Genomic DNA, 56,401 nt, shown 5'->3' on the forward strand with positions numbered 1-56,401 from the left:
GGGCTGCAACTGGTGCAGCGGCGGCCGGTGCAGCCGCTTCAGCAGCAGGCGCAGGCGCGGCAGTGGCACCTTCAGCCTCCTCGAGCAGCAGCACGATCGACCCTTCGGCAACCTTGTCGCCGACCTTGATCTTCAATTCCTTGACGACGCCGGCGTGGCTGGACGGGATCTCCATGCTCGCCTTGTCCGATTCGACCGTCACGAGCGACTGGTCGACCTTGATCGTGTCGCCCGGCTTCACCATCAGTTCGATGACTTCGACTTCCTTGAAGTCGCCGATATCCGGGACTTTGACTTCCACAATGCTCATAGTGTTAGCTCCATTATTATTCGTTGGCCTGGGATGGCACACCGCTCCTGCAGGTCCGAGGGCTCCCCGTCAGGGGCACCCTCGGGAGAAAAGGAGCGGCGGCTTCTTCTATCACCAGAGCATTTACACGTGTACCGGATTCGGCTTGTTCGGATCGATGCCGTACTTCTCGATGGCTTGTGCCACGACGCCCATGTCGATCTTGCCTTCGTCAGCCAGTGCGCGCAGGGCCGCAACCGTCACGTAGTAGCGGTTCACCTCGAAGAACTCGCGCAGCTTGGCGCGCGAATCCGAGCGGCCGAAGCCGTCGGTGCCGAGCACTTTATAGGTGCGGTCTTTCGGCATGTAGGCGCGGATCTGCTCGGCGAACATGCGCATGTAGTCGGTGGTGGCGACGATCGGGCCAGTCGACTCCTGCAGCAGCGAGGTGACATATGGCACGCGCTGCTCGGCGGTCGGGTTGACCATGTTCCAGCGGTCGCAATCCTGGCCGTCGCGCGCCAGCAGCGACAGCGACGGTGCCGACCAGATATCGGCGGCCACGCCCCAGTCGTTCTGCAGCAGTTCGGCGGCAAAGATCGATTCGCGCAGGATGGTGCCCGAGCCGATCAGCTGGACGCGATTCTGGGCCTCGCCACCTTGCTGGAACAGGTACATGCCCTTCAGGATGCCCTCTTCCTGGCCCGGCTTCAGGCCCGGCTGCTCGTAGTTCTCGTTCATGATGGTGATGTAGTAGAACACGTCTTCCTGTTCTTGCACCATGCGACGCAGGCCGTCCTGGATGATCACCGCCACCTCGTGGCCGAAGGTCGGGTCGTAGGGCAGGCAGTTCGGGATGGTCGCCGCGATGATGTGGCTGTGGCCATCCTCGTGCTGCAGGCCTTCGCCGTTCAGGGTCGTGCGGCCGGCGGTGCCGCCCATCAGGAAGCCGCGCGCGCGGATGTCGCCCGCCAGCCAGACCAGGTCGCCCACGCGCTGCATCCCGAACATCGAGTAGAAGGTGTAGAACGGGATCATCGTGCGGTTGTTGGTCGAGTACGAGGTCGCCGCGGCGATCCACGAGCTCATGCCGCCCGCTTCGTTGATGCCTTCCTGGAGGATCTGGCCGGCCTTGTCCTCGCGGTAGTACATGACCTGGTCTTTATCGACCGGTTCATACAGCTGGCCCTGCTGGTTGAAGATGCCGATCTGGCGGAACAGGCCTTCCATGCCGAAGGTACGCGATTCGTCGACCAGGATCGGCACGATGCGCTGGCCCAGGCTCTGGTCTTTCAGCAGGCTCGTGATCACGCGCACATAGGCTTGCGTGGTCGAGATTTCGCGGCCAGGCGCGGTCGGCTCGAGCACGGCCTTGAACGATTCGAGCGGCGGCACGACGAGCTGCTCGTCGGCCTTCTCGCGGCGCTGCGGCAGGTAGCCACCCAGGGCCTTGCGGCGCTCGTGCAGGTACTTCATTTCCGGCGAATCGTCGGACGGCTTGAAGAACGGGATCTCGGCCAGCTTGTCGTCCGGGATAGGGATGGCGAAGCGGTCGCGCATTTCGCGGATGGCCTCGTCATCGAGCTTCTTGGTCTGGTGCGCGGTGTTGCGCGCCTCGCCCGACTTGCCCATGCCGAAGCCCTTGACGGTTTTTACCAGCAGGACGGTCGGCGTGCCCTTGTTTTCCTGGGCGTTCTTGAAGGCGGCGTAGATCTTGTGCGGATCGTGGCCGCCGCGGGTCAGGCGCCAGATGTCGTCGTCGGTCATGTTGGCCACCATCTTCAGCAATTCAGGATGCTTGCCGAAGAAGTGCTTGCGCACGTAGGCGCCGTCTTTCGCCTTGTAGTTCTGGTATTCGCCGTCGACGGTTTCCATCATCACGCGCTGCAGGATGCCGTCCTTGTCTTTCGCGAGCAGGGCATCCCAGCCCGGGCCCCAGATGACTTTGACCACGTTCCAGCCGGCGCCGCGGAAGTCCGCTTCCAGTTCCTGGATGATCTTGCCGTTGCCGCGCACCGGACCGTCCAGGCGCTGCAGGTTGCAGTTGACGACCATGACCAGGTTGTCGAGCTGCTCGCGCGCGGCCATGCCGATCGCGCCCATCGATTCCGGCTCGTCCATCTCGCCGTCGCCGCAGAAGACCCAGACCTTGCGGTTGGCCGTGTCGGCGATGCCGCGCGCGTGCAGGTACTTCAGGAAACGCGCCTGGTAAATCGCCATCAGGGGTCCGAGACCCATCGAGACGGTCGGGAACTGCCAGAAGTCCGGCATCAGTTTCGGGTGCGGATACGAGGACAAGCCCTTGCCGTCGACTTCGCGGCGGAAGTTCAGCAGCTGCTCTTCGCTCAAGCGGCCTTCGAGGAAGGCGCGCGCATAGATGCCGGGCGAAGAATGGCCCTGGATGTAGAGCAGGTCGCCGCCGTGGTCTTCGGTCGGGGCGTGCCAGAAGTGGTTGAAGCCGATGCCCAGCATGTTCGCCAGCGAAGCGAAGGACGAGATGTGGCCGCCCAGGTCGCCGTCGGCGCGGTTGGCCTTGACCACCATCGCCATCGCGTTCCAGCGCATCCACGAGCGCAGGCGCTCTTCGTATTCGAGGTTGCCGGGGCAGTGCTCTTCCAGGTGCGCCGGAATGGTGTTGACGTAGGCGGTGTTGCTGGAGAACGGGATATGGGCGCCGCGGCGGCGCGCCAGGTCGACCAGGCGCTCCATCAGGTAGTGGGCGCGATCGGTACCTTCGTTTTCGATAACCGCCTCGAGCGCCTCGAGCCATTCCTTTGTTTCGAGAACGTCCGGGTCATTGGCGGCCTGGGCCGTCAACTGATCGAGTTGAGCTGACATTGATGCGTCTCCTTGGTTGGTGCCCCACCCCGATCCCCAGATCGCCGGCGGCGGATTTGTGATGAAATTCTGAAAATAAGCCATGGGATTCTACCAGTGCCATCTGGCTTTTTCAAATTACGATATATCGTTTCATTATGTGGAATCCAGTAGGATGGAGTCCTGACTCCACGCGGTATGCACCGCTCCAAAATCGCATCGCATGCACCGAATGCGGATGCGGCATACCGCCGGGCTTGCACGCGACGTACCGCGTGGAGTCGGGACTCCACCCTGCAAACCCAACCATCTGTCTATCGTCAAATATGACAACGAAGCGCCGAGGGCGGCGCGCGATACCCGTGGGGGCCGTATAATTTCATTTTTGTCCAGTGATGAGCCCCACCATGCCAGCCCAACCCATCGACGGAGTCCAACTTTCCCAACAATTGCGTGCCGAAATCGCCCAGCGCGCGGCCACGCTCACCGCCGCCGGCGTGCAGCCGGGCCTGGCCGTGATCCTGGTCGGCGAAGACCCGGCCAGCCAGGTCTACGTCCGCAACAAGGTCAAGGCCTGCGGCGACGTCGGGTTTCATTCGGTACTGGAAAAATACGATGCCGACCTGACCGAAAGCGCCTTGCTGGCGCGCATCGAAGCGCTGAACGAGGACCCGTCCATCCACGGCATCCTGGTGCAGATGCCCCTGCCGCGTCATATCAACCCTTCGAAGGTCATCGAGGCAATCGCCACGAACAAGGACGTCGATGGCTACTCGGTGCTGTCGGCCGGCGAACTGGTCGCCAACCTGCCGGGCTTCCGCCCTTGCACGCCCTACGGCTGCATGAAGCTGATCGAAAGCACGGGTGTTGATTTGCGCGGCAAGCATGCGGTGGTCATCGGACGCTCGAACACGGTCGGCAAACCAATGGCGCTGCTGCTCTTGCAAGCCAACGCCACCGTGACCATATGCCATAGCGCGACCCCGGACCTGGGCTACCACACCCGCCAGGCCGACGTGATCGTCGCCGCCGTCGGCCGCCGCAATACCGTCACCGCCGACATGGTCAAGCCGGGCGCGATCGTGATCGACGTCGGCATGAACCGCGACGATGCCGGCAAGCTCTGCGGCGACGTCGATTTCGCCGGCGTGGTTGAGGTGGCCTCGCACATCACGCCGGTGCCGGGCGGCGTCGGCCCGATGACGATTACCATGCTGTTGATGAACACCGTCGAGTCCGCCGAGCGCGTGCTCGGCAAGCGCCAGGAGCGGCTCGCCCCGGTTGCGGGGATGGATCCGAAGCCAGGCACCGCATAAGGTAACCTCGCAAACCTACTGCGCGTTGCACTGCCGGCTTGCGATGCTCGCTGTACTCTCGTACAGCTGCGCTTCTCAGCCAACATTGCTGCCGCTCGCTACGGTTTTCGAGGTCACCGAACATTTGAAAGGAGCACCATGAATATTGAAACCAGTAACCCCCTCCTCGATTTCTCAGGCCTGCCGCGTTTCGATGCGTTCCGTCCGGAACACGTCACGCCGGCCATCGAGCAACTGATCAAGGAAGCCGCCGCCGTGGTGGCGGAGCTCGAAGCACCGAGCGACAACGTAACCTGGGACAATTTCGTGGTGCCCCTCGAGGAAGCGACCGAGCGCCTGGGCCGTGCCTGGGGCATCGTCAACCACCTGAACCACGTGGCCGACACGCCCGAGCTGCGCGCGGTCTACAACGAGAACCAGCCGAAAGTCACCGAGTTCTGGACCACGCTGGGCCAGAACGAAGTGCTGTTCGACAAGTACAAGGCCATCCGCGCCGGTGCCGAATACGACACGCTGAGCCCGGCACGCAAGCGCATCGTCGAGAACGCCCTGCGCGACTTCCGCCTGGGCGGCGCCGAGCTGCCGGACGACAAGAAGGAACGCTTCGGCGAAATCCAGGAGCAGCACGCCGCGATTTCCACCCGCTTCTCGCAGAACGTGCTCGACGCCACCAACGACTACAAGCTGGTAGTCGAAGACGAGGCTGACCTGGCCGGCATCCCGGACGACGTGAAAGCCGCCGCGCGCGCCGCCGCCGAGAAGGACGGCAAGACCGGCTACCAGTTCACCCTGCACTTCCCTTCCTACTTCCCGCTGCTGCAGTTCGCCGACAAGCGGTCCTTGCGCGAAACGATCTACCGCGCCAGCGCCACCAAGGCCTCCGAGATGGGCACCGTCTTTTCCGAACTGGAGAAATGGGACAACACGGCGAACATCGCCCAGCTGTTAGCACTGCGCAATGAAGAAGCCCGCCTGCTCGACTACCGCAATTTCGCCGAAGTGTCGCTGGTGCCGAAGATGGCCGAGAGTCCCGAGCATGTGATCGGTTTCCTGGAAGACCTGGCCAAGCGTGCCCGTCCGTTCGCCGAGAAAGACCTGGCGGAATTGCGTGCCTTTGCCAAGGACGAGCTCGGTATCGAGGACATGCAGGCCTGGGATGTCGCCTACGCTTCGGAAAAACTGCGCGAGAAGCGCTATGCCTTCTCGGCCCAGGAAGTGAAGGAATACTTCCCGGAGCACAAGGTGATCGAAGGCCTGTTCAAGGTCGTGCGCTCGCTGTTCTCGGTCGAGATCAAGCCGGACACCGCCCCGGTCTGGCATCCGGACGTGCGCTTTTACCGCATCGAACGCGACGGCGAGCTGGTCGGCCAGTTCTATTTCGACCTGTACGCCCGTGCCGGCAAGAATCAGGGTGCATGGATGGACGATGCGCGCGGACGCCGCCTGACGACCGGCGGCATCCTGCAAACCCCGATCGCCTACCTCACCTGCAATTTCACGCCGCCGGCATTGAAGGATGGGCAATTGCAGCCATCGCTGTTCACCCACGACGAAGTGACGACCCTGTTCCACGAGTTCGGCCACGGCCTGCACCACATGCTGACCGAAGTCGAGGAATTGTCGGTCTCGGGCATCTCGGGCGTGGAATGGGATGCGGTCGAGCTGCCGTCCCAGTTCATGGAAAACTTCTGCTGGGAATGGGACGTGCTGCAGGGCATGACGGCGCACGTGAAGACGGGCGAGCCGCTGCCGCGCGCGCTGTACGACAAGATGCTGGCGGCGAAAAACTTCCAGTCGGGCATGCAGACGCTGCGCCAGGTCGAGTTTTCCCTGATCGACATGCACCTGCATTACGATTTCGACCCGCAAGGCGACAAGACCGTGCAGGAGGTGATCGACGATGTGCGCAGCAAGTTCTCGGTGATGATCCCGCCGGCTTTCAACCGCTTCCAGCATTCCTTCGGCCACATCTTTGCTGGCGGCTATGCGGCCGGCTACTACAGCTACAAGTGGGCCGAGGTGCTGTCGGCGGACGCGTATGCGGCCTTCGAGGAAGCCCTGGAGGCCGGCGGCGGCGAGCACACGCTCGAGACCGGGCGCCGCTTCCAGCGCGAGATTTTGGCGGTGGGCGGCTCGCGTCCGGCGCTGGAATCCTTCAAAGCCTTCCGTGGCCGCGAACCGTCGATCGACGCCCTGCTGCGCCATAACGGGATGAACGCAGCCTGAGTCCTGGCGGGTGAACCATGGCGCCGGCGGAAAGTTCGCCGGCGCGTATCGATGCAGGTTGACCGGATGGCGGCGCGCCGTCGTACAATCTCGTCATGACCCGAGTCGACTTCCACACCAATATCCCCGACAAGCTGCAATACGCCTGCCGCCTGGCACGCAAGGCCTATGCGGCGCGCGCCAAGGTCGTGCTGCTGGCGGAAAACGCGGCCCAGGCCGCGGCGCTGAACGAGGCGCTCTGGACCCTGTCCGACACCGACTTCCTGCCGCACGTGCTGGCGAGCGACCCGCTGGCCGCGGAAACACCGATCGTCATCACCGACAACGAAGACGTGCCGCTGCCCCACCACGACATGCTGGTGAACCTCACCCAGCGTACCCCAAGCACCTTCGCCCAGTTCGCGCGCGTGTTCGAAATCATCTCCAGCGACGAGCAGGACGCCGCCGCCGGCCGCCAGCGCTACGTCGCCTACAAAAAGGGAGCCTATCCCCTGACCCACTTCGTCGCAGGACAATCATGAGCCAGAAGCCAGCCTTCGATAGCAGCATTCCCGTGTTGACTCAAGTTGTGCTGGAACCCCTCGACCCGGTGCCGGTCCTCGATGAGCGGATCGATCCCGTGCCTGTCCTCGACGACCGGATCGACCTTGCATCCTTGATGGCGCCCGCTGTCCCGGCAAGCACGGCGCCGGCTGCCGTGCCCACGGTGGAAGCGCCAGTGGAGCTGCTGGCGGAGCCGCTGGTAGAGCCCGTAGTGGAGCCGATAGTGGAGCCGATAGTGGAGCCGATAGTGGAGCCGCTGGTGGAGCCGCTGGTGGAGCCGGTAGTGGAGCGACTGGTAGAACCGGTAGTGGAGCCGCTGGGAGAGCAGCTGGCGGAGCCGCACATGGTATCCGTGGCGGATCCGGCAATCGCACCCGCGCCGGACTCGGGAACGCTGGCAGAGCTGTCCATGCCCCTGCCTGCGCCTCTACCCGAACCTGCGGCTGAGCTGCCTCAGGCGTCGCCGCCGGCGGCGCCGGCAGCCACCACTCAGCCCACCGACGCCGACTGGGATGCCATCGAAGAACGCATCGTCGCGCGCGTGGTGGCACAGCTGCAGCCCCAGCTCGATGCCGTCGTGCGCGGTGCGCTGGCCTCGGCTGCCGACCAGATCCATATCGGCTTGCGCCAGGCCGTCGAGCAGGTGGTGGCGCAGCAGGTGGCCGCCAACCAGTTCGGGCAAAAATAGCACGGAACAGGCGGCGCGCAGCCGTCCGCATCACGCATCGGCGGGCGCACCGGAAGGCCGCCGCGACTGCACTGCCCCTGCGTGCCTGGCTGCGCGCGCGGCAGTTTGCCATGCATGCCGCGTCGCCGCCGCGCACGAGCGGCCAGGCTGTGTCCCGCTGCCGACATCCGCATTTTTCTGCTTCTCCCCCTCCCTGATTTGTTGTACCTTTTGCTCTGCATAAATGACAGCAAGCGCTCGCTGGTGTGTTGTTGGGCGCTCCCCATCCCATTCCTGGAGAATGTATGCGCACCAAGCTGATTTCCCTCGCGCTCGCGATGCTGTTCGCGGCCCATGCCAGCGCCCAGCAAGTCGTCCGGATCGGCCATGTCGGCCCGGTCTCCGGCCCGAATTCGCACCTCGGCAAGGACAACGAGAACGCGGCCCGCATGGCCATCGACGAGCTCAATGCGAAAGGCTTCGCCATCAACGGCCAGAAGCTGACGCTGCAATTGCTCGCCGAGGACGACGGCTCCGATCCGAAACAGGGCACGGCAGTGGCGCAAAAGCTGGTCGACGCCAGGGTCAAGGGCATCGTCGGCCACCTCAATTCCGGCACTACTGTCCCGGCCTCGAAGATTTACCACGACGCAGGCATCGTGCAGATTTCGCCGGCGACCACCGCTACCCAGTACACCAAGCAGCGTTTCCCGGGGGCCTTCCGCGTGGTGGCGAATGATGCCAAGCTCGGCGGTACGCTGGGCAAGTATGCGATCGATACCCTGAAGGTGAAGAACATCGCCGTCATCGACGACCGCACCACCTACGGCCAGGGCGTCGCCACGGAATTCCTGAAGGGGGCCAAGGGCCAGGGCGTGCGCATCGTCGGCAAGGAATTCACCAGCGCCACCGCTTCCGACTTCACGGCGATCCTGACCTCGCTCCGCGCGAAAAAGCCGGACCTGATCTTCTTTGGCGGCATGGATTCCGTGGCCGGCCCGATGCTCAAGCAAATGAAGGCGCTCGGCATCGATACCCTGTTCATGGGCGGCGACGGCATCTGTACCGAAGCGCTGGGACGCCTGGCCGGTCCGGCGCTGGGAGAAGGCAAGGTCATCTGCGCCGAAGCGGGCGGTGTGAAAGGGGCAGAGCAGGAAAAGACGATGAGCGACTTCCGCGCCCGCTTCAAGCAAAAGACCGGGCAGGACGTGCAACTGTACGCGCCCTATGTGTACGACGCGGTGATGGTAATGGCGGCAGCGATGCAGGCGGCCAATTCTGCCGATCCGGCCAAGTATCTGCCGGAGCTGAAGAAGATCAAGTACCGCGGTGTGACCGGCGACATCCAGTTCGACGCGAATGGCGACATCAATAACGGCGCCCTCACCCTGTTCACCTTCCGGGGCGGCAAGCGCACCAGGATCGACGTGATTCGTTGAGACCCCGGTAGCCCGGCCGGTATGCGCGGCCGGCAAACAAAAAGCGCGCCTGGCTGACGCCGGCGCGCTTCTTCATGCGAGCGGTGCTTGCGTGCCGCTTATTTGGTCGCCAGCACCCATTTCACCAGGCTGCGCGCTTCGGCTTCGTTCACCTGCGAATTGGCCGGCATCGGGACCGGGCCCCAGGTACCGACGCCGCCTTTCATGACTTTCTGGACCAGCTTGTCTTCCGCGCCCTTCTGGCCGGCATACTTGGCAGCGACGTCCTTGTAGGCGGGACCGACCAACTTGTTCGCTACGGCGTGGCAAGCCATGCAATTCTTCGCCTTTGCCAGGTCGGCTTGCGCGAATGCGCTCGAGGATGCCAGGACCGACAACACAGCACACAAGATCAGGGACCGTTTCATCTAACTCTCCAGTAGTAATGATCCCATTCTACCCCGTTTCCGGGCGCTGACTGCCCACCGTCACACTCTGTAACGTCGCTTACGATTTGGTGTCGCGCCGTTTCCACCAAGTACAGGAATTTTTCCACGCAGAACTAAATTCTTTTGTAAGATGGCCGATTCTGGAGAAAACCCATGCCCCTGATCCTGTTGATTGCCGCCCTGGTCGCGCTGCGCTTCTTTGAAGTCTGGAAATTCGCCGAACTCTCCTGGTGGTGGATCGTCGGCCTGATGGTCTTTGCCTTCGTCTGGTTCGAATACATCGAACCCATGCTCGGCCTGGACAAGAAAAAAGACCATGACGAGGACGCCGCCCGGCGCAAGGCCCGCCTGGCCGAGACCTTCGGCGACAAGACCAGGAAGCGCAAATAGGCGCAGGCCTGGCGGCGCCTCCCATGCCGCCATTGCGTTCTTCCAGCAAAGAAATCAGCCACCGTTCAAACGGAAGCCGCCGCCTGGCGAATGCCGATATGATATCGACATCGAAAGCCAGGCCGGCGCATCCCGCCCTCCGTGCAGACCTGACTCGTCATCCATGCAAGGCGCAGGCGCGCGAGGACGGATATGAGCACCGGATCGACCACCCACTGGACCGACGACCAGGCAGCCGCGTTCTCGACGCTGATGCTGCGGGAGACGCGCCAGCATGGGGTCCTGTTCTACGACGACGACCTGCGCATCACCGGCTGGAATGCCGGCGCCCACCTCATTACCGGCTGGTGTGCCGCTGAGCTGATCGGCCAGTCGATCGGGATGCTGTTCGTTCCCGAAGACCGCGAGCGCAAGCTGCACGAGCACGAGGCAAACACCACGCGCACGGTCGGCGTCGCCGAAAACGAGCGCTGGCACATCCGCAAGGACGGGTCGCGTTTCTGGTCGAGCGGCATTTCGGTGCCGATGGCGCTGGAGGACGGTACCTCCGGCTTCGTCAAGGTATTCCGCGATGCCACCCACCTGCGCGCCCGCATGAAGTACCTCGAGAACGTGCTGCAGGAACACGCTGTCCAGCGCCACGAAAACAATGTCTTCATCGGCACCATCGCCCATGAGATGCGCAATCCGCTGTCGCCGCTGAAGACGGCGCTCGAGCTGATGAAGCGGCTGCCCGACGAAGACACCCGCTATGCGCAGCCGATCCGCATCATGGACCGGCAGGTCAATTTCCTCGAACGGCTGGTGGAAGACCTGGTCGACCTGACCCGCGTCCAGGCCGGCAAGATGAACATGCGCTACGAATGGGTGCGGCTGCAGGACTGCGTGCAGGAAGCCATCGACAGCTGCCGCCAGGCTGCCCTGCTCAAGGGAATGAAGCTGCACCAGGTGCTGCCGTCGGTGGCGATCGATATCGAGGTCGACCCCAGGCGCCTGCTGCAGGTGGTGGTCAACCTCCTCAACAACGCGATCAAGTACACCCCGCAAGGCGGCGATATCTGGGTCAGCGCCAATGCCGACCAGACCCACTTCCTGTGCTACGTGAAGGACAACGGCCAGGGCATCGCGCCCGACCTGCTGCCGCGCATCTTCGAGGTCTTCACCCAGGCCGACAACACGCGCGCCGAGCGCGGTACCGGGCTCGGCATCGGCCTGGCGGTGGTGCGCGAAATCGTCGCGCTGCACCAGGGCACGATCGAAGTGCGCAGCGAGGGCATAGGCAAGGGCAGCGAGTTCATCGTGCGTATCCCGCTGCACCAGCCGCATGGTTCGGAAAGCGAGCCGCTGCCCGCGCCTGGCGAGGCGGTGCCGGTACCGCCCCACCCTTGAGGCTGGACGCGGCCGGCGGTTCCGGTCAGCCCGTCACGGCGCCGCGGCTCGCACTCGAGGCCAGCGCCGCGAACTTCGCCAGCACCCGCGCGTGTAGCGCGGCGCCGGCCGCGTCCAGGCGGCCCGGCGGCGCGCGATTTCTTCATCCGGCACGTTCAGCTGGATCAGCAAGGCATTCGCATCGATCGTCACCGAATCGCCCTCCTCCACCAGCGCGATCGTCCCGCCCTCGAAGGCTTCGGGCGACACGTGCCCGACCACCATGCCCCAGGTACCGCCCGAGAAACGCCCGTCGGTGATCAGGCCGACCGATTCGCCCAGGCCCTTGCCGATCAGGGCGCCCGTCGGTGCCAGCATTTCCGGCATGCCGGGCCCGCCCTTCGGGCCGAGGTAGCGCAGCACCAGCACGTCGCCGGCCTGGATGCGGTTGCCCAGGATGGCATCCATCGCCGTGTATTCGTCGTCGAAGACGCGCGCCGGGCCGGTGATGGCCGGGTTCTTCAGGCCGGTGATTTTCGCTACCGCGCCTTCTGGCGACAGGTTCCCTTTCAGGATGGCCAGGTGGCCCTGGGCGTACAGGGCGCGGTCGATGCTGCGGATGACGTCCTGGCCGGCGGGGGGGACGCTTGGCACGCCTTCCAGTTCCTCGGCCAGCGTGCGGCCGGTGATGGTGATGCAGTCGCCATGCAGGAGGCCTGCATCGAGCAGCAGCTTCATCACCTGCGGCACGCCGCCGGCCTTGTGCAGGTCGGTCGCGACATACTGGCCGGACGGTTTGAGGTTGCAGATCACGGGAACCTTGCGGCGCACGCGTTCGAAGTCTTCCAGCGTCCATTCGACGTCGGCGGCATGGGCAATGGCGAGATAGTGCAGCACGGCGTTGGTCGAGCCGCCGGTGGCCATGATCAGGGACACCGCGTTCTCGATCGATTCACGGGTGATGATGTCGCGCGGTTTGAGGTCGCGTTTGACGGCTTCCACCAGCACGCGCGCGGACTCGGCACACGAGCCCACCTTCTCGTCGTCCGGGTTGGCCATCGTCGACGAATACATCAGCGACATCCCGAGCGCCTCGAAAGACGAGGACATGGTGTTGGCCGTGTACATGCCGCCGCAGGACCCGGACGAGGGACAGGCGTTGCGCTCGATGCCGTCGAAGTCCTCCTGGCTCATGCGCCCGGCCGTGAATTCGCCGACCGCTTCGAAGGACGAGACGATGGTGAGGTCCTTGCCTTTCCAGTGGCCCGGCTTGATCGTGCCGCCGTACACGTAGATGCCCGGCACGTTCGCGCGCGCCAGCGCGATCATCCCGCCGGGCATGTTCTTGTCGCAGCCGCCGATGACGACCACGCCGTCCATCCATTGGCCATTCACGCAGGTCTCGATGCAGTCGGCGATGACTTCGCGCGAGATCAGCGAAAACTTCATGCCCTCGGTACCCATCGACATGCCGTCGGAAATGGTGGGCGTGCCGAACACCTGGGGATTGGCGCCGGCCTCCTTGACGGTAGCCACCGCGATGTCGGCCAGCTTCTGCAGGCCGGAATTGCAGGGCGTGATGGTCGAGTGGCCGTTGGCGACGCCGATCATCGGCTTGTCGAAGTCTTCCTTCTGGTAGCCCATCGCGTAGTACATCGAGCGGTTCGGGCTGCGGGCGACGCCCTCGGTGATGTTGCGCGATCGGCGGTTGTAGCGCGGCTGGTCGGCCATGGCGGACTCCTTATCAAGACGTTCCAGAATAGGTTGCGCGATTCGGTGCGTCAAATATAAGATTGGCACTGCTGTGATATGCACCGCATATCAATGAGCTCGATAACCAAGGAATCCCATATCGATGAACGTCGAATTGCGCCAGCTGCGCTATTTCGTCGCCGTCGCCGAAGAACTCCACTTCGGCCGTGCCGCGGCGCGCCTGCACATGACCCAGCCGCCGCTGTCGCAGGCGATTGCCCTGCTCGAGGAGCAGCTGGGCGCGCCGCTGTTCCTGCGCACGCGCCGGCAGGTGGAACTGACGCCGGCGGGAGCCGCCCCTGCTGCCGGAAGCGCGCCGCCTGCTGGCCGGCGCGGCGGAACTCCCGGAACTCGTGCGCCGCGCCGCCAGCGGCGAATCGGGCCGCCTGGCCCTCTCCTTCGTCACCCCGGCCGACTACAGCGTGCTGCCGCCGCTGCTGCGCGACTACCGCGCCGCCTTCCCCGGCGTACAGCTGGTGCTGCAGGAAGCGACCACCGACGTGCAGGTCGATGAACTGCTCCACGGACGCATCGACGCGGGCCTCGTGATCGCGCCCCTGCCTGAACCCGCACTGGCCGTGCTCGACACCCTGACGCTGCTGGAGGAACCGCTGGTGCTATGCGCACCGTCCGGCCTGCTGCCGGCAGGGAGCATCGCCGATCTGCGCGCCCTGCCGGCGCTACCCCTGGTGATTTTCCCGCGCAAGAGCGCCCCAGGCCTCTACGACGCCATCATCGAATGCTTCCATGCCGCCGGCATCACGCCCGTCATCGGCCAGGAAGCGATCCAGATGCAGACCATCGTCAGCCTGGTGTCGGGTAGCATGGGCTTGGCACTTGTGCCACAATCCGTGTCTAACCTGAAACGCCCTGGCGTCGACTACCACCCGCTCGCGAACCCGACGCCGCTCGTCGCCCTGGGCGTGTGCTGGCGCCGCGACAACGACTCTCCCGTCCTGCGCGGCTTTCTGGACTTACTGAGGAAAAGATAAATGCTGGTACACCCGAACCCGAACCCGATCGCGTTTTCCATCGGCCCCGTGGACATCCACTGGTACGGCCTGATGTACGTGGTCGCGTTCGCGCTGTTCCTGATGCTGGGACGCGTGCGCATCAAGCAGCCGCACATCGCCGCGCAGGGCTGGAAGGCGCAGGACCTGGACGACATGCTGTTCTACGGGATGCTCGGGGTCGTGATCGGCGGGCGCCTGGGCGAAGTGCTGTTCTACCAGCCCGCGCACTTCCTGGCCAATCCGCTCGAAATCTTCCAGACCTGGAAGGGCGGCATGTCCTTCCATGGCGGCTTCCTCGGCGTGATGATCGCGATGGCGCTGTGGGCAAGGAAGGCCAAGCGCAACCTGTTCGACGTGTACGACTTCATCGCGCCGATGGTCCCGCTCGGCTACGCCGCCGGCCGCCTGGGCAATTTCATCAACCACGAACTGCCGGGCCGCGTTGCCGACCCGAGCCTGCCCTGGGCCATGCTCTGGCCCGACGGCTCCGGCACGAGCTGGCTCGACGGCCTGCGCCACCCCTCGCCGCTGTACCAGATGATCGTCGACGGCATCCTGGTCTTCCTGATCCTGTGGCCCTTCGCCCGCAAGGCGCGCCCGCGCCTGGCCGTCGGCGCCCTGTTCACGCTGCTCTACGGCTGCGCGCGCACCTTCACCGAATTCTTCCGCGTGCCGGACTGGGAACGCGTGATTGCCGGCGTGCCGATCACCTCGGGCCAGGCGCTGTCGCTGCCGATGATCCTGGCGGGACTGGCGATGCTGGCCTGGGCGTATTCGCGTGAAAACCGTAGGGTGGGCGGCTCCACCGTCACGCAGGAATGACCTGCGGACTCGGGGCCGCCCACGCGTTCAACCAGCGTAAGCGCAGCCGCAGACCGCAGTTTCAAGCGGCGCCGACAAGCGGCGCCGACAAGCGGCGCGGTTCGGCGAGTGTGGATTGAACGCGTAGGCGGCGCATACGTCGCGCCGGTGCATACGCCACGGTCGAGCCGCCTACCCTACGCCGCTTTCCAGAACATATATGCCGCCAAGGCATACAGGATCACCGCAAACACCTTCTGCAACTGCCGCACCGGCATCCGGTGCGCTGTCCTTGCCCCCAGCGGCGCGAGCGTCACGCTGGCCGCGACGATGATCAACAAGGCCGGCACATAGATATAGCCCAGCGAATACTGCGGCAAGCCTGGCTCGCCCCAGCCATAGAACACGTTCGCCAGCGTTCCGGCCAGCGCGATCGGAAAGCCGAGTGCGGCGCTCGTGGCCACGGCATTGTGGATGCGCACGTTACACCAGGTCATGAAGGGCACGGAAATGAAGCCGCCGCCCGCCCCCACCAGCCCTGACAGGATGCCGATGACGCCGCCCATGGCGAACATGCCGGGCGCCGCAGGCAGTTCGCGCGCGGCCGCCGGCTTTTTACCGATCAGCATCTGCGTCGCCGAAAAAGCGACGAAGGCGCCAAAGAAGAAGGCGAGTACGGAAGTCGGCATCTGCTTGCCGATCCACGGCCCGACCGTCGAGCCGAGCACGATGCCGGGAGCGAGGAGGCGCACGACCGGCCACAGGACGGCGCCGTGCTTGTGGTGGGCGCGGACCGAGGACAGCGAGGTGAACATGATGGTGCCGAGCGAGGTGGCGATCGCCATGTGGACGACCAGTTCATCGGGGAAACCGCGCGCCGTGAAGATCATCGTGATGAAGGGCACCAGCACCATGCCGCCGCCGATGCCGAGCAGGCCCGCGGCGAAGCCACCGAAGCAGCCCATCGCCAGCAGGGCCAGGATCAGGAGCGGGTCCATGCGGCCTCCGCGCAAGCCAGCCTCGCACGCGCTCGCCTTGCGCAGGAACCCATGTCAGCGGCACGTGCCGCAGCAGACCTCCTTGAATCAGAAACCATTGCCGCCGTTACCTCGTAACAAAAACGGCAGGATACCAGACGGTGGCTGCCCAGCAGCCTGCTTGTGCTGTTCAAGCGTAGTCCGTCGGCTGACCTGAAAGCGACTAACAAACTTCTTGCTTGCCTTTGCAGCAACATCGTACACTGATCCATTCAGAGCGTCTGCTTTCGGCCTATTGTGTTGAAAAAGTCGGATGGCAACCTTTAAAGCGGATTTTCGGTAGTGTCGACAGTCCGAATGCCTCGCGTTCGTGCCAGGGTGATCGTTTTGGACAGTCGAGTTACCGATCCTTCGTTTCCAACCGACACTGGAGCCGAGTTTTTCAACACAATAGGCCACAAGCGGACATTACATACTCAGTCATAAGGGCATGGATCTATGAGCGCAACGGTTGCCAGTCTGAAGAGCGTTATGAGTGTTCGCTTGTCGATGTTGGACAGCGGATTGATAAGTCCACCTCCTGCCGTTGCCGATGCTACTCGCCTACTGGTGGCTAAACTCTGCCTGCTCGATCCTACTGAAAGAATTGAAGTTCGGGTGTCTAAGAATCCATTTCAAGCCCAATACATCAGGGCTAAGACGAATGAAATCCTTGCGAATTTTTCGGCTGACATCGATGACAGTGGTTCGTGAACGTCTGCAATGGGTTGAAAGCGGACGCTACAATACGTTCATCAGCTTTCCTTTTGCTACCCTGCATGCTCATCTGTTAGAGGCACACCAGGAGATTTTGTTAGGCCTTCCCCGTCTTTGTCCGACCCGTTCTTCCTGAGATATCAACGCTTTCTCTCTTTCGTTCCGGCCGCCTTTACAAGGAGACCCACAATGGCATCGGACGCTGATACATTTCTCGCGTAATCCACAACCTGTCGTTCATAACCATTAGGTATGCGCGGATCGGCACCTGCCTTCAGAAGAAATGACACTACTTCCGGGTTACCGCCCATTACCGCATTGAATAATGGCGTGGCACCTCGATCACCCCTGGCGTTGACATCCGCTCCGGCAGCGACAAGCACTTTGACAGCAGCGAAATCTCCCCAACTACACACCGTATGCAGCACCGTATCGTTCATGAAATTGCGTTGGTCAAACCGGGCAATCTCGATGCCATACCAGGCGCCTGTCTGGCCGCAGTGGCGATAGACCTCCTGAATCGTTTTGATCATGCGTGACGATGAAGCACCGGCTCAGCTCCCGCTGTCGACCGGCAGGCCGGCACTGACCCAGCCAGTGATCCCCGCCGCCATCACCTGGACGTTCGCATAACCGAGCTTTTCGGCACGGCGTGCCGCCTGCGGCGCCTTGCGGCACAGCGGATTGGAACAATAGAACACGAGCGGCGTGGCATGGTCTGGCGGTAGCAGCGCGGCGTCGAAATCCGGTGCCAGGTTGATCGCGCCCGGCACGCGCGCCCTCTGCCAGGATTGTGACGCGTTGACGTCGACCACCGTCATTCCATCCCGGCCCAGGCGAGCATGCAGCGCACGCGGAGCGATCCCTTTCAAACCCATCAGCATGGCAAACATGGCGGTCTCCTTAGCCGCGCGCGGCGTTGGTGCCAACACCCAGGCAGCGCAGGAAGGCGGCTGCCACCGCCACGGCAAGAATGCCCCCGCCAACCAGATGCATGATGTCGAAAGGCGCGAACAGCGCGGCCAGCATGTAGCCGAGGCCGCCCAGCACCAGGCTCCAGCCGGCGAAGCGGCGCGCGGCCTGTTCCCGCGCAGGGTCGCAGCGCAGCCTTGCCAGCGAGGTCAGCGATTTCGGAATGACGTTCGCGTAGGCCACGACCACGGCGCCCAGCAGCACCCCGACCAGGCGCCGCGCCAGGTTGGCGCCGATGTAGTCCGGAGAGGCCCACATCAGTGCAGCCGAGGCTGCGAGAATGAAGGCGGCGGCCAGTAGCGCGCGCAGCAGGGGGGAAGCCGATGTCATGGATGCTCCTTGTTGGAACCGTCAGTGGAACGGCCGTCTTGCGGCCGCGTGACCTGCAAACCAAACGCCTGGGCAAAGCCCAGCAATGCTTCTTCGAGCACCGACAGTTTCAAGCGGTAGGTCACCGTCCTGCCCTGCTTTTCGGCGTCGATCAGCCCCGCATTCACGAGGACGGCAAAGTGCGCCGACATGGTGGGCTTCGACACGTCGAACATGTCGGCCAGCTCCCCTGCGCCAATGGGCCCCTGCTGCAATAGCTGGAGGACCCGGCGGCGGGTGGGATCGGACAAGGCTTTGAATACGTTGCTCATGTGACGATTATTAGCTAATCATCTAACTATCGTCAACAACTTTTGCGTGGGAGTTCGAACATGTCGTTTTAGCTTGGCGTGCGCAGCAGGCGCAGGATGGCGTGCCACTGGCCGGCAGTGACCGGCGAAATCGACAGGCGGCTGCCCTTTTGCAGCAGCACCATGTCTTCCAGCTCGGGCGCCAATCGCATCTCGGCCAGCGGAAGGTAGCGTCCCTTCTCCTGCGCCTGGACGTCGACCGAAATCCAGCGCGGCTGTTCGCGCGTGGCCCTCGGATCGAAATAATGACTGTTCGCGTCGAACTGGGTTTCGTCCGGATACGGGCCGCTCACGACCCGGGCGATGCCGGCCACGCCGGGCACCGCGCAGCTGGAGTGATAGAACAGGATGCCGTCGCCGACCTGCATGGCATCGCGTAGAAAATTCCGCGCCTGGTAATTGCGTACGCCGAACCAGGCCACCGTCTGCTGCGGCGCGGCGAGCACGTCGTCGAAACTGACTTCATCGGGCTCGGATTTCATCAACCAATAGCGCATCGGCGGCTGCTTTCGAAACAAGAAGTGGTAATGGGAACCGGGCACCCGCGCGAAAAAGCGTGCGCCCATAAAAAAACGGCTGCGAGGCATAAACGCCCGCAACCGCTTTCTGGAATATAGCCCCGCCTGTGCCGTTTTTTGCCGGCATCCCGAACCTGATGGCTCAAGGTGGTCGCAGTCAATCCAATTTCGGGTTCGTCGAACTAGCGACGCTCACGCCCATCGAACATATCCCGCAACCTATGCATGTAAATGGTTCAAGGAATATATGGCAATCTCGAACACCGCAGGGTGCCTCGCAGTTTACTCGCTTGAAGCCGTGTGTCAAACGAATTTGAGCGGTCAGGACAGATTTTGTTGCGGTGCCAGGGCGGCGTCGAGGACGGTGTGCATCGCTTCCAGTTTCTGCTTGACTTCGAGCATCGACATGTCCGACAGCGGGCCTTGCGGCGACTTGACCGACAGGAATTCGGCAGCGACGCTGAGGGCGGCCATGACGGCGATGCGGTCGTTGCCCTTGACCTTGCCCGAGTCGCGCAGCGCCGTCATCTTGCCGTCGAGGTAGCGCACGGCGTCGCGCAGCGTGGCCTGCTCGCCTTCCTTGCAGGCCAGGCGATACGGCTGGCCCATGATGGTGACGTCCAGGTAAATCATCGGGTGGCCTCGCTGTCGACGGGTTCGGCGTCTTCCGCAGTTTCCGCATCGTCTTCCTGCGGCGCGGGCAGCTGGGCGATCACGGCTTCCACGCGGCGCTGGGCTTCGCCCAGGCGCTCCACGAAGGCCATGTTCTCTTCGCTCAGCAGCTTGTTGGTCTGGCGCAGCACCGCGTTTTCACGGCGCAGCGAACCAACGAGCTCGGCGAGCCGCTCGATCTTGTCGGATAGGTCTTGGAATTCGGAAATCATTCGTAACTATAGGTCCGATCTGGTTGGACAGTCAACATCATAGCGTGCCGTGCGCCCGGCACGGCTGAGTTTGCGCCGCCTGCGGTGCGCCGAGGGTAAACACTGCAGCTGATTCGTTTGCTGCCAGCTGTTTTCTCGCGTTTTTTGATCTTCCTCAACTGCGTGCCAACGGTGCGGCAACGCGGCTGGCATCGGTGCTAGTCTCTGCGCCTTGTGCCTGCGCCATGGCGCGCAGCCGATACGCAGTCAACCCGTTTTCCTGCCCTGCGGCTTTGAGCGGACGCAATCTCGCCAACGTTAAATAAGCAACATGACATCTTGAAATGCCGCATAGTCGTCCCTATAATTAGCACTCGTTAGTAGAGAGTGCTAACAACTCTTTCAGCCGCGGCGCAGCACGATGCGAGCGCGTGGCGGCACCCAAACGAACAAATAGCTAGTCCAAACCACTGATTAAAGGAGTTTTGCATGAACCTTCGCCCTCTGCACGATCGCGTTATCGTCAAGCGTCTCGACCAGGAAACCAAGACTGCCTCGGGCCTGATCATCCCTGATGCAGCGGCTGAAAAGCCGGACCAGGGCGAGATCCTGGCTGTCGGTAACGGCAAGATCCTGGAGAACGGCCAAGTGCGTCCGCTGGAACTGAAAGTCGGCGACCGCGTCCTGTTCGCAAAATACGGCGCACAAACCGTGAAGGTCGACGGCCAGGAACTGCTGGTGATGCGCGAAGACGACATCATGGCCGTGCTGGACAAGTAATCCTCCCGAAAAAGAGCGCCCGCGGGCGTTCTGAATCAGTCAACGAATAATTGGAGAAATAAACATGGCAGCTAAAGAAGTAATTTTCGGCGACGCAGCGCGCGCCAAGATGGTTGAAGGCGTGAACATCCTCGCCAACGCAGTCAAAGTCACCCTGGGCCCGAAAGGCCGCAACGTCGTGCTCGAGCGCTCGTTCGGCTCGCCAACCGTGACCAAGGACGGTGTCTCGGTCGCCAAAGAGATCGAACTCAAAGACAAGCTCATGAACATGGGCGCGCAGATGGTCAAGGAAGTCGCCTCGAAAACCAGCGACAACGCCGGCGACGGCACCACCACCGCGACCGTGCTGGCACAAGCCATCGTGCGCGAAGGCATGAAGTTTGTTGCCGCCGGCATGAACCCGATGGACCTCAAGCGCGGCATCGACAAGGCAGTTGCCGCCACCGTCGAAGAGCTGGCAAAAATCGCCAAGCCATGCACCACCTCGAAAGAAATCGCGCAAGTCGGCGCCATTTCGGCCAACTCCGACTACTCGATCGGCGAGCGCATCGCTGAAGCGATGGAAAAAGTCGGCAAGGAAGGCGTCATCACCGTCGAAGACGGCAAGTCGCTGAACGACGAACTCGACATCGTCGAAGGCATGCAGTTCGACCGCGGCTACCTGTCGCCTTACTTCATCAACAATCCGGACAAGCAAGTCGCGATCCACGACAACCCGTTCGTGCTGCTGTGCGACAAGAAGATCTCGAACATCCGTGACCTGCTGCCGGTGCTCGAGCAAGTTGCCAAGGCCGGCCGTCCGCTGGTCATCATCGCCGAAGACATCGAAGGCGAAGCGCTGGCGACCCTGGTCGTCAACAACATCCGCGGCATCCTGAAGACCGTTGCCGTGAAGGCCCCTGGCTTTGGCGACCGTCGCAAGGCCATGCTGGAAGACATCGCTGTCCTGACCGGCGGCCAGGTCATCGCTGAAGAAGTCGGCCTGACCCTGGAAAAGGTCACCCTGGCAGAACTCGGCCAGGCCAAGCGCGTCGAAGTCGGCAAGGAAAACACCATCATCATCGACGGTGCCGGTTCGGCTGACAACATCGAAGCACGCGTCAAGATGGTGCGTGTCCAGATCGAAGAAGCGACCTCGGACTACGACCGCGAAAAGCTGCAAGAGCGCGTGGCCAAGCTGGCCGGCGGCGTTGCGGTGATCAAGGTTGGCGCTGCCACCGAAGTCGAAATGAAGGAAAAGAAAGCCCGCGTGGAAGACGCGCTGCACGCCACCCGCGCAGCCGTTGAAGAAGGCATCGTGCCAGGCGGCGGCGTCGCCCTGCTGCGTGCCCGCGCCAACCTGCAAGTCAAGGGCGACAACCCTGACCAGGAAGCCGGCATCAAGATCGTCCTGCGCGCAATGGAAGAGCCGCTGCGCATGATCGTCCAGAACGCTGGCGAAGAAGCATCGGTCGTCGTCTCGGCAGTTCTGGGCGGCACCGGCAACTACGGCTACAACGCCGCCAACGGCACCTACGGCGACATGGTCGAAATGGGCGTGCTGGACCCAGCCAAGGTCACCCGTTCGGCCCTGCAGAACGCAGCGTCGATCGCCGGCCTGATGCTCACCACCGACTGCATGGTTTCGGAAATCACCGAAGACAAGCCAGCCGGCGGCATGGGCGGCATGGGTGGCATGGGCGGCATGGGCGGTATGGACGGCATGATGTAATTGTCCTGGGCGCCGGTTCGCCGGCGCCTGCTGCGGCTGTACACTACAAGCCTGCAAGGTTCGCGCCTTGCAGGCTTTTTACTTTTCAAGGATTAACGATGGCGACTGTGTATGCGGAAGACCTGGAAGACGCCGTGCTGATGGTGTCGGAGCCCGGCACGACGGACGCGGCCTGGGTGTCGCTCGATACCGGGCAAGTGCACGTGCGCTCGGCGCTGGTGGAGACGCAGGCCCCCTTGCCGGGCAATATCGACTCATCCGAGCGCTACGTGCCGGTGCCGCATATGCGCACCCTGGCACTTGGACTCGAACTGGTGTTCGATTTCGCCGACGCGGCGATGGAGGACGATGCCGACCGTGTGCGCGAGATGTTCAGGCGCCCCGATGGGTATCGGGATTTCAGCACGCTGGTCGAGGAGCGCGGGCTGGAGGAGCGCTGGCATGATTTCCGTGAAGCGCAAACGCGGGCAGTGCTGGCGGCGTGGTGCGCGCAGCACGGGTTGGAGCTCGGTTAGTCCAGGTAGGTGGGGCTGTTGCCTGTTGGGCCGATGGTACTTTGCATCCGCGTGGGCACTCCGCGCCCACCCTACAGGATGCGCTACGTATCCGGTGTTCACGTGATCTCGCGGTCACCGTAGGGTGGGCGTCTCCAGCCCACGCCGGTTGTCGTTTCCGCAGCCCGCGTACGCCGAAGACTCCTATTTCCGCGCCCGGAACCGCGCCAGTTCCTCCTTCAAATACACCGCACTCGCCACCGGCTTGCCGTCGCCGCATTTCACCTGGTAAGGCCGGCCGCTGGTGCTGCTTTCGCTGGCCGCGCGCGCAATGAACGATTCGGCGTTCGTCACCATGTCGCGCTTGGCGAGGTAATCGTATTTCTGCTGCAGGTGTTCCCTTGCCTTTTCGCCCTCGTGCCAGCTGCCGTTGCGGCTGAACTGGCAGCCTGGCGTGGCCACGTAGTCGAGCAGGTGGTTGATTTCTGCCTGGGCGCGTGTGTCAGGCGCGGCTGCGGCGGCGGTGTGCAGGCCGGCCGCGAGCAGGATGGTGACGGCGAAACGGTATGCTTGCATCGGGATTCCTTGCTGCGCTGGTGAGTGGTCCGCCAAGTCTACCACCGCAGCTTGCCGAATCGCCTCGCACAGCTTGCAAATGCACCCGCTTGCCGCACTGCGCGCGCGACTTGACAGACACGGCCTCGGCACAAGCCTACCGTCCCTGCTCCCAACCCAGGGAGCGATCATGATCAAGGTGACCGGTTATGCGGCCAGACACTCGTTCAGCGGCCTGAAACCGTATGCATTCGAGCGCGAGGAAGCGGGCGCGCTCGAGCCAGTGGCGCCGGTCGACAACATGCAGATGGCGCTCAAGCGCCGCATGGTGGCAGGCTCGCTGATCGGCAAGCTGGCCGGGACCCAGGAGGTGCTGGATTTCTGCGCCGAGCACGACATTGGACCCGAGATCGAGATGATCCGCATCCAGGACATCGACGACGCCTGCAGCAAGGTCGAGAAAGGCGATGTGCGCTTTCGCTATGTCATCGACATGGCCTCGCCGAAGGAGGAAATCGACGCCGCCTGAGATTGCCCGTTGGCCACACATCGGCTAGTATGGGGCCACGTTTTCTGGAGGCTCCATCATGACCACATGCGGCGCACCGACCGCCCTCTTCCGCTTGCTGGCCGGCGCCCTGCTCGCTGCCGGCCTGCTTGCGGGCTGCAAGGACAAGGAAGCGCCCGCCTTGACGCCGGCACCGAAGCCGGCCGTGCAGCCGAAAGCCACGCCGCTCGTGACGCGCGACCAGGCCATCGCCTCCCTGCTGGCGCTGCCTGAAGTAAAGGCCTGGTCGCACGACATCGAAAAAAGCGCTCGCGCGGCAAGGCCCATGGCGCCATTCTCGAATACGACCCGGCCCCGCGCACCATCAACGGCAGGCAGTACTGGCAGCTCAGTTTTGTCGAGAACCACAAGGACAACGTGCACCGGCGCGAAAGCTTCCTGGTGGCCAAGAACAATGGCGAGATCCTCGTCGAGGATGTCGCCAGCGATGCGGTGATCTCGCTCGACGACTGGCGGCGCGGCATCCGGCGGGTGGAGGCGAAGTCGGCGGACTGATGCCGCGGCCGTGGCGGCGCTGGCGCTGATCGTAACGACGAGTAATTGACGCCCCACCGCCCAGCCACGATACTCCCGGCATGAAAACCATCCTGATCGCCGAAGACGAGCTGGCCATTGCCGACAGCATCGCCTATGCCCTGCGTACCGACGGCTTCGCGGCGCAGCACGTGGGCCTGGGCGAACAGGTGCTGGCCGCCATGCGTAGTGGCGCGCCAGCGCCTGCCCCGGTCGTGCTCGACGTCGGCCTGCCGGACATGAATGGCTTCGAGGTCTGCCGCCAGCTGCGCCAGTTCAGCGACGTTCCCGTCATCTTCCTGACCGCGCGCAGCGACGAAATCGACCGCATCGTCGGCCTGGAAATCGGTGCCGACGATTACGTCACCAAGCCGTTTTCGCCGCGCGAACTGGTGGCACGCATCCGGGTCGTGCTGCGCCGTCTTGCACCTGCCCGGGGCACGACGCCGGCCGCGGCGCCCGCTCCGCCGCGCTTCGCCCTGCGCGCGGAAGAGGCGCGCATCCTGTACCGGGGCCAGGCGCTCGAACTGACCCGCTACGAATACCTGCTGCTCAAGGTGCTGATCGAACGGCCCGGCCACGTGCTCTCGCGGGCGCAGCTGATGGACCGGGTCTGGACCGACGCCACCGATACGCTCGAGCGCACGGTGGACGTCCACGTCAAGGCGCTGCGCGCCAAACTGCGCGCCATCGACCCGGACGACGACCCGATCCAGACCCACCGCGGCATGGGCTACAGCCTGGCATTCCGGTGAAGATCGGCCTGCGCATCCTGCTGGGCTACTTCCTGATCGTGGGACTGGCGGCCTGGTTCCTGCTCAACGTGTTCGTCGAGCAGGTCAAGCCGGGCGTGCGCTCGACCCAGGAAGACACGCTGGTCGATACCGCCTACCTGCTCGCCGCACTGGTGGAGGACGAGGTCCGCTCCGGCAAGCTGGAGGAGTCGCGCATGCTGGCGCGCATCCGGGCATTCTCCGGGCGCGACATCGACGTCAGGATCGATGGCCAGCAGAAGAAGGCGCTCGACTATCGCGTGTACATCACCGATGCCGCCGGCAGGGTCGTCTTCGATTCGACGGGACGCGACGTGGGCGCCGACTATTCGCGCTGGAACGACGTCTACCTGACCCTGCGCGGCCGCTATGGCGCGCGCAGCACGCGCGCGGTGCAGGGTGTTGACGCGAGCACCGTCATGCACGTGGCCGCGCCGATCCGCGCCGGCAAGCGGATCATCGGCGTGCTCACGGTGGCCAAGCCCAACTCGGCCGTGCAGCCTTTTGTCGAGCGCAGCCAGCGCACCATCCTGCAGCGCGGCGCCATCCTGCTGCTGTTGTCGCTGCTGATCGGCGTGGGCTTTGCCTGGTGGCTGATGCAGGCATTGGGCAAGCTGATGCGCTACGTCGTCGATGCCGAAGCGGGCAGGAAGGCGCCGCTGCCGGCGCTGGGCAAGAACGAATTCGGCACGCTGGCGCGGGCACTCGGTGCGATGCGCGAAAAGCTCGAGGGCAAGGAGTATGTCGAACAGCTGATGCACACGATGGCGCACGAATTGAAAAGTCCGATCGCGGCCATCCAGGGCTCGGCCGAGCTGCTGCAGGAAGACATGCCGCCCGCCGAACGCCGTCACTTCCTGAACAATATCCTGAACCAGAACGCGCGCCAGAAGCAGTTGATCGACAAGCTGCTCGACCTGGTCAGGGTCGAGAAACAGCAGCAGCTCAGTGCACCGGAGCAGATCGATGTGCAGGCCCTGTGCGCGCAGGTGGCGATGGACTTCGAGCGCAAGGCGGCAAAGGAAAACGTGCACCTGCTGCTCGCGGTCGGCAAGCACACCGTCACTGGCGACGCCCTGCTGCTGCGCCAGGCCCTGGGCAACCTGCTCGACAATGCCATCGATTTTTCTCCGCCTGAAGGAACCGTGTGGATCGCGGCGCGGGAGGGCGGCGGTGCGGTGGAGATCAGTGTTCGCGACAGTGGCGCCGGCATACCGGAATTTGCCCGCGACCGCCTGTTCGAGCGCTTCTATTCGCTGCCGCGCGCCGATGGCGCCAGGAGCACGGGCCTGGGCCTGCCCTTTGTCCGCGAAGTGGTCGCGCTGCACGGCGGCGAGGTCACGGTCGACAACGACAGCCGCGGCGGCGGCTGCGCACTGGTGCGCCTGCCGGCCTGATCGCCGCAGGCAAGCCTGCACGGCGCAGCGCGACTTCACACGAAACACATCGTCAGCACACACAGGCTTCCTACACTGGCGACACCATTTCATAAGGAGTCGTCGTGCAAAGAACACTGTTATTCAAGATCCTCACCATCGTTGGGCTCATCCTGCTCATCTGCGTGCCGCTGACCATGATCGAGAACATGATCGAGACCCGCAGCGCCTACCGGGCCGAGGCCGTCGAGAGCGTCGCCAGCAGTTCGGTGCGCGAGCAGACGGTCGTCGGCCCGGTCCTGGTCATCCAGTACACCGATGACTACGAAGAAAAGGTCGACACCGGCGATCCCGCGGGCAAGGCCGTCGTCAACCGTTCGGTGCAGCGCGAACACCTGGTCTTCCCGAACGATTTGCAAATCAACGGCAAGATCGACACCTTCAAGCGCAAGCGCGGCATCTTCAATGTGCTCTACTACAAGGGCGTGCACGAGATGGCGGGCGAATTCACGGTGCCGAATGAATCCGTGCTGCCGCGCGCCACGACGGGTTCGCGCATCACGGTCAACAGCGCCAAAATCGCCGTCGGCATCGACGACGTGCGCGGCGTGCAGCGCACCCCCAAGCTGAACTGGGACGGCACCGAGATTGGATTTCGCCAGGGTACGGGCCTGCGTTCCCTGCCCAGCGGCCTGCATGCGAACCTGGCGCGCATCTCGCTCGATTCGGCCGACAAGCCGATCCGCTTCCACTTCAGCCTGGCCCTGGACGGGACCGAGCAGCAGCACATCGTCCCGGTCGGGAACAACAACCGCCTGACCATCGCGTCGAACTGGCCGCACCCCGCATTCGGCGGACAGTTCCTGCCGATGCCGGAGGAACAGCCGCAGTCCAGCCCGGGCTTTCGCCGCAGCTGGAACATCTCGAACGTCTCGAACAATTCGCAGGCGCAGCTGGTCGAGCTGGAACGCGCGCCGCAGCGAAGGACCACGGCGCGAACGCGTCCGCATATCGACGCGGTCAGCATCGCCTTCATCGAACCGGTCGATGTCTACACGCTGTCGGCGCGCGCCACCAAGTACGGCCTGCTGTTCGTCGCACTGACCTTCGCCGCCTTCTTCATGTTCGAGATCCTGAAGACCCTGCCGATCCACCCGGTGCAGTACCTGCTGGTTGGCCTGGCGCTGGCGCTGTTCTTCCTGCTGCTCATCGCGCTGTCGGAGCACATCGCCTTCTGGCAGGCCTACCTGGTGGCCAGTGCGGCCTGCATCGTCCTGATCAGCTACTACCTGTCGGCCGTGCTCGCGGACTGGCGCCGCGGCGTGGGCTTCGCATGCGGCCTCACCGCCCTGTATGGTTCCCTGTACGGTTTGCTGGTATCCGAAAACAATGCGCTGGTGCTGGGCAGTCTGCTGCTGTTCGCCATCCTGGGTGCCATCATGGTCGCAACGCGCAAGGTCAACTGGTACCAGATCGGCCAGGCGGCGTAAGCGCAAACGGCGTCCTCGTGCAAGATCGGGCGCCGGCGCTGTTCCAGGCCGGCGCCTTGCCATACCGGTCCTGGATTCAGAAGGGGTAGAAGGTGATCACGCCCCAGGCACAGGCAAGCAGTACCGACAGCACCAGCAGGCGCAATGCCCCATTGGGCCGGAGGACGCCGACGTAGTTCAGCGCGATCGTGGTGACGTTCTTCTTGTGCTTGTTCAGCACATTCCACGAATTGAGCAGTTTCAGTGCGGCGAAGAGGCCGGTGCCTGTCGCAGTCGACAGCAGCACTACCCTGAACAGCGAAAAGACGTCGAGTTCGTTCAGCGTGATCTTCCGGTACACGACACCGATCGCGCCCATGGCGAGAGCGGCACCAATCGATACGGCGACATTGAAATACAGCGTCTTGCGGCTGCGGATTGCCGCGTCTTCCAGCTCGGCTTTCACCCGCTCGATCTTGTCGATCACAAGGGTCGATACCTCCTTCTTCGCCACCGCCAGGCGCTCATCGACCGTGCTCGCGATACGTTCGGCGGCATAATCGATCAGTGCCCGGATCTCGTCGCCGGTCATGCGGCGTTGATCGTGGATTTCCTGCGACAGGACCTTGATGTTGAGCTGCAGCTCGGCGCTCGCATCCCGCACGATCGTTCCGAGCTCACCGCTGGCCTGGCTGATCGCACCGCTGATCATCGGGCTCACATTATTGTCCACAACCTCGCCGATGGCGGTTTTCACTTGGTCGAGTTCGCTCGACCAGTCCGTCTTGATGAACGCTACCATGAATGCCGTCCTTGCCGGAATGTGCCCTCGATAGCGTTCATTTGGCCACCCTGTCGACCAGCACGTCGGTCAATTTCGCATGCGGGCCGACTCCGCCAACGTACATCTCCATTGCCGTCCTTGCCGCAACCGTTGCCTTGTCGATCAAATACTTGATGTTGTCGTCATTGACGCTCTTTGCCTCTTCTTTCGACTCGATGACGACATGCGGCTGGAATGCCGGTATCCCGTTGACGAGCAACTGGTATTGATACCCCGTCTGGGTCTCGTAGTCGTTCGTGAAGAAGCCTTCGTCCTTGACGATGCGAACATAGGGCCGGATCGACACGCTGAACAGTTTGGTTTGCATTTCGAACTCGCGTCGTGCGAACTCGCGCGCCTCGGCGGCTGCCTTGTCGCGCTCGGTCACGATCTCGGACTTGTGCGCCGACTCGAGCTTGATGCGCTCGACCAGGTAATCCTTTTCCCGATCCGAAAGACCGGCAGCATGCCCCTCGCTGAAGGACTCGCTTCTGGCCTGTTTCAGGGCCTCGTGATGGCGCAGCTCGAGCTGGTTCCTCTCGTCGAGAGCCGTACGCTCGGTCAGGTGGACGGCTTTTTCAAGGTCGCGCACGGTAGCGTCGAGTTTGGCGATGTCGCGCCGCGCGTTCGCGCTCATTTTCGTGTGAAGCGCGTAACTGAACAAGAATGCAAGAAAGGCCGAAGCGATGGCAATAAGGATGAGATCCATGGAGTCGAAGAGAAAAGGTGGTACCCGAAAGCTGAGCGAGTTGCATTTTAGCAATATCCAGCAATTGGGACAACAAGCTTTTCTGCCCTTCGGACATGATGTCGCCGGCTTGTTGCGACAGGCACGCATGCCGCCCTGCGCCGCCAGTGCCAATCAATCAATCAAACGTGCGTATATGTAACCGTAAAACAAAACGCCCGATGCAATGCACCGGGCGTTTTTTTTTAAACAGATTTACCGGGTAGCGAAAAAGGCCATTACCCTGCGAATCTGTCTAGCACCAGACAAGAACTCCGCCCACGCTATCTGCGTGGTGCGCGCCTTGTTTAGCTATGGCTATTTAAATGGGGCAGATATTTCCAGCTTTTTCGCCTTTTGGACCGGTCGAGCGCTCGAACGACACGCGCTGGTTTTCGGCCAGGCTCTTGAAGCCTTGCGACTGGATGTCCTGGAAGTGGGCGAACAAGTCCGCGCCGCCTGCGTCAGGGGTGATGAAGCCGAAGCCCTTGGCGTCATTGAACCATTTTACGGTGCCGGTTTGAGTAGTCATTTTACATTCCTTTAAATTTGCACGGGCAATAGCGCCCAGATTGCACATTCGACCAAATAGGGTGTACGGAGGAAATCAAACAGGACAGCCGAAAAGGCTAGACGGGAAAGAAAGACCAACAATCACAACGACTTGATGTAGTGCCTGAAGAAAGATACAGGGATTTTCCCGATTATCCTAATCATTTCGGATTTCATTTTACCGGGTGTGCATTTCGTGATTGGCCGATTATCGCCGAGAAATGCCTGTTAAGATGGGGAAACCCTGCTGGAGGCGGCTCGCCGAATCGGGGCATACCAGAGGTTTTAACAATACATGACGCAATATGCACTCAGTGAATTCATCCATGACAATATAGAATCGATTTTGCAGGCGTGGGAAGATTTTGCCCGTACCATCGAGCCTCCCGCGCTGACAATGGACGACACGGAATTGCGCGACCATGCCCGTCAAATGCTGCAGGCCTTCGCCAAAGACCTTGCAACCCCGCAAAGCGCGCACGAACGGGACGCCAAGGCGAAAGGCCTGGGCAAACGGGGGCCAGACGATACGGCAGCTGAAACGCATGCGGAAGCGCGACTGCTGTCCGGCTACACCGTCGTCCAGCTGGTATCCGAATACCGCGCCCTGCGCTCGAGCGTACTCACGCTCTGGACAGCCGATATCGGGATCACCAAAGCCTCCCATATGGTCGACGTCACGCGCTTCAACGAAGCGGTCGACCAGGCACTGGCCGAGTCGGTCGCACGGTACGAGTTCATGGTAAATCAGTCGCAGAACATGTTCCTCGCAATTCTGGGACACGACCTGCGCAATCCGCTCGGGACCGTGGTGACCGGTTCGAGCTTCCTGATGCAGGCCGTCGACATTCCGCCGAAATACGTGCTCGTGGCCACCCGCATGTTCAACAGCGCCAAACGCATGAGCAAGTTGATCAACGACCTGATCGATTTCACGCGCACCCACCTCGGCCCAGGCATCCCGATCCGCGTCAAGCAGGGCAACCTGGTGGCGGTATGCGCGGAAGTCACCGACGAGATGCGGACCTACCACCCCGAGCGCCAGATCGAGCTGGATATCCCGCCCAGGCTGGATGCCATTTTCGACGAGAGCCGTCTCGCCCAGGTGCTGTCCAACCTGATCGGCAACGCCATCCAGTACAGCGCACCGGACGTGCCGGTCACGGTTCGTGTGGAAGACCGCGGCGACAGCGTCTCGATCGCCGTCAACAACCAGGGCAGTCCGATTGCGGCGGACAAGATCGTGAGCGTGTTCGACCCGATGGTCCGCATCGCCGCCAACGTTGGTGCCAACGGTGCCGATGGCGGCTACATCGAGCGCACCAGCCTCGGTATCGGCCTGTATATTTCGCGCGAAATCGTCCATGCGCATGGCGGGCAGATCGTCGTCGCGTCGAACGCGCGCGACGGCACGACCTTCACCGTCATCATGCCGCTCGTGCCAGTCGGTTTCCGGTCGGCACAGGACGCGGCGAATGCACCCGATGCGTCCGCAGCCTGATCCCATGGGCGCCTTGCCTGAAGCCTTGCGCTGCAAGGTACTGGTGGTCGACGACGAGCGCGACGTGGCCGACCTGGCCGGCGCCCTGTTGCTCGCGCACGGATTCTCCGTGACGGTCGTCTATTCTGCGATGGCCGCCTTGCAGGCGATCGAACATGACAGGGAAATCGACGCTGTCTTTTCCGACGTCATGATGCCTGGAATGACCGGGTTGCAACTGGCGAGCGCACTCCGGAAGCTGCGCCCGCGGGTCAGGCTCACCCTGACTTCCGGCTACACGCCGCCTGAGCTGCTGGCTGATCGCGGGGTGCTCTACCACTTCGTGACCAAGCCCTACAACATCGAAACCGTCATTGAACTGCTCCTCAGCGAGCTGGCGCCCGTACCGTAGCTTGCGGTCGGGGTGCCGGCGAAATCAACTCCCCAGATGCGAAATGAGGAGCCGGCGCTGCTGGGCTGTGCCCTCCTGCGCACTGTCCTCCTTCCCATCGACCGACAGCCCCACCGCCATGATGTCGATGAACAGCAGCTGCAAAATGCGCGAGATCATCGACAGGAAGCTGGTGCTGTCCTCGGCGTGATCGACCGCCAGGCAGACGCTGGCCTTCTTCGCCAGGGGCGACTGGCTGTTGCCGATGGCGATGACGTCGGCGCCGTGGCCCCGTGCGATATCGACCGCCTGCAGCAGTTCCGGCAAGCGTCCCGAATTGGAGATCGCGATCACCACGTCGCCCGGCCCCAGCAGGTCGGCGGCGAGCGTGAACAGGTGCGAGTCGCCGTACAGCGCGGTGGGAATGCGGAAGCGGAAGAACTTGTGCTGGCCGTCGAGCGCCACCACGCGCGCATTGCCCATCGCGTAGAACTCGACGCGGCGCGCGCGGCCCACCAGGTCGATGGCGCGCTCGAGCTGGTGCACGTCCAGCCCGTCGCGGAATTTCAGGATCGCCGATACCGTGTTGTCGATCACCTTGGCCGACAGGTCGTGGGTGCTGTCGCCCGTGCGCACCTGGCTGTGGCGCACGGGAATGGCCCCGGTCAGGCTGCTGGCGAACTTCAGCTTGAAGTCGGCCAGGCCGAGAAAACCCAGCGAGCGGCAGAAGCGGATCACGGTCGGCTGGCTCACTTCCGCCACGCGCGCGATATCGGCGATCGGCTCGTTCAGCACCAGGCGCGGCTGCTCGAGCACGAGCGTGGCCACGCGCTGTTCGGCGGGGGTCAATTCATGCTGCAGGTGCTTGATGCGCTCCATCAGGGTGTTGGCCCCGCTGCGACCGCGCAGGTGTTCCGAGAGGATGGTCGCCACGCCATGGAAGGCGGGGTTCGGCGTCGTGATGACGTAAGTCGGGATGCTCGCCAGGTAGTCCGAGAAGCGCCCCTTGGCCTCGAAGCGGGCACGGAACGGCGACTGCGCGAACCACTCGCCAATGCGCGGCACGATGCCGCCGCCGATGAAGATGCCACCGAAGGCACCGAGCGTCACCGCCAGGTTGGCGGCCGCGCCCCCGAGCATGCCACTGAAGACGTCCAGCACCTCGAGACAGAGCGGGTCCTTGTCGTGGAGCGCACCCGCGATGATGTTTGCCGCCGAACGGGGTGACGCCCGTATCCCATTGCGCGCGGCCAGTGCGCGGTACATCAGCTCCATGCCCGGCCCCGAAATCAGGCGCTCGTTCGATACGTGCTGCCACTCGCGCCAGGCGAACTGCAGGATCGCGAACTCGCGCTCGTCGCTGGGGGCGAAGTTGACGTGGCCGCCTTCGCTGCCCAGGGTAACAAAGCCGTCGGCGGTTGGAATCAGGCCCGATACCCCGAGGCCGGTACCGGGACCGAGCACGCCGATCACCGCCCCCGCCGCCGGCTTGCCGCCGCCTACCTGGCGCAGGTCGGCGGGGGTCAGCACCAGGATGGCCATTGCCAGCGCGGTGAAGTCGTTCACCACCAGCAGCGTGGACAAACCGAGTTCGCGCCGCAGCGCCTCGGTCGAGAATTCCCGTGCACGGTTGGTCAGGCGTACCTGGTCGCCGTTGACCGGATTGGCGACCGCAAAGGCCGCGTGCTGCAGCGCCAGCCCGGGGCCGCCCGCCAGCGGCGCGCTCACGTGATGGGCCAGGTAGCTGCGCAGGAGCGGAACGATGCCGTCGAAATCCTCGCACCTGAGCACGGCCACGTCCCGGAATATGCCGGGTGCGGTCTGCAGCGCGAAGCGCGCGTGCGTCGCGCCGATATCGGCCAGCAGGCGCGGACCGTCGGCAAACGCGGTGCGTCCGAACTTTTCCGGCTCCTGCTGGCTACCCATCAGGCGGCGCTGCCCGGGACGCCGAACCAGGCGCCGTAGGCCGGCAGCGTGACGCGTCCGCCCGCGGCCTCGCCCGGCAAGCCGTGGCCCGCCAGGTCCCGGGCACCCGCGCTCTCGGGCCAGTCGAAGCTGACCGGCGCGTTCGACAGGTTGAAGGCGGCCAGCACGGTCGGTTCGCCATCCGTGGTGCGGCGCAGCGCCAGCACCGGTTCCGGCGCATCGAAGAAGGAGATGCCCCCGCGGGTCAGCTGCGGCAGGTTCCGGCGCCAATGGATGATGCGGCGCGCTGCATTCAGGCTCGAGGCAGGATCTGCCTCCTGCACCGAGGCGGCAGCGGCCAGGTGCGGCGCCGCCACCGGCAGCCAGGGCTGGCCGCTCGTGAAGCCCGCGTTCGGTGCTTCGTTCGTCCATGGCATCGGCGTGCGGCAGCCGTCGCGGCCCTTGAACTCGGGCCAGAAGGTGATGCCATAGGGGTCCTGCAGCAGCTCGTAGGGCACGTCCGCTTCCGGCAGCGCCAGCTCGTCGCCCTGGTACAGGCAAGGCGTGCCTTTCAGGGAAAGCTGCATCGCCAGCACCATCGCGGCAAAGGCGGCTGGCGCATCTTCGCCCTTCCAGCGCGTCACCACGCGGATCGCATCGTGGTTACCCACCGACCAGGAAGCCCAGCCCCCCTGGACACGCGCTTCGAACTGCTCGACCTGGGTGCGGATGTGGGCCGCCGTGAACTGCGGCGTGAGCAGGTTGAAGCTGTAGGCCATGTGCAGCTTGTCGCCGTCGGCCGTGTACTCGGCCATGCAGGCCAGCGCGTCGTCCGCTCCCACTTCGCCGATCGAGACGGCGCCGAATTCGTCCAGCAGCGCACGGACCTTCTGCAGGAAGGCGATGTTCTCGGGGCGCGTCTTGTCGTAGATGTGCGCCTGCATGCCGTAAGGGTTGACGTCGGTGACGGAAGCCGTGTCGCGCTGGGTGGCCGGCGGATTGCTGCGCAGCTGCAGGTCGTGGAAGTGGTAGTTGCAGGCGTCCATGCGCACGCCGTCGACGCCGCGCGCGAGCCAGAAGCGCAATGCTGCCAGGTGCGCCTGCTGCACTTCCGGATTGTGGAAGTTCAGCTGCGGCTGGCTGACGAGGAAGTTGTGCATGTAGTACTGCTTGCGGCGCGTGTCCCACTGCCAGGCGGAGCCGCCGAAGACCGACATCCAGTTGTTCGGCGGGTTGCCATCCGGTGCCGCATCGGCCCAGACATACCAGTCGGCCTTCGGATTGTCGCGGCTCGAGCGGCTTTCGACGAACCAGGGGTGGGCATCGGCCGTGTGCGCCATCACCTGGTCGATCATGATCTTCAGGCCGAGCGAGTGGGCTTTCGCGACCATCGCGTCGAAGTCGGCCAGGGTGCCGAACAGCGGGTCGACGTCGCAGTAGTCGGAAATGTCGTAGCCGAAGTCCTTCATCGGCGACTTGAAATAGGGAGAGAGCCAGACGATGTCCACGCCCAGGCCGGCGATGTAGTCGAGCTTCGCGGTGATGCCGGGGATGTCGCCGACGCCGTCGCCATTCGTGTCGAGATAGCTGCGCGGGTAGACCTGGTAGATGATGGCTTCGCGCCACCACTCATTGTTGTGCGTGGAAGTCTGGGTCATGGCAAGGATCCGGTGGAGTGATTTTTACGCAATATACAGCAGGTTTTTCGATTTTACAATCTGCGGCAAAACAGCCAAATACGCCATATTTCCTTTGTATTCAATCACTTATATGCAAACATCGTTTGCATTCGCAATGCATGAAGTAGCAAAACTACGCACCAGCACTGGTGGCGCCCGTCGAGCCGCCATTTTCCTGTTGCAAAGAACGAAACACCGTCATAGCATCCCGGGTTGATTCCTCTATCCGATGCCGCCATGAGCCAGCCGACCACACCTGCAACAAGCGGGCGCATGCCACGCCAGATCCCCTACATCATTGCCAACGAAGGCTGCGAGCGCTTCAGCTTCTATGGCATGCGCAACATCCTGACGCCCTTCCTGATCTCGACCCTGCTGCTGTTCCTGCCGGAGTCCGAGCGCACGGGCGAAGCCAAGCACGTGTTCCACACCTTCGTCATCGGTGTCTACTTCTTCCCGCTGCTGGGCGGCTGGCTGGCCGACCGCTTTTTCGGCAAGTACAACACCGTGTTCTGGCTCAGTCTCGTGTATTGCGCGGGCCATGCCTGCCTGGCCATTTTTGAAGACAATGTCCAGGGCTTCTATCTCGGCCTGGGCTTGATCGCGCTGGGCTCGGGCGGCATCAAGCCGCTGGTGGCGAGTTTTGTCGGCGACCAGTTCGACCAGACCAACAAGGGCAAAGCGAAGCTCGTCTTCGACGCCTTCTACTGGATCATCAACTTCGGCTCCTTCTTCGCGTCGCTGCTGATGCCGGTCTTCCTGCGCGACTACGGCCCGGCCGTCGCCTTCGGCATTCCCGGCATCCTGATGTTCATCGCCACCATGGTGCTCTGGAGCGGCAAGAAGAAATACGTGCACGTGCCGCCGAGCGCGGCCAGCCCGGATTCCTTCACCCGCGTGGCCCGTACCGCCCTGCTGGCACGCGCACCGGGGCAAAGCCGCCCGGGCCTGGCCGTGGCCGTGGACCGGCGTGCTCGGCGCGGTGGTATCGCTGGCGATGACGCCGCAATGGGGTTTTGTCATCGCCGCCTGCATGGCGCTCGTGCTGCTGCTTGCGTTCGGCGGCATCGGTACCGCCATGCAGCTCGATCGCGCGCGCGGCCACCACCCGGCCGAAGCCGTCGACGGCGTGCGCGCCGTGCTGCGCATCCTGATCGTGTTCGCCCTCGTCACGCCCTTCTGGTCGCTGTTCGACCAGAAGGCCTCGACCTGGGTGGTGCAGGCCAATTCGATGATCACCACCTTCTCCGTCTTCGGCCTGGAAGTCACGCTGCTGCCGGCCCAGATGCAGGCGCTGAACCCGATGCTGGTGATGCTGCTCATCCCCTTCAATAACCTGGTGCTGTTCCCGCTGCTGCAGAAAGTCGGCTTCACGCCGACGCCGCTGCGCCGCATGACAGCCGGGATCGCGTTCTCCGCCTTGTCCTGGCTCGTGATCGGCACCATCCAGGTATCGATGGACGCAGGCACGCCCACCTCGATGGCCTGGCAGATCCTGCCCTACGCGCTGCTGACGATGGGCGAAGTGCTGGTCTCGGCGACCGGCCTCGAATTCGCCTACAGCCAGGCGCCCGCGTCGATGAAGGGCGTGATCATGGCGCTCTGGTATCTGGCCGTCACGGTCGGCAACCTGTGGGTGCTGGTGGTGAACGCGGCGGTGAAGAACGATGCGGTGCTGGGCACGATTGCCAGTTCCGGCCTGGGCGTGATCGCCTTCCAGATGTATTTCTTTGCCGCCTTTGCGCTATTGGCGGCGCTGGCTTTCGGGCTGTACGCGAAGCGCTACCGGATGGTGGACTACTACCGCGGCACGGACGCGGCGAAAGCGCCGGCGACGGCGAAAGCCTGACAACGCAAGGCGCAGTGCTTGTCACGCACGGAGGCGATATGACGACCTTGTTTCCCATCCTGAAGCTCCTTTTCGTGGCGGTCCTGTTCGGCTTTCCTCTCTATCTCAACATTAAGAGGGCGCGGCGTGGGGACGACTTCAGCATCCGCCCCCTTGTCGACGAGCAGTTCCGGCAACTGGTCGTCGAGGCAGGCAATCCGGAGCTGTGCTTCGACGGCAGCCGTGCGCGCATCGTCGACGAGACGGAGGAAACCTTCCACGACAAGGGCAGCAACACGACGACGCTGCTGCGCATCCAGCGCTACGCGCGCAACGAGTACGGCGAGTACTTCTTCTTCATCTCGGACGGCAGGAGCAAGCCCTTCTTCAAGCACACCCCGCACCACATCGCGAAGATCGCGCTCAAGGACAATTACCGCGAGCCCTATCCCGACAGGCGCTGACGGCGGCATGCGCCACCGATAAACAAGGAAGACATGCCCGTCAACCACATTGCAGAACAATACCTGCACGCCTTCACCTCCGGCGGCGATTTTCCTGGCGGCCTGGCGTTTCGCAAGGCCCTCGGCCAGGCGAACCTCGACTTCACGCCCGACAGCCTGGGCCGGATCGACATGCTGCTGCGCCAGATGCGCACGCGGCTGCGGCCTGACTACACGCCCTTCATCAACAAGCAGGAGAACCAGACCTTCCTCTACCTGCTGTGCTTTTACGTGGGCGCCGTCGTCTGCCGCTATACCCGCGACGACTTCGCCTGGTACAGCTACGACGAACTGAAAGAGGCCGCGCCGCCGGAGTTCCTGGCGCAGATACCGGAAGCCTTCGCCACCTCCATGGTCTGCCTGCTGCGCGAAAACGGCGTCCTGCTTCCGCTCTCGCCGATCCTGGACCTGCTGTTCGACGAGGCGGGCGACGCCAGCGTGCTGGCCACGGCCGACAAGACGATGCGGCGCCTGGCGCATGCCGTCCGGCTCGAACGTCCGCAGTCTGCCGCGCGCGCGCGACGACCCGCGTACCGCGGCCCTGCACGCCACCGCTGCCTGCGCCGGCTGGGCGGCGGGCTTCGCGACCTGGATGATCTGCGAGGGCGGCATCCTCGATACCACCCTGCTGCACCAGCTGCCCAACGGCAAACGCCAGGCCGTCACGCTGTTCGACTGCCCGTTCGAACAGGCCCGCGAGCGGCTCGAGCGCATGGAAGACAATGCGCAGGTATCGGTACTGGCCTACAAGGATGTCGTCGGCCTGCCGAGCGTTCGCCTGGACGCCATCGTGCTCGACGTGCGTAGTGCCGCTTCAAAGGCGCTGGCGCTCACGATTGCCGTGCCCTACCGCGCCGCCGGCGGGGACACCCCCTTCGCCGTGTTCCGCCCCTGCATGCTGCACCCGCAAAGGCCCGGCCCGATGGCGCAGGCCGTCATCGCCGCCGGCTTTTTCGAAGGCATCGACAGCTACCAGCCGGCTGGCCTGCTCGACAAGTACCTGGACACCACGGCGTGAAGCATCGCGCCGCCCATCTGTTCGATCGTCGCAGGACGAGAAAGGAAGGAATGAAGAAGAAGATACTGATTCCCGCCGCGCTGGCCCTGGCGCTGGCCGCCACGGTGGGCAGCGCGCAGCCGCCGGCGACTTCACCGGAGGCCACCCCGGCCACGGAAACGAACAGCGCGGACGAGGCGCCCGTGCAAACCGTGCAGGTGCGTGGCGTGCGCGATCCCGCACTCATGCCCTACGAAAAAGCCTACGATTTCCTGACGCGCCTGCGCAAGGCCGGCGACGGCAGGATGGATATGGTGATCCGCATCCTGTCGGCGCGCACGCAGCAGCCGATTCCGGACCTGGAAGTCTTCCTGCAGGGCGAAACCACGTATCGGAAACTGGCCCTTTCCCCCGAGGGCTTCCTCACCATGGTGCTGGACCCGGCCTACCTGAAGGACAAGGTCGCGATCCTGACTAACAAGCCCAAGGGGGCGATCGTCGTCGAATACTATTTCGTCCCGACGCTGCCGGCCGATGGGCTGCGCTTTGCCGACATCGGCGCCAGCATTGCCGCGGTCAAGCGGGCCCAGCGGGAAGTCCTGCCCTGGTACCTGCGCCCGTTCATGGGGACGATCAGGGAGGTGATGCTGTGCTACCCGCGCAAGGACCAGGAGCTGTTGGTCACGCAGGGCGAGACAGTGGTCCGGCCCGCCAATATCGAGCAGAAGAACATGCTCAGCAGAAACACCGTGTATTGCGCCGTTTTCAACGAGGCTGAAGCGCGCAAGGCGCCGGACAGCCTGGTGGCGGCACCCGCCAGCCCGATCGCCCTGTTTCGATGAGGCCGGGCGGCGCGCATGCAACACGGGTAAGACGCGAAAGGGAAATCAGGCGTAGAGTAGTCGCATGAGACCGCGCCGCGACTATGAAACCGCCAGATTGATCGACGAGTCGATCAAGCTCATGCAATCGCAGGGCACCTACCGCGCAGCGCGCATGCTGTGCGAAGCCGGCGTGCGCCTCGATACGGCCTATCGCGTGCTGCGCCGGCCCGAGCAGCGCCGCATCTATGGCGAGGCTATTCTGCACTGAGCCCCGGGACCGACACGTCGGTTACTTCCCCGAGTATCGGCGGCTGCAGCTCCGACCGTTCCTTCGGCCAAGTGCCAGTTCACCGCCGAGCTTGCCGCGTCGGCATCAGGGTCTAGTAGAATTACATCGGAATTGAGCAAATTTCCTCTGCTTGCCGCCTGTTGGCGAGCTCCGATGTAGCACAACTACGAGAACCTGCTGCCGATGATCCGATACGCCTGCCTTGCCCTGTCCGTCCTTGCAGGCTCCGCCTGCGCTGCCAGCGTGCCACTCTCGGCCTGCGACACGCCCTCGTTTACTACCCTGCTCCAGCCAGGCGGGCCGGCGAGCGCGGCACGCGCGGTCTGGCTCGACCGGCGCCTGGCGCGCTGGCCGGGCATGGCGCGCGAAGGCCGCTTCCGCCTGTATCACTCGCCTGGCGGCACCATCGCCGCTACCACCGGGGCGCCGGTCCGGGGCGCGGCAGGGGCGATCGAGCTCGACCTGTTCACGGGCGAGGTGCCGGCCGTGGCCGCGCAGCGCTTCAGGCATGTCGAACCCGGCCCGGTGCTGGCCGTGCGCGAGGCCGACCTCGCGCGCCTGCCGCAACTGCACCGCGAACAGCTCGTGCTCGTGCGCGAAACAGCAAGTGGGATCGTCCTGGCCGCCACCCGCCTGCAAAGCGCAGGCGGCCTCGACGACCTGTACAGCGCCGCGCGCGACGTGCCCGCCTTGGGTGCCACCCCGACAGCGCGCGGCACCGCATTCAGGCTGTGGGCGCCGACCGCCCGGAACGTGGCCGTCTGCGTCTACGACACGGGCAGCAGCCGCGCGCGTGCCGTCCATCCGCTGGACGTCGACACTGCCAGCGGCGTCTGGAGCGTGCAGGTCCCGAAGGACCTATCAAGCCGCTACTACCGGTACGTCGTCGACGTGGTGGCCGATGGCGTCGGCCTCGTGCGCAACTTCGTCACCGACCCGTATTCGGTCAGCCTCACGACGGATTCGAAACGCAGCTATATCGCGGACCTTGCTTCGCCTGCCCTCAAGCCGCGCGGCTGGGATGCGCACCGCTCGCCCGATACCGTCAAGGCGCAGACCGACATGAGCGTCTACGAGCTGCACGTGCGCGATTTTTCGCGCGACGACCCCTCGGTGCCGCTGCATAAACGCGGCAAGTACGCGGCCTTTGGCGAGACCGCTTCGCACGGCATGCGCCACTTGCGGGCGCTGGCCCAGGCCGGGCTGACCGATATCCACCTGCTGCCCGTGTACGACATCGCCAGCGTGCCCGAGAAGGACTGCGTGGTCCCGCGAGCGCAGGGCGCGCCCGATAGCGGGGAGCAGCAGGCGCTGGTCATGAAGACGGCCCACGCGGACTGCTACAACTGGGGCTACGACCCCTACCACTACAACGCGCCCGAAGGCAGCTATGCCAGCGACGCGCAAGATGGCGCGCGCCGCATCGTCGAATTCCGCGAGATGGTGATGCACCTGCACCGCGCTGGCCTGCGCGTCGGGCTGGACGTGGTCTACAACCACACCTTCATCGCCGGCCAGAACGAGAAGTCGGTCCTGGACCGCATCGTGCCCGGCTACTACCACCGCCTCGACGAGAACGGCGCCATCGCCCGGTCGACCTGCTGCGACAACACCGCGACCGAAAACACCATGATGGCCCGGCTGATGATCGACTCGGCCGAACTGTGGGCGAAGCACTACCGCATCGATTCCTTCCGCTTCGACCTGATGGGCCACCAGCCGCGCGCGGCGATGGAGGAGTTGGGCGCGCGCGTCGACCGGGCAGCCGGCCGCCACGTCCAGCTGATCGGCGAAGGCTGGAACTTCGGCGAAGTGGCAAACGGCGCGCGCTTCGTGCAGGCTTCGCAATTGTCCCTGAACGGCAGCGGCATCGGCACCTTCAGCGACCGTGCCCGCGACGCCGCGCGCGGTGGCGGCGCCGGCGACGGCGGCGAGGCCGTCGTCAAGCAGCAGGGCTACATCAACGGCCTGGTCTACGACCCCAACGCCCTCGCCGGTACCCGTCCGCGCAGCGACCTGCTGCGCAGCGCCGACATGGTGCGCATCGGCCTGGCCGGCACGCTGCGCAGCTATCGGCTCACGACCTTCGACGACACCACGCGCAGGCTGGAAGACATCCCGTATGGCGACCAGCCGGCGGGCTACGCCAGCCAGCCAGGCGAAGTCGTGAACTACATCGAGAACCACGACAACCAGACGCTGTACGACGCCAATGCCCTGAAGCTGCCGCTGGCGACGTCGACGGCCGAGCGCGCGCGCGTGCAGGTGCTGGGCCTGGCGATCAACGCCTTCAGCCAGGGCGTCGCCTATTACCATGCGGGCGTCGACATCCTGCGTTCGAAGTCCCTGGACCGTAACAGCTTCAATTCCGGCGACGCCTTCAACCGCCTCGACTGGACCTACCGGACCAATCACTTCGGCAGCGGCCTGCCGCCGGCGCCGGACAATGCGAAAGACTGGCCGCTGTTCCAGCCGCTGCTGGCCAACCCGGCGCTGCGGCCGACGCCTGCCGACATCGCCTTTACGCGCGACGCCTTCCGCGACCTGCTGAAGATCCGCGCCAGCTCGACGCTTTTCCGGATGCGCACGGCAAGCGAGGTGGCAGAGCGCCTGCGCTTCTTCAATGTGGGCTCGCAACAGGAACCGATCGTGATTGCCGCCCACCTCGACGGCCGCGGCTATCCGGGCGCGGGCTTTGCGGGCCTGCGCTACTTCATCAACGTCGACAAGACCGCGCATGTGGTGAGCGATCCGCAGGCCGTCGGCAAGCGCCTGCGCCTGCATCCGGTGCACCGCGCCAGCACGGCTGCCGACAAGCGCGCCGTGGATGCTGCATTCGACAGTGGCACGGGCGGCTTCCGCATTCCGGCGCGGACGGCGGTGGTATTTATCGAAGAGTGAAAGGCAGGTAGGATGGCGCATCGGCGGCGGCGCACCTCGCTCCGCCATGCCGAACCTGCCAGGAGCCAGCTTTGCACAGCACACATGCCTTGCGCGTCGACGCGGGACGGATCATGAAGGTTAACCACGCCGGCGAGCACGGCGCCGTGAACATCTACGCGGGGCAGCTCGCTGCGGCAGGCTGGCGCGCGCGTATTCTGGTCTCCGAACTGGCCGAATTCAAGTCCCACGAAGAGCGGCACCGCGCACTCTTCGCCAGCGAACTGGCGCGCCGCGACCGCCGCGCTGCCGCAGCTACTGGCTGTGCGGCGTGGGCGGCTACCTGCTCGGTTTCGTCACCGGTTTGCTGGGCGTGCGCTCAATTGCGATCGCAACCGTGGCGGTGGCGCGCGTGGTGCTGCGGCACCTGGAGCAGCAGCTCCTGGCCATCGGCACCACCGATCCCCACGCCAGCGCCGCCATCTCGGCTATATTGCAGGAAGAGCAGCTCCATCATGACCATTCCGCAGCCCATGTCAGCGATTCCGGACTTCTTCATCGCATGCTAGGCGCGGTGATCTCGGGCGCGACGAAGTCGGTGATCTGGATAGGGATGCGGCTCGGTCGAACCTAAATCCAGCTTGATTGCACTTTTTTATCAAATGCAATCGTATGTTTATAATTTTTAGACTTTTTTTTACTTTGCAAGAAAGACTACTTCGTGACCGAATCGACGAAAACAGCAATTATCACAGCGGTGCTTACAGGCATTTTTACTGTCGTGGCTGGAGTCGCCACCTACTGGTTTACTACAAAAGAGCCGGAACTTTCATATTCGGTAGTAGGTGGTCCGGCTCTTTCAAACGCTAGTGGCTCAAAACGCATCTTCGTAGTCGAAGTAAGAAACGACGGCAAGAAAGAGGTTGCTCAGACTTTGATTCAAGTTAGTCTAAAGTTCGGTGAATTAAGCGAAGCGGCCTCGGAAGCAAGTCCTGGAGTTAAATTGGCCGAAGAGAAAACGCAACATCAGATCGATATAAGGGCAGACTTATTAAACCCTGGTGATGCTGTTAAGGTCTCGTTTTTGACAGCGCTCGCATCCCAAAACGGACAACCTACTGTAGTAGTACGAGCGCCTGGTGTAAAAGCAATTGCTGAAAGCTCAAAATCGAACAACCCTTTAGACATTGCATTGCTACCGCTGATTCTAGGCACACTTGCTGCTGTTCTTAGTACATTTCTGATGGCTGCACGTATTGGGTTTCTCGGGAGGTTAGTTGGTTTTGCTGGGCCATCACTAGATCAATCTGAGATATCCGCAAACATTTGTGCTGCATGTGGTCTACATGACGAAGCTAACCGATTAAGGTTTGGGGGGCCAGAGATTTCGTACCGAGGAACTGCGGATTTTCTTTTGCAACAAGCTCTTTCTGTAGAAGAGCCACGTCGAAAAAAGTATGACATGGCCTTGCGCGGCCTACTGCTGTTTGCCGACACCACACCCAATACGCAATACACCATCCGTTACGCAATTGAGTTTTTGGCAGGATCCCCAATTTCAGACGCTGATTTTGAAGAATTGAAAAACAAAAAGACCCGCGAAGGCGAGGACCCGGTAGTTTGGCGCCAGAGATTAGTAACTTTTGTCAGTGAGGCGAATTCAGAGAATTAAATACATGCAACTTCGGTGTAGATTATAATAATCTATATTTTCTGCACTCGTTAAAATGAGAGAATTCGACTGCAAATTCTCAGCGACGGCATGATCGCTACCATTATCACGATCACAGTTGCTGGGACCGGATTTTCGCACGACCCCAATTTCCGGGTCTTAAGCCCGCTATGACCCGTTTTCATGAGCTACGCACTCAGCTTCGTCTGCTCCTGCATCTGCATCTACTGGGACACGCCCCAGTAAAAATATTGCTTATACGGTTCGATCTAATAATTCTGTTTCTGACGCCCCGGTTAATAGACTCATACAAACTGCCAAATAAAACAACCTATGCAATTCAACCCAATCTCAATAGTTTTGACATTAGTTGGCGGCTTATTATTAGCGGCCCTTCTTGGCTGGATTCGTCGCCCCCGACTTACAGTATTTGTTCCAAGAACATTCTCTTATAATCAACTTAGTGACAAAGGACACCTTGTTGAGGTCACGGTATTCAATCGTGGATTCAAAACTGAAGAGAGTATTGATGTAACGCTTAATCCATCACTAAAGTACGAGTTACTTGGCGCCAATAGCCCCGATGCGACTGTTGATAGAAATCGCCTCAAAATGACACGCATCGCTCCTTCAGATGAAATTACAATGCTCTTAGTTGTTGAAAACGGTGTTTTTAAACCAGATGATATTACTCAAACTGTTTCCAAAGAAACTAAAGGAGTTACCGTTGCGAAGCTTGAGGATGTTCCGCCAACCGCAATGCAACGAGTGTTTTTAGTAGGCGTGTTTATAGTCCTTCCTGCTGTGTGCTATCTCGGGTACGTGGCGATCAATAACGCTTTCACCGCTCCTGAGCCAACAGCAGTTGCCGCAGCGCCCATAAAAACAATTGGCTGGACCATACCTTCGTTCTATCAGAAAGATGACAATCTTCTTTATAAGTCACTGGAGTCAGGGAAGTTATCCGTTGAGCTTGGAACACTAAGTGCAAAAGGTGATATCGTATCGGTTCCGTTTCAATTACGAAACGATACGAATGCAGTATACAACGCAACCTTGCAAGCTTTTACAAGCACAACCGATAAGCGCACCCCGCGTTACGAACAGCTAATTAGTAATGTAATCGTTTTCCCGGGAGGTAAGACTGAAAAACATATTAATGTAGCCATTCCTATAACCGCTACTGGTAACGAGAGGATTATTTTTATAACTGTTTTCTTAGAGGATACCAACGGAGAAACCTTGAAACTTAATCAAAATTACATAGCACCAGATAAGATTAATCAAGAACCGGCATCGGCAAAAAGAAAGAATGGGTAAAAACCGACTAGAAGCCTTCAGCGACGGCGTCATCGCCATCATCATCACGATCATGGTGCTGGAACTGAAAGTCCCGCACGATCCCGACTTCCGGGCCTTGCTCCCGCTGTGGCCCGTCTTCATGAGCTATGTGCTCAGCTTCATCTACGTCGGCATCTACTGGAACAACCACCATCACCTTTTGCACGCGGTGCATGAAGTGAGCGGCGGCGTGTTGTGGGCGAACCTGCATCTGCTGTTCTGGCTCTCGCTGATTCCTTTCGTCAGCGCCTGGATGGGCGAGAACCACTTCGAGATGGCGCCCACCCTCGCCTACGGCGTCGTGCTGTTCATGTGCGCCGTTGCCTATTCCCTGCTGGCGCGGCGACTGACCTCGAACCATCCAAAGAACGCGACGCTCGCCCGCGCCATCGGCGACGACCGCAAGGGGCGCCTGTCGATCCTGCTGTACGTGGCCGGGGTGGTGCTGTCGTGGTTTTCGCCACCGCTGGGCTTTGCCGTGTATGCGGGAGTAGCTGTCATGTGGCTGATTCCGGACCGCCGCATCGAAGCGACCGTCATCGACGAAATCGAGCACGAAGAAGCCTCCAGGTAATCGCATACTGCATGTAGGAGTGCATGGAGCGCGGGCAGTGCAGGTGCCGACAGCGCTGCGGCATGCGCTCCGACAGACCACACCGATGCGGCGTGCCGGCCTGAAGAAATGTCGAAATGTGTCGCCGCTAAGTGCGCCATTTCACAGACTGCGTTTGCCGGGCCTGCCTAAGCTTGTCCTTTGGATTTAGCTACGGGCCCCTATCATGACGCATCAACCTTCACATCACCGCGACCAGCCGGTCGCACTCTGGGGCGGACTCGAATGCACCGTCAACCGCGTGCAGGACCAGTATTTCAGCCAGATGGACCGCAATGGCCACGCCGGCCGCCTGCCCGATATCGAGCGCTTCGCCTCGCTCGGGGTCAGCGCGATCCGCTATCCGGTGCTGTGGGAGCGCACCGCGCCTGGCGACCTGAATGACGCCGACTGGAGCTGGTCCGACGCGCGCCTGCCGGCGCTGCAGGAACTGGGCGTGACCCCGATCGTCGGCCTGCTGCACCACGGCAGCGGTCCGCGCCATACCAGCCTCGTATCGCCCGACTTTCCCGACAAGCTGGCCGCCTACGCCGGCGCCGTCGCCGCGCGCTACCCCTGGGTCGAGTACTACACCCCGGTCAACGAACCGCTGACCACCGCGCGCTTCAGCGGCCTGTATGGCGTCTGGTACCCCCATGGCAAGGATGACCTGACTTTTGTACAGGCCCTGCTCAACGAGTGCCGCGGCACCGTGCTGGCAATGCGCGCCATTCGCGCGGTCAATCCGCAGGCGAAGCTGGTGCAGACCGACGACATCTGCAAGAACTACGGCACCGAGCCGATGACGGGGCTGGTGAACTTCTTCAACGAGCGCCGCTGGCTGACCTGGGACCTGCTGTGCGGGCTGGTCGACCAGCAGCACGCGCTGTGGGACTACCTGGCCGGCACCGGCATCGACCAGGAGCAGTTGCTCTGGTTCCGCGACAACCCCTGCCCGCCCGACGTCATCGGCGTGAACTACTACGCCACCAGCGAGCGCTGGCTCGATCACCGCGCCGGCCGCTATCCCGAGCACTATCACCACGATTACCAGGGCCAGGCCTACGCCGACATCGAAACGCCGCGCGTGCTGGCCACGCCGACGCCCGGCATCGGCCCCTTGCTGCGCGAAGTATGGGAGCGCTATGGCCTGCCCGTTGCCGTCACCGAGGCGCACATCGACGCCAACCGCGAAGACCAATTGCGCTGGCTGCTCGAGATCTGGGACGCGGCGCAGCAGGAACGGATGAACGGCGCCGACATCCGCGCCGTCACCGTCTGGGCACTGCTCGGGTCCTACGACTGGAACTGCCTGGTCACCGAGTGCCGCGGCTACTATGAACCGGGGCCCTTCGACGTGCGCGGTCCGGAGCCGCGCGCCACCGCGGTGGCCGAGATGATGCGCGAACTGGCCAGCGGCCGTCCGCTGTCGAATCCGGTGCTGCAGGGCGAAGGCTGGTGGCGCCGTCCCGAACGCCTGCTGGTGAAACCCATCGGCACCCCGGCGGCGCTGGCCGACATGACGCGGTTGCTGCGCTTCGGGCGCGACAAGGTCGTCCAGCCGATCCTGATCACCGGCGCCACAGGCACGCTGGGCGGCGCCTTCGCGCGCATGTGCGAGCGCCGCAACCTGGCCTACCGCATCGTCACACGCGCCGAAATGGACGTCACCGATCCGGCCTCGGTGCAAGCTGCCATCGCCCGCTACCGGCCATGGGCCATCATCAACGCCGCCGGTTATGTGAAGGTCGACCAGGCCGAGGTCGACGCCCTGCGCTGCCGGCGCGAAAACACGCTGGCGCCGACCATCCTGGCGCTGGCCTGCGTGCGCAACGAGCTGCGCTTCGTGACCTTCTCGAGCGACCTGGTATTTGACGGCCGGTCCGACCGGCCCTATGTCGAATCGGACCGGGTGGCGCCACTCGGCGTGTATGGCCGCAGCAAGGCAGAGGCCGAAGAGCGCGTCATGGCGACCGACCCGGATGCGCTCGTGATCCGCACCAGCGCCTTCTTCGGACCGTGGGACGGCTACAATTTCGTGACGCGGGCACTCGACGCTTTGAGCGCGGGACGCCCCTTCACGGCCGCCGGCGACACGACCGTCTCGCCCACCTACGTGCCCGACCTGGTCCACACCTGCCTTGACCTGCTGATCGACAAGGAGAAGGGCATCCGCCACCTGACCAGCGGCAGCGCCGTGACCTGGGCGGAACTGGCACTGATGGCGGCGGCAGCGGCCGGTGTCGATACCAAGCGCTTCGAGGAGCGGCCGGCTGCGGCGCAGGGCACGCATCCGATCCGGCCCGTGTACAGCGCGCTGGGCACCGAACGCGGCCTCTTGATGCCTCCCTTGGGGGACGCGCTGGTACGCTATGCCGCGCTGCGCGCCGACCCCACGCAATACATCGCGGCGCGCAGCAACCAGTAACATGGACGACGCACCGGCAGCGTAGCGCCGCACCATGCGGCCGGTGCGCCCGCATGTACGGCACGGGTTATCGATTGCAGGAAGGAGGCAAGCACGCGACAACGAGGCATATTAATCGATGCAACACGCATGGGCTCGGGTAGAATGCATTTGGGCAAGTGTATTCCCTGCTGATCGGTTTCTTCGAAAAGAACATGCTTTCAACGACTTACGCCACTGCTTGTGTACGCCTGCCACGCTTTCGCCAGGTGCTGATTGCCTCCCTGCTCTTGTGCGGGAGCGGGGTCGCCGCCGCGGCGGACACCTTGAATACCGCGCTCGACGACCTCGACCAGCACGGCTACCCCTCGCCGCTGCTGGCGATCGAGCGCCTGCGCTCGGTCGCGGACCGTCCCGGTCCCGAGGCGCCCATCGCGCAGCAGATGCGCTACCACGCCACGCTGGGAATGATTGCCGTGCATGGCGGGGACAAGAAGGAACTCGACGCCACGGTCGCGGAGATGGGGCGACTGGCGGCAAGCGGGCGCTGCCAACCCTGCGGCGAGTACGGGCTCATCTTCCAGGCGGCCCAGCTGGAATTGAACCGGGACCGCAACGCAATCAAACCCTTGCTCGACACGCTGGCCAAGCTGCCAGCCGCAAGCGACCTGCGGCTGGAGTCGGCGCGCTCGGGCATGCTCGCGCGTGGGCGGGCGCTGCTCGACGAGAACGATGCGGCGCTCGACCTGGGCATGCGGGCCGTCGAGACCGCGGGCCGCGCCGGGCAGCCGGCGGCCGAGGCACGCCTGATGACGGGCCTCATGCGCGCCCACTTTGGACGCGGCGACATGGCAAGCGCCCTGCGCGTCACCGAGGAGACCTACGCGCTCGCAAAAAGCATCGGCTTTCGCTACCTCATGGCGCAGACGCGCATCAACCAGAGCTACATCTACGGCACCCTCGGACCACCCGAGAAGGAGCACCAGGCGCTGCTCGATGTGCTGCGCCTGACCAGGAACACGCGCGGCACCGAAGAGGTCGAGCAGACGGCGCAATCGAATCTGTCGGCCTATCACATCCATCGCGGCCAGTACCCGGAGGCGATCCGCTACACCCTCGCCGCCGAACAGCTGGCCCGCCGCATGGGCGACGACATCGGCGTGGGCTTTGCGGTGAGTAACCGCGGCAGTGCCGTGGCCCGCAGCGGCCGCGTCGACGAAGGCATGGCGCTGATGAAGCAGGGAATCGCCATGGTCGAGAAGGCGGGCGGGCGCCGCGAGATACTCGACCTGCTGTCCGAACAGGTCAATGTGCTGGAAGCGGCCGGCCGCGACCGCGAGGCCCTGGCCACGCTGCGCCGTGTGGTCAAGCTCTCTGGCGACATCACCACCGCCGAGCGCGAAAAGGCCGTGCTCGAACTGCAGGAAAAATTCTCCACCGAGCGCAAGAGCCGCGAAATCGAACGGTTGTCGCTGTCGAACGCCCGCGCCAGCGCCGAACTGGCCGCGCATGCATGGAAGCAGCGCATGTGGGCCGCGTTCGCGGTGGTACTGCTGCTGTCGGCGGCGCTGCTGGCGCAGTGGGTGCGCACGACGCGGCGGCGCAACCAGGCGCTGGTGGTCGACAACGCGGCGCTGGTCTCGCAGTCGATCCACGATCCGCTCACCGGCGCATTCAACCGCCGCCATTTCGAACAGCTGATGGCGCAGCAGGAAGCAACGGTGCACGGCCGCTCGCGCGACCGCAGCTACCAGGCCGCCGTGGGCCTGGTCCTGCTCGACGTCGACCACTTCAAGCGCATCAACGACACCCATGGCCACGCCGCCGGCGACGAGGTGCTGAAGGTGGTGGCCGAGCGCCTGCGCGGCCTGGTCCGCGAACAGGATGCGGTGGTGCGCTGGGGCGGCGAGGAATTCGTCCTCGTCCTGCCGGGTACCCCGGCCGACGGGCTGCCGGTCGTCGCCGCCAAGGCACTCAACGCCCCGGGCCGCGAACCGGTGATGCACGAGGGCGTGGCGATTTCCCTGCGCGCCAGCGCCGGCACCATCGCCTGGCCAGCATGGCCGGGCCAGGACTGGGCCGACGCGCTGCACATCGCCGACCTGGCGCTGTACCAGTCGAAGTCGGGCGGGCGCAACCGCGCGACCTGCTTCATGGGCCTGCGCGAGGGTGCGGACCTGGGCCGCGTACATGCCGACCTGGCGGCGGCCGCGGCGGCGGGCGACGTCGAGCTGCGCACGGTGGCGGGTCCGGCCTGACACGGCGATGATATCGAACTTCGAAAAAACCGAAGAAACACATCGATAAAGATAGGTTTTCCATAAGAAAACTCTCGGTAGAATTGCTGGCATGAGTGCTTTGTCAACTACCGAGAGAAAAAAATGAACGAAACCCTGGCGGCAATCATGGCCCACCTGGCCCAGCTCTTCGACGGCAACATGGGCTGGGCGATCCTGGCGCTGGCGCTGGCCGTGCGCCTGGCCCTGCTCCCGCTGACCCTGCACCTGTCGCGCAAGATGCTGGCCAACCGCCAGAAGATGAAAGCCCTGCAGCCGCAGGTCGACGCGATCAAACAGCGCCTGGCTGGCGATCCAAAGGCGATGTTCGTGGCGATATCCACACTCTACGAGGCAAACGGCGCGAAGATGGTGGACGGTTCCAGCATCCTCGGCGGGCTGGTCCAGCTGCCGGTGTTCGGCCTGCTCTACAAGGCGATCGGCCAGGCCAGTGCCGGTTCCTTCCTGTGGATCAGGAGCCTGGCCTCGCCCGACGTGGCGCTCACCGCGGTCGTGCTCGTGCTGACCGCAGTGTCTGCCTGCTTGTTCCCCTCCGAGACGGCGGGCGCGGCCACCTTCATGATCGTCGTCCAGGTAGTCATCACCGCCTTCATCCTGTGGAAGCTGTCGGCCGGTTTGGGGCTGTACTGGGTGGCCTCGGCCGCGGTGAACGCGGTGCAGGCCTTCGTGCTGCGATTCGATGCGCGCCGCCTGGCCGCCGCCACGGTTCGCTGAACACGGACCGTCGGCGCAGATCGATCGGGTATAGTCGGGCCATGCCCGACAAGGAAAAATATCCCGGCACGCCGGACGGCCGTTACTTCGTGGTCAGGGGCCGTCTCTGGCGCAGCAGCAATCCGCACCTGGACCCGGAAGAGCGGCAGGCCTGGGTCAAGCGGCTGATGGATGCGCGCCGCCAGGTTGGCGCCGCACTCAAATCTGGCGATACCGCAGCCGAAAGCCACGCGCGGGCGCAGGTCGACGAAGCCAAGCACGCGCTGGGCGAACGGGGCCCGGTGTGGTGGACCGACGGCGCGCCCGACTACAACCGGCGCATGGCGGCCAATACGCCTTATGCCGATTGGTACGCGGCGCTGGCGCCGCCTGACGAGAAGTAGCCGCCGCGCCGTTCAGACGTCCAGGTGCGAAATGAGCAGCTTCCTCGCCTCGATGTCGCCGTCCTGCCCGGCACCGAGCGAAATCCCGACCGCCATGATGTCGATCAGCAGCAGCTGCAGGATGCGCGAGATCATCGACAGGAAGGTCGTGCTGTCCTCGGTGTGGTCCACCGCCAGGCACACGTGCGCCTTCTTCGCCAGCGCCGACTTGCTGCTGGTGATGGCAATCACGCTGGCGCCGGCGGCGCGCGCGGCGTCCACCGCCGACAGCAGTTCCGGCGCCTGCCCTGCCGTCGAAATGGCGATCACGACGTCGTTCGGCTGCAGCAGTTCGGCCGCGAGCTGGAACAGGTGGGCGTCGCCGTGGGCCGTGGTCGGAATCCGAAAACGGAAGAACTTGTGCTGGCCGTCGAGCGCCACCACGCGCGCATTCCCCATCGCATAGAACTCGACCTTGTTGGCACCCCGCAGCAGCGCGATTGCCCGGTCGATCGCATGCACATCGAGCCCGTCGCGGAATTTCAGGATCGCCGACACGGTGTTGTCGATCACCTTCGCCGACAGGTCGTGGGTGCTGTCGCTCATGCGCACCTGGCTGTGGCGCACGGGGATCGAGCCGGTCAGGCTGCCGGCGAATTTCAGCTTGAATTCGGCCAGGCCCTGGAAGCCGAGCGAGCGGCAGAAGCGGATGACGGTCGGCTGGCTGACGTCGGCCAGGCGCGCGATCTCGGCGATCGGCTCGGACAGCACCTTGCGCGGATGCTCCAGCACGAGTGCGGCCACGCGCTGCTCGGCCGGCGACAATTCGTGCTGCAGGTGCTGCACGCGCTCCATCAAGGTATTGGCGCCGCTGCGTCCGCGCAGGTGTTCGGACAAAATCGTCGACACGCCGCGCAGGGCGGGGTTCGGCGTCATGATGACGTAGGTTGGAATTTGCGCCAGGTAGTCGGTGAAACGTCCCTTGGCCTCGAAGCGCGCGCGGAAGGGCGAGGTAGCGAACCATTGCGCAATGCGCGGCACGATGCCGCCGCCAATGAAGATGCCGCCAAAGGCGCCCAGCGTCACGGCCAGGTTGGCCGCGGCGCCGCCGAGCATGCCGGCGAAGCACTCGAGCACTTCCGGGCACAGGGGATCCTGCTGTTCGAGCGCGCAGCTGACGATCTCGGCGGCGCTGCGCGCGGGGGCCGAATTTGCCACATTCGCGCCATTTCTTTCGGCCAGCGCGCGGTACACCAGCTCCATGCCGGGGCCGGAGAGGATGCGCTCGTTCGACACGTGCGGCCACTCGCGCCAGGCGTACTGCAGGATGGCGAATTCGCGTTCGTCGGCGGGGGCGAAGTTGACGTGGCCGCCCTCGCTGCCGAGGGTGATGAAACCGTCGGCGGTCGGGATCACGCCCGAGACGCCCAGGCCGGTACCGGCGCCGAGCACGCCCGCCACCGCATGCGGGGCCGGCTTGCCGCCGCCGATCTGCAGCACGTCGTTTGCGCCCAGGCCCGGCAGCGCCATCGCCAATGCCGTGAAGTCGTTGACGATCAGGAGCGTCGACCAGCCCATCGCACGGCGCACTTCGTCGGTCGAGAACTGCCAGTCGCGGTTGGTCATGCGTACCAGGTCGCCGCTGATCGGGTTGGCCATCGCAAAGGCCGCGTGCGAGATGCGCTCGTTGCCGTGCTGCGCCAGGTAAGTGTTCAGCAGCGGGACGATGCCGCTGTAGTCTTCGCAGCGCAGCACCGCGGTCTGGCGCAGCACGCCGGGCGCCGTCTCGAGCGCGAGGCGGGCGTGGGTGGCGCCGATGTCGGCCAGCAGGCGCGGGCCGTCGGCGTAGGAGGCACGGCTGGGTTTCTGTTCGATTTCTGGTTCGGTGATCATCGCGATGCTCGACGGCTGGGATACCTGGGACGCGCGTAGCATAGCATTGTTTGATTGCTACGAAGGGGGCTGGGCTGCTTTTCAGGCGCCTGCGCCGTGCACGCCGGCCTTCTGCCTGCGCCGTTGCCGCAGGCGCTGCGCAAGCGTCACGCAGTTCGACAGGAGAAGAACCGCCCAGCACAGCACCGCGAGGATGCCTCCGAAGAGCGGACGGCTGGCAAACACGAATACCCATCCGAACAGGACATAGCCGGTAAACGGCGACGCGGCCACATGCACCAGCGCCCGCCCCGATTGCCGGAGCTTCCAGGATGCCAGGGGCAGGAAGAACACCGATGCGACAATGGCGATGCCTTGCAGGCCCTTGGCGAGCTCGCCCTTCCCGACATCCTGCACGTACGCCTGCACGAGTTCATAGGCACGCAGCTCGGTATGCCGCGTGACCTCCACAGGTTTGCCTCCCTCATCGAATTTCGTATCGCACTGGGAAAGCGGCAGCACGAAGCACACCGCCAGCAGGATGGAAGCAAGGCGCCGCAGGAAGGTCATTCGCTGCGCGAGCTGCATGGAAGCTCCGTATGGTTGTCCGAAGTGTTGCCCGTCCCGGCAGGACAGCCGCCTTACTGCTTTGCCTCGCAGGAGTGGGTGGACTCGCGTTCGTTCAGGCCCATCACGCCGGTGAGCTTGCCGGCGCCGTCGAACGACAGGCTGATATTGTGCTTGTCCGGCAGGCCCACGCCCAGCGACACCGAGCGGCCGGCATCGTCGAAGCCGTAGGTCTCGAAGAGGGCATCCTTGACGGCATACGAGGCGTCGCCGATCCTGAGCACGCCGTCGCTGAATTCGACCTCGGTATCGCGCCGTACCAGCAGGTTTTTGGTATCGACGCAGCTGACGGTCTGCTTCTTGCCGAGCGCCAGGGCGGCAAGCACCTGGTACAGGGGCTGGGCACTGAGCTTGTCGGTGCCGGCGACTTCGCTGCACATGATCCCGAGGTCGTCGCGCTCGAGGTTGACCGCACCCTTGCCGCCATCGCGGCTGGACAGCACTGTGAGCATGCCGCCCTTTTGTTCGTCCACCGAGAACAGCGCCATGGCGGTGTACTGGCCTTTGGCATCGCGCTGGCGCGACAGCATCGTCTTCTTCGACTCGCGGAAGTCCACTTCCAGGCCATTCGACGAGGCCTTGCCGTCGGCGCCCACTTTCACGCTGGCCTCCATCTTGCGCGCATCGGGCTTGCGCATGCAGGCGCCGCTGTAGTCGCCGGCAACCAGCGGGCCGACCACCTTCCAGTAATCCATCACGGGTGGCGGTGGCGGCGGCGCTTCTTCAGACTGGGCGCCGGCGTCGTCCTGGGCAACGGCCTCGGCCTGGGTGTGCGTGTCGTCGGCAGCGTCGTCCTTGTTCCTGCTGCAGGCGGAGAGGAGCAGGCATAAGCTCAGGACGGACAGCAGGGCGATGCGAGGTTTCATGGGGCCTCCAGATGATGGGCCCCGTACGCTAGCACGAAACTTATGTTTTTTTCAACTGCCAGTTGAAAACCCAAGGTGACCGGGTTTCCTATTTTTGCGCGGCCAGCCCTTTCAGCAGCGCCACATGGAAGGCCTTCGGGTCCTGCATCTGCGGCGCATGGCCCATGTCCGGGAAGGTCACCAGGGTCGAGCGCGGGATCGCTTTCGCGGTCTTCTTCGCCAGCTCCGCATAGTTACCCAGCTTGCGGCGCAGGCTTTCCGGCGCCGCGTCCTTGCCGATCGCAGTGGTGTCCTTCAGGCCGATCAGCAGCAGCGTCGGCATGGACAACAGCGGGAACTCGTACACCACCGGCTGGGTATAGATCATGTCGTAGATGAGCGCCGAATTCCAGGCAACGAGCTCCTTGCGCGGCCCGCGATACATCCCGGCCAGCATCTGCACCCAGGGCTCGTATTCCGGCTTCCACTGATTGACGTAATAGGTCGCCTTCTCGTAGTTGCGGATCTTCTCGGCCGTGGTCTGCAGCTCGCGCGCATACCACTTGTCGACACCGAGCGACGGCACGCCCAGCGCCTTCCAGTCTTCCAGCCCGATCGGATTGACCAGCACCAGGGCCTCGGTCTCGCGCGGGAACAGCAGGCCATAACGTACCGCGAGCATGCCGCCGGTCGAGTGGCCCATGACGGTGGCGTTCGTCACGCCGATCGACGCGAGCAGG

General features: G+C 63.5%; 53 protein-coding genes, 1 other RNA gene and 4 pseudogenes (2 of these 58 cut by a window edge). 35 read left to right on the forward strand and 23 right to left on the reverse strand.

The annotated features are described in order from the left end of the window. Positions 1-310, reverse strand: the beginning of a protein-coding gene (aceF, locus tag G4G31_RS23480) for a dihydrolipoyllysine-residue acetyltransferase (protein WP_182989606.1). 1,028 nt of this gene lie to the left of the window's left edge; 310 of the gene's 1,338 nt are visible here — the first part of the coding sequence; it begins with the start codon at positions 308-310; its stop codon lies off the left edge, out of view. A 123-nt stretch (positions 311-433) separates the two neighbouring features. Then, complete coding sequence (gene aceE / locus G4G31_RS23485) at positions 434-3,127, reverse strand: pyruvate dehydrogenase (acetyl-transferring), homodimeric type (RefSeq protein ID WP_182989607.1); 2,694 nt, start codon at positions 3,125-3,127, stop codon at positions 434-436. A 386-nt stretch (positions 3,128-3,513) separates the two neighbouring features. Here aceE and folD point away from each other — a divergent pair, with 386 nt between their 5' ends. The 5 genes from folD to G4G31_RS23510 all read left to right on the forward strand — a co-directional run bounded on the left by folD (position 3,514) and on the right by G4G31_RS23510 (position 9,297). Continuing rightward, positions 3,514-4,422 (forward strand): bifunctional methylenetetrahydrofolate dehydrogenase/methenyltetrahydrofolate cyclohydrolase FolD, encoded by a 909-nt coding sequence (gene folD / locus G4G31_RS23490; RefSeq protein WP_182989608.1) that lies wholly within the window; start codon positions 3,514-3,516, stop codon positions 4,420-4,422. 138 nt (positions 4,423-4,560) lie between these two features. Next, on the forward strand, positions 4,561-6,648 hold the full coding sequence (locus G4G31_RS23495; RefSeq protein ID WP_182989609.1) for a M3 family metallopeptidase: 2,088 nt from the start codon (positions 4,561-4,563) through the stop codon (positions 6,646-6,648). 95 nt (positions 6,649-6,743) lie between these two features. Then, a complete protein-coding gene (locus G4G31_RS23500) occupies positions 6,744-7,169 on the forward strand; it encodes a DNA polymerase III subunit chi (protein WP_182989610.1) in 426 nt (141 codons plus the stop codon). Between the two features lie 32 nt (positions 7,170-7,201). Continuing rightward, positions 7,202-7,879, forward strand: coding sequence for a hypothetical protein (locus tag G4G31_RS23505; protein WP_182989611.1), 678 nt, complete (start codon positions 7,202-7,204; stop codon positions 7,877-7,879). Between the two features lie 284 nt (positions 7,880-8,163). Further along, positions 8,164-9,297 carry a branched-chain amino acid ABC transporter substrate-binding protein gene (locus G4G31_RS23510; RefSeq protein ID WP_182989612.1) on the forward strand — a complete coding sequence of 378 codons (1,134 nt, stop codon included), beginning with the start codon at positions 8,164-8,166 and terminating at the stop codon, positions 9,295-9,297. Positions 9,298-9,395: 98 nt separating this feature from the next. Here G4G31_RS23510 and G4G31_RS23515 read toward each other — a convergent pair whose 3' ends face one another. Next, on the reverse strand, positions 9,396-9,704 hold the full coding sequence (locus tag G4G31_RS23515; RefSeq protein ID WP_182989613.1) for a c-type cytochrome: 309 nt from the start codon (positions 9,702-9,704) through the stop codon (positions 9,396-9,398). Positions 9,705-9,878: 174 nt separating this feature from the next. Between G4G31_RS23515 and G4G31_RS23520 the strand changes: the two genes are divergently transcribed. Further along, positions 9,879-10,115 (forward strand): TIGR04438 family Trp-rich protein, encoded by a 237-nt coding sequence (locus G4G31_RS23520; RefSeq protein ID WP_182989614.1) that lies wholly within the window; start codon positions 9,879-9,881, stop codon positions 10,113-10,115. A gap of 192 nt (positions 10,116-10,307) precedes the next feature. After that, complete coding sequence (locus tag G4G31_RS23525) at positions 10,308-11,504, forward strand: PAS domain-containing sensor histidine kinase (RefSeq protein WP_182989615.1); 1,197 nt, start codon at positions 10,308-10,310, stop codon at positions 11,502-11,504. 25 nt (positions 11,505-11,529) lie between these two features. On the opposite strand, the pseudogene ilvD reads toward G4G31_RS23525, so the two are convergent. Continuing rightward, positions 11,530-13,214: pseudogene (gene ilvD, locus G4G31_RS23530) on the reverse strand (dihydroxy-acid dehydratase). Positions 13,215-13,338: 124 nt separating this feature from the next. Here ilvD and G4G31_RS24685 point away from each other — a divergent pair. Both G4G31_RS24685 and lgt read left to right on the forward strand, forming a co-directional pair. Beyond that, positions 13,339-14,227 (forward strand): annotated as a pseudogene (locus G4G31_RS24685) (LysR family transcriptional regulator). After that, entirely contained in the window at positions 14,228-15,070 is an 843-nt protein-coding gene (lgt, locus tag G4G31_RS23540) for a prolipoprotein diacylglyceryl transferase (protein WP_182989617.1), read from the forward strand. 176 nt (positions 15,071-15,246) lie between these two features. Here the strand turns inward: lgt and G4G31_RS23545 are convergent, their stop codons facing one another. The 9 genes from G4G31_RS23545 to G4G31_RS23585 all read right to left on the reverse strand — a co-directional run bounded on the left by G4G31_RS23545 (position 15,247) and on the right by G4G31_RS23585 (position 19,836). Next, on the reverse strand, positions 15,247-16,047 hold the full coding sequence (locus tag G4G31_RS23545; protein ID WP_182989618.1) for a sulfite exporter TauE/SafE family protein: 801 nt from the start codon (positions 16,045-16,047) through the stop codon (positions 15,247-15,249). A gap of 875 nt (positions 16,048-16,922) precedes the next feature. After that, complete coding sequence (locus tag G4G31_RS23550) at positions 16,923-17,315, reverse strand: ankyrin repeat domain-containing protein (RefSeq protein WP_182989619.1); 393 nt, start codon at positions 17,313-17,315, stop codon at positions 16,923-16,925. 21 nt (positions 17,316-17,336) lie between these two features. Next, positions 17,337-17,675 (reverse strand): rhodanese-like domain-containing protein, encoded by a 339-nt coding sequence (locus G4G31_RS23555; RefSeq protein ID WP_182989620.1) that lies wholly within the window; start codon positions 17,673-17,675, stop codon positions 17,337-17,339. Positions 17,676-17,685: 10 nt separating this feature from the next. Then, positions 17,686-18,084: a hypothetical protein gene (locus tag G4G31_RS23560; RefSeq protein ID WP_182989621.1), complete on the reverse strand. Its 399-nt coding sequence runs from the start codon at positions 18,082-18,084 to the stop codon at positions 17,686-17,688. Continuing rightward, positions 18,081-18,395 (reverse strand): metalloregulator ArsR/SmtB family transcription factor, encoded by a 315-nt coding sequence (locus tag G4G31_RS23565; RefSeq protein ID WP_182989622.1) that lies wholly within the window; start codon positions 18,393-18,395, stop codon positions 18,081-18,083. Before G4G31_RS23565 ends, G4G31_RS23560 begins: the two co-directional genes overlap by 4 nt. A 68-nt stretch (positions 18,396-18,463) precedes the next feature. After that, the gene (locus G4G31_RS23570) at positions 18,464-18,931 is read right to left on the reverse strand and encodes an EVE domain-containing protein (protein WP_182989623.1); all 468 of its coding nucleotides are present in this window, start codon (positions 18,929-18,931) and stop codon (positions 18,464-18,466) included. A gap of 115 nt (positions 18,932-19,046) precedes the next feature. After that, positions 19,047-19,227: non-coding RNA, 6S RNA (gene ssrS / locus G4G31_RS23575), on the reverse strand. 46 nt (positions 19,228-19,273) lie between these two features. Further along, the gene (locus tag G4G31_RS23580) at positions 19,274-19,585 is read right to left on the reverse strand and encodes a cell division protein ZapA (protein ID WP_182989624.1); all 312 of its coding nucleotides are present in this window, start codon (positions 19,583-19,585) and stop codon (positions 19,274-19,276) included. Continuing rightward, positions 19,582-19,836 carry a hypothetical protein gene (locus tag G4G31_RS23585; protein WP_182989625.1) on the reverse strand — a complete coding sequence of 85 codons (255 nt, stop codon included), beginning with the start codon at positions 19,834-19,836 and terminating at the stop codon, positions 19,582-19,584. The genes G4G31_RS23580 and G4G31_RS23585 overlap by 4 nt, the downstream gene beginning before the upstream one ends. 468 nt (positions 19,837-20,304) lie before the next feature. On the opposite strand from G4G31_RS23585, the gene G4G31_RS23590 reads away from it, so the two are divergent. The 3 genes from G4G31_RS23590 to G4G31_RS23600 all read left to right on the forward strand — a co-directional run bounded on the left by G4G31_RS23590 (position 20,305) and on the right by G4G31_RS23600 (position 22,821). Then, on the forward strand, positions 20,305-20,595 hold the full coding sequence (locus tag G4G31_RS23590; protein ID WP_182989626.1) for a co-chaperone GroES: 291 nt from the start codon (positions 20,305-20,307) through the stop codon (positions 20,593-20,595). A 64-nt stretch (positions 20,596-20,659) separates the two neighbouring features. Next, entirely contained in the window at positions 20,660-22,306 is a 1,647-nt protein-coding gene (gene groL, locus G4G31_RS23595) for a chaperonin GroEL (protein WP_182989627.1), read from the forward strand. A gap of 98 nt (positions 22,307-22,404) precedes the next feature. Continuing rightward, positions 22,405-22,821: a hypothetical protein gene (locus tag G4G31_RS23600; RefSeq protein ID WP_182989628.1), complete on the forward strand. Its 417-nt coding sequence runs from the start codon at positions 22,405-22,407 to the stop codon at positions 22,819-22,821. A gap of 183 nt (positions 22,822-23,004) precedes the next feature. On the opposite strand, the gene G4G31_RS23605 is transcribed toward G4G31_RS23600, so the two are convergent. Further along, a complete protein-coding gene (locus G4G31_RS23605) occupies positions 23,005-23,376 on the reverse strand; it encodes a DUF5329 domain-containing protein (RefSeq protein ID WP_182989629.1) in 372 nt (123 codons plus the stop codon). Positions 23,377-23,545: 169 nt separating this feature from the next. Between G4G31_RS23605 and G4G31_RS23610 the strand changes: the two genes are divergently transcribed. The 5 genes from G4G31_RS23610 to creD all read left to right on the forward strand — a co-directional run bounded on the left by G4G31_RS23610 (position 23,546) and on the right by creD (position 28,075). Then, entirely contained in the window at positions 23,546-23,884 is a 339-nt protein-coding gene (locus tag G4G31_RS23610; RefSeq protein ID WP_182989630.1) for a hypothetical protein, read from the forward strand. 396 nt (positions 23,885-24,280) lie between these two features. Further along, on the forward strand, positions 24,281-24,418 hold the full coding sequence (locus G4G31_RS27245; RefSeq protein WP_229425217.1) for a hypothetical protein: 138 nt from the start codon (positions 24,281-24,283) through the stop codon (positions 24,416-24,418). 80 nt (positions 24,419-24,498) lie between these two features. Further along, positions 24,499-25,191 (forward strand): two-component system response regulator CreB, encoded by a 693-nt coding sequence (gene creB, locus G4G31_RS23620; RefSeq protein ID WP_182989631.1) that lies wholly within the window; start codon positions 24,499-24,501, stop codon positions 25,189-25,191. Next, on the forward strand, positions 25,188-26,606 hold the full coding sequence (gene creC / locus G4G31_RS23625) for a two-component system sensor histidine kinase CreC (RefSeq protein ID WP_182989632.1): 1,419 nt from the start codon (positions 25,188-25,190) through the stop codon (positions 26,604-26,606). The genes creB and creC overlap by 4 nt, the downstream gene beginning before the upstream one ends. Positions 26,607-26,710: 104 nt before the next feature. Then, on the forward strand, positions 26,711-28,075 hold the full coding sequence (gene creD / locus G4G31_RS23630; protein WP_182989633.1) for a cell envelope integrity protein CreD: 1,365 nt from the start codon (positions 26,711-26,713) through the stop codon (positions 28,073-28,075). Between the two features lie 76 nt (positions 28,076-28,151). On the opposite strand, the gene G4G31_RS23635 is transcribed toward creD, so the two are convergent. Together G4G31_RS23635 and G4G31_RS23640 are read right to left on the reverse strand one after the other, a co-directional pair. Beyond that, the gene (locus tag G4G31_RS23635; protein WP_182989634.1) at positions 28,152-28,856 is read right to left on the reverse strand and encodes a hypothetical protein; all 705 of its coding nucleotides are present in this window, start codon (positions 28,854-28,856) and stop codon (positions 28,152-28,154) included. Positions 28,857-28,893: 37 nt separating this feature from the next. After that, positions 28,894-29,514 carry a hypothetical protein gene (locus G4G31_RS23640; RefSeq protein WP_182989635.1) on the reverse strand — a complete coding sequence of 207 codons (621 nt, stop codon included), beginning with the start codon at positions 29,512-29,514 and terminating at the stop codon, positions 28,894-28,896. A 70-nt stretch (positions 29,515-29,584) separates the two neighbouring features. Here G4G31_RS23640 and G4G31_RS23645 point away from each other — a divergent pair, with 70 nt between their 5' ends. Continuing rightward, entirely contained in the window at positions 29,585-29,767 is a 183-nt protein-coding gene (locus tag G4G31_RS23645) for a hypothetical protein (RefSeq protein ID WP_182989636.1), read from the forward strand. 159 nt (positions 29,768-29,926) lie between these two features. Here the strand turns inward: G4G31_RS23645 and G4G31_RS23650 are convergent, their stop codons facing one another. Continuing rightward, positions 29,927-30,136, reverse strand: a complete 210-nt coding sequence (locus G4G31_RS23650; RefSeq protein ID WP_182989637.1) for a cold-shock protein — start codon at positions 30,134-30,136, stop codon at positions 29,927-29,929. A 315-nt stretch (positions 30,137-30,451) separates the two neighbouring features. On the opposite strand from G4G31_RS23650, the gene G4G31_RS23655 reads away from it, so the two are divergent. Beyond that, entirely contained in the window at positions 30,452-31,657 is a 1,206-nt protein-coding gene (locus G4G31_RS23655) for a sensor histidine kinase (protein ID WP_182989638.1), read from the forward strand. After that, a complete protein-coding gene (locus G4G31_RS23660) occupies positions 31,641-32,048 on the forward strand; it encodes a response regulator (RefSeq protein ID WP_182989639.1) in 408 nt (135 codons plus the stop codon). The genes G4G31_RS23655 and G4G31_RS23660 overlap by 17 nt, the downstream gene beginning before the upstream one ends. Before the next feature lie 24 nt (positions 32,049-32,072). Here the strand turns inward: G4G31_RS23660 and glk are convergent, their stop codons facing one another. Continuing rightward, a complete protein-coding gene (gene glk, locus G4G31_RS23665) occupies positions 32,073-33,953 on the reverse strand; it encodes a glucokinase (protein WP_182989640.1) in 1,881 nt (626 codons plus the stop codon). After that, positions 33,953-35,590: an alpha-glucosidase family protein gene (locus G4G31_RS23670; RefSeq protein WP_182989641.1), complete on the reverse strand. Its 1,638-nt coding sequence runs from the start codon at positions 35,588-35,590 to the stop codon at positions 33,953-33,955. The genes glk and G4G31_RS23670 overlap by 1 nt, the downstream gene beginning before the upstream one ends. A 294-nt stretch (positions 35,591-35,884) precedes the next feature. Between G4G31_RS23670 and G4G31_RS23675 the strand changes: the two are divergent. The 15 genes and pseudogenes from G4G31_RS23675 (at position 35,885) to G4G31_RS23745 (ending at position 52,338) form a co-directional block, all read left to right on the forward strand. Further along, positions 35,885-37,460: pseudogene (locus G4G31_RS23675) on the forward strand (oligopeptide:H+ symporter). Positions 37,461-37,498: 38 nt separating this feature from the next. Continuing rightward, positions 37,499-37,903: a hypothetical protein gene (locus G4G31_RS23680; RefSeq protein ID WP_182989642.1), complete on the forward strand. Its 405-nt coding sequence runs from the start codon at positions 37,499-37,501 to the stop codon at positions 37,901-37,903. Positions 37,904-37,936: 33 nt separating this feature from the next. Next, positions 37,937-38,749: a hypothetical protein gene (locus G4G31_RS23685; RefSeq protein WP_182989643.1), complete on the forward strand. Its 813-nt coding sequence runs from the start codon at positions 37,937-37,939 to the stop codon at positions 38,747-38,749. Further along, on the forward strand, positions 38,733-38,960 hold the full coding sequence (locus G4G31_RS23690; protein ID WP_182989644.1) for a hypothetical protein: 228 nt from the start codon (positions 38,733-38,735) through the stop codon (positions 38,958-38,960). Before G4G31_RS23685 ends, G4G31_RS23690 begins: the two co-directional genes overlap by 17 nt. Positions 38,961-39,010: 50 nt before the next feature. Continuing rightward, the gene (locus tag G4G31_RS23695) at positions 39,011-39,781 is read left to right on the forward strand and encodes a hypothetical protein (protein WP_182989645.1); all 771 of its coding nucleotides are present in this window, start codon (positions 39,011-39,013) and stop codon (positions 39,779-39,781) included. Positions 39,782-39,845: 64 nt separating this feature from the next. Next, positions 39,846-40,031 (forward strand): hypothetical protein, encoded by a 186-nt coding sequence (locus tag G4G31_RS23700; RefSeq protein WP_182989646.1) that lies wholly within the window; start codon positions 39,846-39,848, stop codon positions 40,029-40,031. A gap of 204 nt (positions 40,032-40,235) precedes the next feature. Then, positions 40,236-42,953, forward strand: coding sequence for an alpha-1,6-glucosidase domain-containing protein (locus G4G31_RS23705; RefSeq protein WP_182989647.1), 2,718 nt, complete (start codon positions 40,236-40,238; stop codon positions 42,951-42,953). A 113-nt stretch (positions 42,954-43,066) separates the two neighbouring features. Continuing rightward, positions 43,067-43,566, forward strand: a pseudogene (locus G4G31_RS23710) (demethoxyubiquinone hydroxylase family protein). Positions 43,567-43,653: 87 nt separating this feature from the next. Continuing rightward, positions 43,654-44,604 carry a hypothetical protein gene (locus G4G31_RS23715; protein WP_182989648.1) on the forward strand — a complete coding sequence of 317 codons (951 nt, stop codon included), beginning with the start codon at positions 43,654-43,656 and terminating at the stop codon, positions 44,602-44,604. A gap of 333 nt (positions 44,605-44,937) precedes the next feature. Further along, entirely contained in the window at positions 44,938-45,924 is a 987-nt protein-coding gene (locus G4G31_RS23720) for a hypothetical protein (protein ID WP_182989649.1), read from the forward strand. Further along, a complete protein-coding gene (locus G4G31_RS23725) occupies positions 45,917-46,519 on the forward strand; it encodes a TMEM175 family protein (RefSeq protein ID WP_182989650.1) in 603 nt (200 codons plus the stop codon). Before G4G31_RS23720 ends, G4G31_RS23725 begins: the two co-directional genes overlap by 8 nt. Before the next feature lie 205 nt (positions 46,520-46,724). Further along, complete coding sequence (locus G4G31_RS23730; protein WP_182989651.1) at positions 46,725-48,965, forward strand: sugar nucleotide-binding protein; 2,241 nt, start codon at positions 46,725-46,727, stop codon at positions 48,963-48,965. A 194-nt stretch (positions 48,966-49,159) separates the two neighbouring features. After that, complete coding sequence (locus G4G31_RS23735) at positions 49,160-51,202, forward strand: diguanylate cyclase (RefSeq protein WP_182989652.1); 2,043 nt, start codon at positions 49,160-49,162, stop codon at positions 51,200-51,202. Between the two features lie 123 nt (positions 51,203-51,325). Beyond that, complete coding sequence (yidC, locus tag G4G31_RS23740; protein ID WP_182989653.1) at positions 51,326-51,955, forward strand: membrane protein insertase YidC; 630 nt, start codon at positions 51,326-51,328, stop codon at positions 51,953-51,955. A 41-nt stretch (positions 51,956-51,996) separates the two neighbouring features. Further along, a complete protein-coding gene (locus G4G31_RS23745) occupies positions 51,997-52,338 on the forward strand; it encodes a hypothetical protein (RefSeq protein ID WP_182989654.1) in 342 nt (113 codons plus the stop codon). A gap of 12 nt (positions 52,339-52,350) precedes the next feature. On the opposite strand, the gene G4G31_RS23750 is transcribed toward G4G31_RS23745, so the two are convergent. The 4 genes from G4G31_RS23750 to G4G31_RS23765 all read right to left on the reverse strand — a co-directional run. Next, positions 52,351-54,210 carry a glucokinase gene (locus tag G4G31_RS23750; RefSeq protein ID WP_182989655.1) on the reverse strand — a complete coding sequence of 620 codons (1,860 nt, stop codon included), beginning with the start codon at positions 54,208-54,210 and terminating at the stop codon, positions 52,351-52,353. An 81-nt stretch (positions 54,211-54,291) separates the two neighbouring features. After that, complete coding sequence (locus G4G31_RS23755; protein WP_182989656.1) at positions 54,292-54,777, reverse strand: hypothetical protein; 486 nt, start codon at positions 54,775-54,777, stop codon at positions 54,292-54,294. Positions 54,778-54,830: 53 nt separating this feature from the next. After that, positions 54,831-55,682, reverse strand: coding sequence for a hypothetical protein (locus G4G31_RS23760; RefSeq protein WP_182989657.1), 852 nt, complete (start codon positions 55,680-55,682; stop codon positions 54,831-54,833). 88 nt (positions 55,683-55,770) lie between these two features. After that, positions 55,771-56,401: the 3' portion of an alpha/beta fold hydrolase gene (locus tag G4G31_RS23765; protein WP_182989658.1), read on the reverse strand. 389 nt of this gene lie beyond the right edge of the window; the window shows 631 of its 1,020 coding nt (coding positions 390-1,020); the start codon falls outside the window, past its right edge — the gene reads right to left on this strand; the stop codon is at positions 55,771-55,773.

The organism is Massilia sp. Se16.2.3, from assembly GCF_014171595.1.
In the GTDB taxonomy this organism is placed as follows: domain Bacteria; phylum Pseudomonadota; class Gammaproteobacteria; order Burkholderiales; family Burkholderiaceae_D; genus Telluria.

Coding starts and splice junctions, on each gene's coding strand:
- G4G31_RS23550 (WP_182989619.1), bottom strand. CDS start 17,315: ATGATCAAAACGATTCAGGAGGTCTATCGCCACTGCGGCCAGACAGGC.
- G4G31_RS23655 (WP_182989638.1), top strand. CDS start 30,452: ATGACGCAATATGCACTCAGTGAATTCATCCATGACAATATAGAATCG.
- G4G31_RS23520 (WP_182989614.1), top strand. CDS start 9,879: ATGCCCCTGATCCTGTTGATTGCCGCCCTGGTCGCGCTGCGCTTCTTT.
- G4G31_RS23640 (WP_182989635.1), bottom strand. CDS start 29,514: ATGAGCGCGAACGCGCGGCGCGACATCGCCAAACTCGACGCTACCGTG.
- G4G31_RS23610 (WP_182989630.1), top strand. CDS start 23,546: ATGATCAAGGTGACCGGTTATGCGGCCAGACACTCGTTCAGCGGCCTG.
- G4G31_RS23590 (WP_182989626.1), top strand. CDS start 20,305: ATGAACCTTCGCCCTCTGCACGATCGCGTTATCGTCAAGCGTCTCGAC.
- G4G31_RS23660 (WP_182989639.1), top strand. CDS start 31,641: ATGCGTCCGCAGCCTGATCCCATGGGCGCCTTGCCTGAAGCCTTGCGC.
- G4G31_RS23735 (WP_182989652.1), top strand. CDS start 49,160: ATGCTTTCAACGACTTACGCCACTGCTTGTGTACGCCTGCCACGCTTT.
- G4G31_RS23555 (WP_182989620.1), bottom strand. CDS start 17,675: ATGTTTGCCATGCTGATGGGTTTGAAAGGGATCGCTCCGCGTGCGCTG.
- folD (WP_182989608.1), top strand. CDS start 3,514: ATGCCAGCCCAACCCATCGACGGAGTCCAACTTTCCCAACAATTGCGT.
- G4G31_RS23570 (WP_182989623.1), bottom strand. CDS start 18,931: ATGCGCTATTGGTTGATGAAATCCGAGCCCGATGAAGTCAGTTTCGAC.
- aceE (WP_182989607.1), bottom strand. CDS start 3,127: ATGTCAGCTCAACTCGATCAGTTGACGGCCCAGGCCGCCAATGACCCG.
- G4G31_RS23650 (WP_182989637.1), bottom strand. CDS start 30,136: ATGACTACTCAAACCGGCACCGTAAAATGGTTCAATGACGCCAAGGGC.
- G4G31_RS23705 (WP_182989647.1), top strand. CDS start 40,236: ATGATCCGATACGCCTGCCTTGCCCTGTCCGTCCTTGCAGGCTCCGCC.
- G4G31_RS23725 (WP_182989650.1), top strand. CDS start 45,917: ATGGGTAAAAACCGACTAGAAGCCTTCAGCGACGGCGTCATCGCCATC.
- G4G31_RS23700 (WP_182989646.1), top strand. CDS start 39,846: ATGAGACCGCGCCGCGACTATGAAACCGCCAGATTGATCGACGAGTCG.
- G4G31_RS23500 (WP_182989610.1), top strand. CDS start 6,744: ATGACCCGAGTCGACTTCCACACCAATATCCCCGACAAGCTGCAATAC.
- G4G31_RS23580 (WP_182989624.1), bottom strand. CDS start 19,585: ATGATTTACCTGGACGTCACCATCATGGGCCAGCCGTATCGCCTGGCC.
- G4G31_RS23565 (WP_182989622.1), bottom strand. CDS start 18,395: ATGAGCAACGTATTCAAAGCCTTGTCCGATCCCACCCGCCGCCGGGTC.
- G4G31_RS23545 (WP_182989618.1), bottom strand. CDS start 16,047: ATGGACCCGCTCCTGATCCTGGCCCTGCTGGCGATGGGCTGCTTCGGT.
- G4G31_RS23525 (WP_182989615.1), top strand. CDS start 10,308: ATGAGCACCGGATCGACCACCCACTGGACCGACGACCAGGCAGCCGCG.
- glk (WP_182989640.1), bottom strand. CDS start 33,953: ATGGGTAGCCAGCAGGAGCCGGAAAAGTTCGGACGCACCGCGTTTGCC.
- G4G31_RS23680 (WP_182989642.1), top strand. CDS start 37,499: ATGACGACCTTGTTTCCCATCCTGAAGCTCCTTTTCGTGGCGGTCCTG.
- G4G31_RS23605 (WP_182989629.1), bottom strand. CDS start 23,376: ATGCAAGCATACCGTTTCGCCGTCACCATCCTGCTCGCGGCCGGCCTG.
- creB (WP_182989631.1), top strand. CDS start 24,499: ATGAAAACCATCCTGATCGCCGAAGACGAGCTGGCCATTGCCGACAGC.
- G4G31_RS23750 (WP_182989655.1), bottom strand. CDS start 54,210: ATGATCACCGAACCAGAAATCGAACAGAAACCCAGCCGTGCCTCCTAC.
- G4G31_RS23560 (WP_182989621.1), bottom strand. CDS start 18,084: ATGACATCGGCTTCCCCCCTGCTGCGCGCGCTACTGGCCGCCGCCTTC.
- G4G31_RS23645 (WP_182989636.1), top strand. CDS start 29,585: ATGGAGTCGAAGAGAAAAGGTGGTACCCGAAAGCTGAGCGAGTTGCAT.
- G4G31_RS23755 (WP_182989656.1), bottom strand. CDS start 54,777: ATGCAGCTCGCGCAGCGAATGACCTTCCTGCGGCGCCTTGCTTCCATC.
- G4G31_RS23730 (WP_182989651.1), top strand. CDS start 46,725: ATGACGCATCAACCTTCACATCACCGCGACCAGCCGGTCGCACTCTGG.
- groL (WP_182989627.1), top strand. CDS start 20,660: ATGGCAGCTAAAGAAGTAATTTTCGGCGACGCAGCGCGCGCCAAGATG.
- G4G31_RS23495 (WP_182989609.1), top strand. CDS start 4,561: ATGAATATTGAAACCAGTAACCCCCTCCTCGATTTCTCAGGCCTGCCG.
- G4G31_RS23685 (WP_182989643.1), top strand. CDS start 37,937: ATGCCCGTCAACCACATTGCAGAACAATACCTGCACGCCTTCACCTCC.
- G4G31_RS23600 (WP_182989628.1), top strand. CDS start 22,405: ATGGCGACTGTGTATGCGGAAGACCTGGAAGACGCCGTGCTGATGGTG.
- G4G31_RS23695 (WP_182989645.1), top strand. CDS start 39,011: ATGAAGAAGAAGATACTGATTCCCGCCGCGCTGGCCCTGGCGCTGGCC.
- G4G31_RS23670 (WP_182989641.1), bottom strand. CDS start 35,590: ATGACCCAGACTTCCACGCACAACAATGAGTGGTGGCGCGAAGCCATC.
- G4G31_RS23720 (WP_182989649.1), top strand. CDS start 44,938: ATGCAATTCAACCCAATCTCAATAGTTTTGACATTAGTTGGCGGCTTA.
- yidC (WP_182989653.1), top strand. CDS start 51,326: ATGAACGAAACCCTGGCGGCAATCATGGCCCACCTGGCCCAGCTCTTC.
- G4G31_RS23760 (WP_182989657.1), bottom strand. CDS start 55,682: ATGAAACCTCGCATCGCCCTGCTGTCCGTCCTGAGCTTATGCCTGCTC.
- G4G31_RS23585 (WP_182989625.1), bottom strand. CDS start 19,836: ATGATTTCCGAATTCCAAGACCTATCCGACAAGATCGAGCGGCTCGCC.
- G4G31_RS23515 (WP_182989613.1), bottom strand. CDS start 9,704: ATGAAACGGTCCCTGATCTTGTGTGCTGTGTTGTCGGTCCTGGCATCC.
- lgt (WP_182989617.1), top strand. CDS start 14,228: ATGCTGGTACACCCGAACCCGAACCCGATCGCGTTTTCCATCGGCCCC.
- G4G31_RS23510 (WP_182989612.1), top strand. CDS start 8,164: ATGCGCACCAAGCTGATTTCCCTCGCGCTCGCGATGCTGTTCGCGGCC.
- G4G31_RS23635 (WP_182989634.1), bottom strand. CDS start 28,856: ATGGTAGCGTTCATCAAGACGGACTGGTCGAGCGAACTCGACCAAGTG.
- G4G31_RS23745 (WP_182989654.1), top strand. CDS start 51,997: ATGCCCGACAAGGAAAAATATCCCGGCACGCCGGACGGCCGTTACTTC.